General features: G+C 59.8%; 39 protein-coding genes. 30 read left to right on the top strand and 9 right to left on the bottom strand.

Going from position 1 to position 50,717, the window contains the following annotated elements; genetic code table 11:
* The first annotated feature begins 628 nt into the window (after positions 1-628).
* The 7 genes from E5J99_RS17110 (at position 629) to bglX (ending at position 13,619) form a co-directional block, all read left to right on the top strand.
* Entirely contained in the window at positions 629-1,243 is a 615-nt protein-coding gene (locus E5J99_RS17110; protein WP_135499038.1) for an RNA polymerase sigma-70 factor, read from the top strand.
* A 438-nt stretch (positions 1,244-1,681) separates the two neighbouring features.
* The gene (locus tag E5J99_RS17105) at positions 1,682-2,698 is read left to right on the top strand and encodes a FecR family protein (protein WP_135499037.1); all 1,017 of its coding nucleotides are present in this window, start codon (positions 1,682-1,684) and stop codon (positions 2,696-2,698) included.
* Between the two features lie 140 nt (positions 2,699-2,838).
* Positions 2,839-6,105, top strand: coding sequence for a TonB-dependent receptor (locus tag E5J99_RS17100; RefSeq protein ID WP_135499036.1), 3,267 nt, complete (start codon positions 2,839-2,841; stop codon positions 6,103-6,105).
* A 12-nt stretch (positions 6,106-6,117) separates the two neighbouring features.
* The gene (locus E5J99_RS17095; RefSeq protein WP_245319060.1) at positions 6,118-7,659 is read left to right on the top strand and encodes a RagB/SusD family nutrient uptake outer membrane protein; all 1,542 of its coding nucleotides are present in this window, start codon (positions 6,118-6,120) and stop codon (positions 7,657-7,659) included.
* Between the two features lie 241 nt (positions 7,660-7,900).
* Positions 7,901-9,262: a glucoamylase family protein gene (locus tag E5J99_RS17090; protein WP_135499035.1), complete on the top strand. Its 1,362-nt coding sequence runs from the start codon at positions 7,901-7,903 to the stop codon at positions 9,260-9,262.
* 195 nt (positions 9,263-9,457) lie between these two features.
* Positions 9,458-11,206 (top strand): family 43 glycosylhydrolase, encoded by a 1,749-nt coding sequence (locus E5J99_RS17085; protein WP_245319058.1) that lies wholly within the window; start codon positions 9,458-9,460, stop codon positions 11,204-11,206.
* A gap of 91 nt (positions 11,207-11,297) precedes the next feature.
* Positions 11,298-13,619: a beta-glucosidase BglX gene (bglX, locus tag E5J99_RS17080; RefSeq protein WP_135499033.1), complete on the top strand. Its 2,322-nt coding sequence runs from the start codon at positions 11,298-11,300 to the stop codon at positions 13,617-13,619.
* Between the two features lie 137 nt (positions 13,620-13,756).
* On the opposite strand, the gene E5J99_RS17075 is transcribed toward bglX, so the two are convergent.
* A complete protein-coding gene (locus tag E5J99_RS17075) occupies positions 13,757-14,620 on the bottom strand; it encodes an SdiA-regulated domain-containing protein (RefSeq protein WP_135499032.1) in 864 nt (287 codons plus the stop codon).
* Between the two features lie 199 nt (positions 14,621-14,819).
* Here E5J99_RS17075 and E5J99_RS17070 point away from each other — a divergent pair, with 199 nt between their 5' ends.
* The 7 genes from E5J99_RS17070 (at position 14,820) to E5J99_RS17040 (ending at position 21,697) form a co-directional block, all read left to right on the top strand.
* Entirely contained in the window at positions 14,820-15,065 is a 246-nt protein-coding gene (locus E5J99_RS17070) for a hypothetical protein (protein ID WP_135499031.1), read from the top strand.
* 56 nt (positions 15,066-15,121) lie between these two features.
* Positions 15,122-15,949 (top strand): phosphatase PAP2 family protein, encoded by an 828-nt coding sequence (locus E5J99_RS17065; RefSeq protein ID WP_135499030.1) that lies wholly within the window; start codon positions 15,122-15,124, stop codon positions 15,947-15,949.
* Between the two features lie 340 nt (positions 15,950-16,289).
* Entirely contained in the window at positions 16,290-16,721 is a 432-nt protein-coding gene (locus E5J99_RS17060; RefSeq protein ID WP_135499029.1) for a PepSY-like domain-containing protein, read from the top strand.
* A gap of 88 nt (positions 16,722-16,809) precedes the next feature.
* A complete protein-coding gene (locus E5J99_RS17055) occupies positions 16,810-17,556 on the top strand; it encodes an outer membrane beta-barrel protein (protein WP_135499028.1) in 747 nt (248 codons plus the stop codon).
* A gap of 4 nt (positions 17,557-17,560) precedes the next feature.
* Complete coding sequence (locus E5J99_RS17050) at positions 17,561-18,265, top strand: outer membrane beta-barrel family protein (protein ID WP_167852191.1); 705 nt, start codon at positions 17,561-17,563, stop codon at positions 18,263-18,265.
* A complete protein-coding gene (locus E5J99_RS22075; RefSeq protein ID WP_262713034.1) occupies positions 18,262-18,393 on the top strand; it encodes a hypothetical protein in 132 nt (43 codons plus the stop codon). Before E5J99_RS17050 ends, E5J99_RS22075 begins: the two co-directional genes overlap by 4 nt.
* 460 nt (positions 18,394-18,853) lie before the next feature.
* The gene (locus E5J99_RS17040) at positions 18,854-21,697 is read left to right on the top strand and encodes a bifunctional transaldolase/phosoglucose isomerase (protein ID WP_135499025.1); all 2,844 of its coding nucleotides are present in this window, start codon (positions 18,854-18,856) and stop codon (positions 21,695-21,697) included.
* A gap of 297 nt (positions 21,698-21,994) precedes the next feature.
* Here E5J99_RS17040 and E5J99_RS17035 read toward each other — a convergent pair whose 3' ends face one another.
* From E5J99_RS17035 to argB, 5 genes are all read right to left on the bottom strand, one after another.
* Positions 21,995-23,080 (bottom strand): hypothetical protein, encoded by a 1,086-nt coding sequence (locus E5J99_RS17035; protein ID WP_135499024.1) that lies wholly within the window; start codon positions 23,078-23,080, stop codon positions 21,995-21,997.
* A gap of 398 nt (positions 23,081-23,478) precedes the next feature.
* Entirely contained in the window at positions 23,479-24,003 is a 525-nt protein-coding gene (locus tag E5J99_RS17030) for an acyl-CoA thioesterase (RefSeq protein WP_135499023.1), read from the bottom strand.
* A gap of 58 nt (positions 24,004-24,061) precedes the next feature.
* Positions 24,062-25,366, bottom strand: a complete 1,305-nt coding sequence (gene argH, locus E5J99_RS17025) for an argininosuccinate lyase (RefSeq protein WP_135499022.1) — start codon at positions 25,364-25,366, stop codon at positions 24,062-24,064.
* Positions 25,350-26,441, bottom strand: coding sequence for a M20 family metallo-hydrolase (locus tag E5J99_RS17020; protein WP_135499021.1), 1,092 nt, complete (start codon positions 26,439-26,441; stop codon positions 25,350-25,352). The genes argH and E5J99_RS17020 overlap by 17 nt, the downstream gene beginning before the upstream one ends.
* Entirely contained in the window at positions 26,429-27,211 is a 783-nt protein-coding gene (gene argB, locus E5J99_RS17015; protein WP_135499020.1) for an acetylglutamate kinase, read from the bottom strand. Before argB ends, E5J99_RS17020 begins: the two co-directional genes overlap by 13 nt.
* A gap of 593 nt (positions 27,212-27,804) precedes the next feature.
* Between argB and E5J99_RS17010 the strand changes: the two genes are divergently transcribed.
* The 13 genes from E5J99_RS17010 (at position 27,805) to E5J99_RS16950 (ending at position 44,050) form a co-directional block, all read left to right on the top strand.
* Positions 27,805-28,374: a GNAT family N-acetyltransferase gene (locus E5J99_RS17010; protein ID WP_135499019.1), complete on the top strand. Its 570-nt coding sequence runs from the start codon at positions 27,805-27,807 to the stop codon at positions 28,372-28,374.
* 131 nt (positions 28,375-28,505) lie between these two features.
* Positions 28,506-29,717, top strand: coding sequence for an argininosuccinate synthase (gene argG / locus E5J99_RS17005; protein ID WP_135499018.1), 1,212 nt, complete (start codon positions 28,506-28,508; stop codon positions 29,715-29,717).
* Between the two features lie 15 nt (positions 29,718-29,732).
* Positions 29,733-30,767, top strand: a complete 1,035-nt coding sequence (gene argC / locus E5J99_RS17000) for an N-acetyl-gamma-glutamyl-phosphate reductase (protein ID WP_135499017.1) — start codon at positions 29,733-29,735, stop codon at positions 30,765-30,767.
* A gap of 164 nt (positions 30,768-30,931) precedes the next feature.
* Positions 30,932-32,107, top strand: a complete 1,176-nt coding sequence (locus E5J99_RS16995; RefSeq protein ID WP_135499016.1) for an aspartate aminotransferase family protein — start codon at positions 30,932-30,934, stop codon at positions 32,105-32,107.
* Positions 32,108-32,675: 568 nt separating this feature from the next.
* The gene (locus E5J99_RS16990) at positions 32,676-33,659 is read left to right on the top strand and encodes an aspartate carbamoyltransferase catalytic subunit (protein WP_135499015.1); all 984 of its coding nucleotides are present in this window, start codon (positions 32,676-32,678) and stop codon (positions 33,657-33,659) included.
* 97 nt (positions 33,660-33,756) lie between these two features.
* Positions 33,757-35,034, top strand: coding sequence for a dihydroorotase (locus E5J99_RS16985; protein ID WP_135499014.1), 1,278 nt, complete (start codon positions 33,757-33,759; stop codon positions 35,032-35,034).
* A 138-nt stretch (positions 35,035-35,172) separates the two neighbouring features.
* Positions 35,173-35,700, top strand: coding sequence for a 5-(carboxyamino)imidazole ribonucleotide mutase (gene purE / locus E5J99_RS16980; protein ID WP_135499013.1), 528 nt, complete (start codon positions 35,173-35,175; stop codon positions 35,698-35,700).
* Complete coding sequence (locus tag E5J99_RS16975; RefSeq protein WP_210114474.1) at positions 35,697-36,947, top strand: 5-(carboxyamino)imidazole ribonucleotide synthase; 1,251 nt, start codon at positions 35,697-35,699, stop codon at positions 36,945-36,947. Before purE ends, E5J99_RS16975 begins: the two co-directional genes overlap by 4 nt.
* Positions 36,948-37,096: 149 nt before the next feature.
* Positions 37,097-38,182, top strand: coding sequence for a glutamine-hydrolyzing carbamoyl-phosphate synthase small subunit (carA, locus tag E5J99_RS16970; protein WP_135499012.1), 1,086 nt, complete (start codon positions 37,097-37,099; stop codon positions 38,180-38,182).
* A 91-nt stretch (positions 38,183-38,273) separates the two neighbouring features.
* A complete protein-coding gene (locus E5J99_RS16965) occupies positions 38,274-38,681 on the top strand; it encodes a hypothetical protein (protein ID WP_135499011.1) in 408 nt (135 codons plus the stop codon).
* A gap of 89 nt (positions 38,682-38,770) precedes the next feature.
* The gene (gene carB, locus E5J99_RS16960) at positions 38,771-42,001 is read left to right on the top strand and encodes a carbamoyl-phosphate synthase (glutamine-hydrolyzing) large subunit (protein WP_135499010.1); all 3,231 of its coding nucleotides are present in this window, start codon (positions 38,771-38,773) and stop codon (positions 41,999-42,001) included.
* Between the two features lie 904 nt (positions 42,002-42,905).
* Positions 42,906-43,112 carry a hypothetical protein gene (locus E5J99_RS16955; RefSeq protein WP_135499009.1) on the top strand — a complete coding sequence of 69 codons (207 nt, stop codon included), beginning with the start codon at positions 42,906-42,908 and terminating at the stop codon, positions 43,110-43,112.
* Between the two features lie 32 nt (positions 43,113-43,144).
* Positions 43,145-44,050, top strand: coding sequence for a hypothetical protein (locus tag E5J99_RS16950; RefSeq protein ID WP_135499008.1), 906 nt, complete (start codon positions 43,145-43,147; stop codon positions 44,048-44,050).
* Positions 44,051-45,610: 1,560 nt separating this feature from the next.
* Here the strand turns inward: E5J99_RS16950 and E5J99_RS16945 are convergent.
* From E5J99_RS16945 to E5J99_RS22070, 3 genes are all read right to left on the bottom strand, one after another.
* A complete protein-coding gene (locus tag E5J99_RS16945; protein ID WP_135499007.1) occupies positions 45,611-45,985 on the bottom strand; it encodes a hypothetical protein in 375 nt (124 codons plus the stop codon).
* 81 nt (positions 45,986-46,066) lie between these two features.
* A complete protein-coding gene (locus E5J99_RS16940) occupies positions 46,067-46,528 on the bottom strand; it encodes a Uma2 family endonuclease (protein ID WP_210114473.1) in 462 nt (153 codons plus the stop codon).
* Between the two features lie 9 nt (positions 46,529-46,537).
* Positions 46,538-46,669, bottom strand: a complete 132-nt coding sequence (locus E5J99_RS22070) for a hypothetical protein (RefSeq protein ID WP_262713031.1) — start codon at positions 46,667-46,669, stop codon at positions 46,538-46,540.
* Positions 46,670-46,960: 291 nt separating this feature from the next.
* Between E5J99_RS22070 and E5J99_RS16935 the strand changes: the two genes are divergently transcribed.
* The 3 genes from E5J99_RS16935 to E5J99_RS16925 all read left to right on the top strand — a co-directional run bounded on the left by E5J99_RS16935 (position 46,961) and on the right by E5J99_RS16925 (position 50,437).
* A complete protein-coding gene (locus E5J99_RS16935; protein ID WP_135499006.1) occupies positions 46,961-47,905 on the top strand; it encodes a Rossmann-fold NAD(P)-binding domain-containing protein in 945 nt (314 codons plus the stop codon).
* Between the two features lie 251 nt (positions 47,906-48,156).
* The gene (locus E5J99_RS16930) at positions 48,157-48,372 is read left to right on the top strand and encodes a hypothetical protein (protein ID WP_135499005.1); all 216 of its coding nucleotides are present in this window, start codon (positions 48,157-48,159) and stop codon (positions 48,370-48,372) included.
* A gap of 1,006 nt (positions 48,373-49,378) precedes the next feature.
* A complete protein-coding gene (locus tag E5J99_RS16925) occupies positions 49,379-50,437 on the top strand; it encodes an aldose epimerase family protein (protein ID WP_135499004.1) in 1,059 nt (352 codons plus the stop codon).
* The last annotated feature ends 280 nt before the right edge of the window (positions 50,438-50,717 follow it).

Raw genomic sequence — 50,717 nt, 5'->3', positions numbered from 1 at the left:
CTTTGCGCAGGCCGACGCGCTGGTGGTGCGGGCCTACAACCAGCTGCGCCCGCATGGCAGCTGCGACTTTCTGACGCCGAACCAGGCCCACGAGCAGGAAGGGCCGCTGGTGCGGCGCTGGAAAAATTACTATCAGCCGGCCGCTATCCCGGCCCCCACTTGACACCTGACCCCAGCGGCGGAAGAAAAACCGCTGCCTATCTTGTCTGCCTGTAAAGTTCAATCCGGATTACCAACCCGGCCCGTAAAGCGCAGGCCGGATTACTCCCTCCACCTGTATAGCTATAGCCGGACGAGACATGGACGCCAGATGAGCATGACGTTCTCTCTGAACTATAGAGCTACTGTTGGCTGACTGTCCTCCCATTCTAGGCGGCTTTTCTGGTCACTATTACGGGATGCAGCCAAAATGCTGTTTTGGCCGGCTCCGCAGCGGTCGTGCTTCGTCTGGTTCGGGTATTGTACTGAACTCAGAAGGCGTGGTATGCTGCGGCTGGCTGGCGGCGCGGTGCACGATACCGCACCGGCAAAAACCGTATGCCGCCGGCCGCGTTAGAAGATAGAAACTCTCTTGCGGGAAGAGGCTGAAAACGCCTGCCTGCTCCCGGTTTGCTCCACTTTTTCGCGCATGCCTACCTCCGCTACTCGCTCTTCTTCGTCTTGCCTGAAGCTGTACGCGGCCTGGGACGATGATGCGCTGGCGGCAGCCCTGATCCAGGACGATGAGTTGGCTTTCGCCGAGATTTATGAGCGCTACTGGCTGCCGCTTTTCAAGGTGGCGCACCGGAAGGTGAACTCCCGGGAAGGGGCCGAGGAAATTGTGCAGGAGCTGTTTCTGGCGCTGTGGAACCGGCGGCGGGAGCATTCTATTCAGAAACTCAGCAGCTACCTCAACGCGGCGGTACGCTACCAGGTGCTGGATTGGATAAAGTCTAAAATGACGCACGGGGCCTACCTGTCGTATGCCCGCACACACCAGGCTACCGCCGACCGGGGCACGGAAGAAGCCGTAGCCGCCGACGATTTGTCCCTGGCCCTGGCCAGCAGCCTGAATGCCTTGCCGGGGCATACGCGGGAAGTGTTTCGGCGGAGCCGGCTGGAGCATCAGTCGGTGCGCGAAATAGCCGGCTACCTGAACCTGTCGCAGAAAACGGTGGAATATCATTTGACCCGCGCCCTGAAGGTGCTGCGCGTGCGGCTGAAGGAATTTTTGGGTGTGGCGCTGCTGCTGTTCTGGGGCTGAGCCGCCGCCCGGATGGGGTAATCAGCGTATCATGCGAGTCTGTCACACGCAGAGGCGTCACACTTTAAAGTGTGACGCCTCTGCGTGTGACAGAGTAGAAGTGTTCAGGAATACGGTATAAGCAATTCAGGCCGTCATGCTTGATCTGGCGTCCGCGCAGTCGAAGCATGACGGCCTTTTGACTTCCTAAACAGCTTCACTTGTAAACATCATGCCTCGGCTCTGCGCACGCCGGAGCAAGCAGGACGTTCTATCGGATTTCCACACAGCTTCTGTCTCAGCAATACGGCAAGCCACTTATCTGTGGTAGGAGAGAAGCAGGACCAAGGCAGCAGCAGCCCAGCACGCAAAAGAAATTTCCTTTTTTTCCGAGGGAAGGCTAGGGTAACGGGCCGGTTGAGCGACTACGAATTCAGAAGCCCTCTGATACCGTACCTCATGAAGCCTGCCGATTTTCAGAATCTGTTGCACCGCTACCAGCAGGGAACCTGCACGCCCGAGGAAAAAAGGGCCGTGGAGCGGTGGTATGAGGGCCTGAATAGCGCCGACGAGCAGCTGGAGCTAAGCGCCGACGAGCAGGCGTTGCTCAAAGCCACGTTATGGCAGCGCATTATCGGGAAAGAAGACGCACCCGCAGGAGCCCAGCCGTGGTGGCGCGTCGGGCGCTACGCGGCGGCGGCGGCCATTGTGCTGGGGGTGGGTATTTGGCAAACTTCCCTCCGGCCCGGTCCGATGACCCCAACGCCCCGCTCAGCCGCGCATACTGCCCAATCGGCCCAGTGGCTGGTGTACGACAACGCCACCCGCCAGCCCCGGACCCTAACGCTGGCCGACAAGAGTACCGTGACGCTCGCGCCGGCCAGCCAGCTGAAATACCCGGCGCAGTTTCGGGGTGCCCGCCGCACGGTGTATCTGGTGGGCGAAGCCTTCTTTACGGTGTCCCACAATCCGGCCCGGCCCTTTCTGGTATACACCGATAAAGTCGTGACGACGGTGCTGGGCACTAGCTTCACGGTGCGGGCCTACGCGGCCCAGCCCGAAGCTGTAGTGCTGGTAAAAACCGGACGGGTGCGCGTGACGCCCCGCGTGGCGGCTTCCGCGGCCACTGCTCCGGCCGCGAAGATGAGCCCGAGCCTGGTGGTGCTGCCCAACCAGCAAGCTACATACCGCGCCGACCGCCACGAGCTGACCCAGGCGCTGGTGGCACGGCCCGCCCTGCTCACGCCGCATTCCTTCGTGTTCGACGACCAGCCGGTGGCTGCTGTGCTGGCCGTTCTGGAAGAGGCATATGGCGTGCCCATCGTGTACGATAAAGTGGCTTTCGCGGCCTGCACCGTAACGCTTAAGCTCGGCAATGAGCCCCTGTACGAAAAGCTCGACATCCTCTGCAAGATTCTGGGGGCATCCTACGAAAAAACTACCACTCATATTCTGCTCCACCCCGGAAAGTGCTAGGGCGGCCCCGTAGCGGCCCGCGCTGACCTGTTAGTACCCCTGCCTATGCTAAACATACGTCCGCAAACGATTCCGGCCGCCACGCCGGGTCTGTCGTCTGGTTACCAGCTAGTTTCCATCCCAAACCCCACCTCCGTCCTATGATCTTTCCTCTACTTCCCCGTTTGGCCGGGCACCTGAAGCGAATCGTGCTTCTGCAAGTGCTTAGCATGTGTTTCTGTACGGGCTTGGCCCTGGCTGGCCCGGCCGATGCGCAGCCGCTGCTGGCCCAGCCCGTCACGATTCAGGCCACGGCCGAAACCGTCAAGTCGGTGCTCAGCCGCATTGAAACCCAGACCACCGCCCGCTTCCAGTACAGCAGCAAGCTGATCGGGGCCAGCCGGCGCGTGTCGGTCGATATCGTGGAGCAGCCCCTGGCCCAGGCCCTGCACGCGGTGCTCGACCCGCTGCGCATTAGCTACGAGCTGATTCCGAGCGGCATTATCCTGAGCCCGGCCGTGGTGGACGCTACCGTGACGGGCCGCGTGATTGACGAGAAAGGCGCGGCGCTGCCCGGCGTGAACGTAACCGTGAAAGGCGGCTCTACCGGCACCCAGACCGATGCCGACGGCCGCTACTCACTGTCGGTGCCCGACAACGCTACGCTCGTGTTTTCCTTTATCGGCTACGCGGCCCAGGAAGTGGCCGTGGTGGGCCGCACTACCGTGGATGTGGCCCTGGCCCCCGATACCGAAACCCTCAGTGAGGTGGTGGTCGTGGGCTATGGCACCCAGCAGAAGCGCGACGTAACCGGCGCGGTGGCGCGGGTAGAAGCCGAGGAAATTGTGAACCAGCCGGTGCAGACGCCCACCCAGGCCTTGCAGGGCAAAACGGCCGGCGTGCAGATTATCAGCGACGGCACGCCCAATGCCCAGCCCAAAGTACGCATCCGGGGCACGGGCACGCTGCTGGCCGGGGCCGAGCCGCTCTATGTGGTCGATGGAGTGCAGACGACCGATATCCGTAACCTGAGCAACTCCGATATCGAAACCATTGATGTGCTGAAAGATGCTTCGGCGGCGGCCATCTATGGCGTGCGCGGGGCCAACGGGGTTATCATCGTGACGACCAAAAAAGGCAAGCAGGGCAAGCCGGTGCTGAGCTACAACAGCACCGTGGGCTTCAAGCAGGCCGCCAATCTGGTGCAGATGGCCGACGCCGAGCAGTACACGAAGTACCTGCGCGAAACGGCCCCGACGCTGACCATTCCCGACTATTCCGGCTCTACCAACTGGTACGACCAGATTTTGCGCCGCTCGACCTACCAGAACCACAACCTGGCCGTGTCGGGAGCCAATGAGAACGTGCGCTACTACTTCAGCGGCAACCTGCTGGAGGATAATGGTATTGCCATCGGCAACCGGTTTTCGCGCCTGACGGTGCGCTCCAACACCGATTTCACCATTTCGCCCAAGCTCAGCCTCAACTCGCAGGCTTCCTTCAGCCGGGCCAATACCAAGGACGTGAACTTCGCCACGGCCTTCCAGAACGCCTACCGCGCTGCGCCCATTATTACAGCCAAAGAAGGCGGCCGCTACGGCAACACGTCGGCCTACGGCAACGTGGGCAACCCGGTGCTGGACATTGAGAAAAACGACAACCGCTCGTTGGAAAACCGCCTGCAGGGCAACGTCGGTCTCGATTTCCGGCCTATTGAAGGGCTCACGCTGCGCTCGGCCATCAACCTGGACCTGAACTTCAACAACCGCCGCGTGTATGACTATCAGTACCTCAACAACGAGACGACCTTCCTGAAAGCGGGGGGCGGGCAGCAGCGGCCATTCAGCGAGCTGAACGTGACGCAGGTGAACAGCAACCGCTACCTCTGGGAAAATACGGCCACCTACCAGCGCGTATTTGCCGAAAAGCATAATCTGACGCTGCTGGCCGGCACGGTGGTGGAAGAAGGCACCAGCAACTCACTTTCGGGCAGCCGCCGCAACGTGCCCGAAGACCCCAACCAGTGGTACCTGAGCACCGGCGACCCGACGACGTCGGTAAACGGGGCGCCCACGATAGGCAAAGACCGGCGCCTGTCGTACCTGGGCCGCCTCAACTACGCCTTCGCCGACAAGTACCTGCTAACGACCAACGTGCGCTACGATGGTACCTCGAAGTTTGGGGCTAATCAGCGCTGGGGCTTGTTTCCGTCGCTGGGACTGGGCTGGATTCTGACCGAAGAAGGCTTTTTGAAGGACCAGAGCATCGTGGACTTTCTGAAGCTGCGCGCCAGCTACGGCCAGCTCGGCAACGACCAGATTGACCCCACGGCCTACATCGTGACGGCGGAAATCAACACGCCCTACGTGTTTGGCGACCGGCCGACTCTGGGGGCCATTATCAACCAGATCAAGAACCCAGACGTGCGCTGGGAGGTGACGACGGAGTACGACCTGGCCCTGGAGTTTGCCACGCTCGACAACCACCTGAGCGGTGAGGTGACCTACTACCAGAAGAAAACCGCCGACGCGCTGATTCCGGTGAACATTCCCGGCCAGTTTGGCGACCCCGACAACCAGTATATCACCAACGCGGCCGACATCAGCAACCAGGGTCTGGAAGCGGCCCTGAACTGGCGCGCCACGGTGGGCGACAAGTTCAGCTACAACTTCGGGGTGAATGCTACTTTCAACAAGAACCGCATCGAAAACCTGAACGGCGGCCAGGCCCTGTTTGGCGGGGCCAATAACGTGACGCGCTCCGACAACGGCGTGGCGGCGGGCAGCTTCTACGTGCTCCAGACGGTGGGCGTATTTCAGAATCAGGGGGAAATTGACGCGTATCCGAAGTACACCTTCTTCGCGCCCAAGCCCGGCGACCTGAAGTATGCCGACACCGACGGCAACGGCACCATCGACTTGCGCGACCGGGTGTATGCGGGCTCCTACCAGCCGCCGATGTATTTCGGTATCAACGGCGGCCTCAATTTTCGGGGACTGGATTTCTCGTTCGTCTTCTCGGGCAACGTGAACAACAAGGTATATAACCGGAAAAAGCAGGCCACGCAGTCGGATACCGACAACGTCGAAGCCGACTTCGCCAACAGCCGCTGGTCGGCCACGAACCCGTCGCAAACCGACCCGTTTGCCATTCGCAACAACACGCCGAACTCGACCTATTTCATCGAGTCGGGCTCTTATCTGCGGCTCAACAACCTGGTGCTGGGCTACACGATTCCGGGGGAGCTGACCAAAAAGGCCTACATCTCGTCGTTGCGCGTGTTTGCCTCGGGCCAGAACCTGTTTACGGTCACGAACTACTCGGGCTTCACGCCGGAGCTGCCGGGCGGCCCGCTCGATTCCGGCATTGAGGCCACCACCTATCCTACCAGCCGCACGCTCGCGCTCGGCCTCAACGTCAACTTCTAAGCCTGTCGCTGTATGAAAGCTCTACCTACTTCTCTTTCCCGGCGCATGGCGCTGGCCGCGCTCGGCCTGGCTCTTACGGCGGGTGCCGTGGGCTGCAAAGATTTTCTGGACGTGGCACCCCAGGGCCAGCTCACCGAAGACCAGATCCGGACCGACGTGGCTGCCGCCCAGCGCCTCGTCGATGGCGTGTATAACGTGATGTACCTCGGCGGCTTTGGCCCCGATATTCACGGCCTGCAATACGTGTTTCTGACTGATATTGCTTCCGACGACTCCGACAAAGGCAGCAGCCCTCAGGATTACGGCCCCGGCCTGGAGGTCGATAACTTCACGCTGAACTCCACCAACGGCATCGTAAATAACACCTGGAAAGGCTATTTCCAGGGAGTGAACCGGGCCAACCAGGCGCTGGATAAGATTCCGCTGAGCCCGGCTTCCGAGGTCGTCAAAAACCGCCTGATCGGGGAGGTTCGGTTTCTGCGCGGCTATTTCTACTTCAATCTGGTGCGCTTCTTCGGGGGCGTGCCCCTGCTCGACCGGATTCCGCCGGCTTCGGAGCTCAACAACCCGGCGCTGCAGCAGCGGGCCACGGCCGCCGAGATTTATCAGCTCATCACCGAGGACTTCCAGTTTGCCGTTGACAACCTGCCGCTGAAGGGTGCTACCGAAACCGGCCGCGCCACCAAAGGAGCCGCCCAGGCCATGCTGGCCAAGGTGTATCTGTACCAGAAAAACTACCAGAAGGCTCTGGAGCTGAGCAACGAAATCGTGCAGGGCCGCTCGGGGGCGTACGGGCTATACAAAGATTACGAAGACATCTGGCGCGAGAAAGGAGCCAACAGCGAGGAGTCGATTTTCGAGGTGCAGACCGGCGTCAACGCGGCCTGCAACAACTCGGCCGTGAACCTCTACACCGTGAGCCAGGGGCCCCGGGCCGGGGGGCGCGGCGGCTGGGCCGATCTGGGCTTCGGCTTCAACACGCCCACCCAGCAGCTGGCCGATGCCTACGAGCCGGGCGACAAGCGCCGGGCCGGCACCATCATCTTTATCACCACCGAACGCAAGGGCACGGTGCTGTGGGACGGATTCCGGATCCCGAGCAAAGACTCGGTGGAGAATTTCCGCTACAGCTACAAGGCCTACCACAGCCGCCTCCGGGAGAAAAACTGCGGCAATAATGACTATCTGCCCAAGAATATCCGGGTGATGCGCTACGCCGAAGTGCTGCTGATAAACGCCGAAGCTGCCTTCCAGACCGGCAACGCAACGGCCGCGCTGACCAACGTAAACCGCGTCCGGAGCCGGGCCGGGCTGCCGCCGCTCACCACCGTAACGCTGGCCAGTATCTGGAAGGAGCGCCGCGTGGAGCTGGCCCTGGAGCACGACCGGTTCTTCGACCTAGTGCGCCAGGAAAGTGTGCAGCCGGGCCGCATCGTGCCCATTTTCGCGGCTCAGGGCAAAACCTTCGTGAAGGGCAAGCACGACCTGTTCCCCATTCCGCAGGAGCAGATTGACCTGAGCGGCGGGCGGCTCCAGCAAAATCCGGGGTATTAGGGCCTCACAGACCGTCATGTCGACCAGCGGGAGACATCTCGCGTGCAATGGTATATGTCACGCTTGATCTGGCGTCCGTCTGTCGAAGCATCTCTCCCGCAGCTACTGACACTTGCCCAACGAAGCGGGAGAGATGCTTCGACAAGCTCAGCATGACGTTCTGTTTTCAACAACGTCAGCACGCGAGATGTCTCCCGCTGGTCGACATGACAGCCTAAATGCTCCGCCTCACCACCAACCCATGAAAGCAAAAATCCTCCTGTTGCTGTATTGGCTGCTGCCTTTCGGACTGCTGGCCCAGCAAAAAGCCGCGCCGGCCAAAGCTACTGCCGTTACCAGGTTCGACCCGAAACAGCGGCCCCGCAACCTCTCGGACGAGCAGCTGCTGGACCTGGTGCAACGGCAGACCTTCCGCTACTTCTGGGACTTCGGGCACCCGGTGTCGGGCATGGCGCGGGAGCGGAGCAATGTGGCCTACGAGTACGGCAACGAAGTGGTGACGACGGGCGGCACGGGCTTCGGCATTATGGCCATCATCGTGGCGGCCGAGCGTAAGTGGATAACGCGGGAGCAGGCGGCGGCGCGCATCTACAAAATCGTGCGATTTCTGGAGAAGTCCGACTCGTTTCACGGCGTGTATCCGCACTGGCTCAATGGGGCTACCGGCAAGGTGATTCGCTTCAGCCAAAAAGACGACGGCGCGGATTTGGTGGAAACATCTTTCCTGTTTGAGGGCCTGATCTGCGCCCGGCAGTACTTCACGCAGGAAAACCAGGCCGAGCGGGATTTGCGCAACCACATTCTCTGGATGTGGGAAGGCGTGGAGTGGAGCTGGCACCAGCAGGGCGGCCAAAACGTGCTCTATTGGCACTGGAGCCCCAACAACGGCTGGAGCATGAACCACCAGATTCACGGCTACAACGAGTGCCTGATTACCTACGTGCTGGCCGCGTCGTCGCCCAAGTACAGTATCGACAAGAAAGTGTACGACCAGGGCTGGGCTACCGGCGACTATTTCCGCAACGGCAAGAGCTTCTATAACACCAAGCTACCCCTGGGCTTCGACTATGGCGGGCCGTTGTTTTTCTCCCACTACACCTTCCTGGGCCTCGACCCGCGCGGCCTGAAAGACCAGTACGCCGACTATTGGGAGCAGAACCGCAACCATACCCTCATCAACCACGCCTACTGCCTCGACAACCCCAAGAAGTACAAAGGCTATGGCCCCAACAGCTGGGGCCTCACCGCTTCCGACAGCTACCAGGGCTACGCTGCCCACTCGCCCTCCGAAGATCTGGGCGTGATTTCGCCCACCGCGGCGCTGTCGGCTATGCCCTACACGCCGGAGTTTTCGATGCTGGCCCTGAAGCACTTTTACAATGACCTGGGCGACAAAATCTGGAGTGAGTATGGCTTCGTGGATGGCTTCAGTGAGCAGCACAACTGGTACGCCAAATCTCACCTGGCCATCGACCAGGGCCCGATTGTGGGCATGATTGAAAACCACCGCTCGGGCCTGCTCTGGAAGCTGTTCATGAGCAGCCCCGACGTGCAGCGCGGCCTCACCAAGCTGGGCTTCGAAAGCTCGCAGATCAAGAAGTAAGCTATGCAACGTGGACCCCACCCCCCGGCCCCCTCCCCGCTGGGAGAGGGGGAGCCAGCCGAAAACAGAGTTTCATCTTTGCTTGTAAGCACCAATATTTTCTTTGCTCAAGTCGTTACCTCTGGCCTGAGCCAGCTGGGTCAGTTATTTAATACCGCCAGGCTCCCCCTCTCCCGGAGGGGAGGGGGCCGGGGGGTGGGGGGCTTCGTCTGCCTACTTCTGCTGACGTCTTCACTATTCGCCCAGCCCACGCGCAGCCCCGGCCAGCTTACCTACTGCAACCCGCTAAACCTGGACTACGGCTACACGCCCATTCCCGACTTCGCCAAGGCCGGCCGGCACCGCGCCACCGCCGACCCGGTCATTACGCTTTTCAAGGGCGAGTACTACCTGTTCAGCACCAACCAGTGGGGCTACTGGCACAGCCCCGACCTGTATAGCTGGCAGTTCGTGTCGCGCTCCTTCCTCAAGCCCCAGCATAAAGTGTACGACGACTTGTGTGCCCCGGCCGTATTCGTGCTTGGCGATACGCTGCTGGTTTTCGGCTCGACCCACGAGAAGAATTTCCCGATCTGGATGAGCACTAATCCCAAGGCCAACGAGTGGAAAGAAGCCGTGGAACCGTTTCAGATTGGAGCCTGGGACCCGGCTTTTTTTCTCGATGACGATGGCAAGCTGTACCTCTACTGGGGCAGCTCCAACACGCTGCCGCTCTACGGCCAGCAGATCAGCCGGCACACCTTCCAGCCCATCGGGCAGCCCCGGGAGCTTATACGCTTAGATGACACGAAATTCGGGTGGCAGCGCTTCGGCGAATACCTCGATAATACCTTCCTGGACCCGTTTATGGAAGGTGCCTGGATGACGAAGCACGGCAGCAAGTATTACCTGCAGTACGGCGCGCCCGGCACCGAATTCAGCGGCTATGCCGACGGCGTGCAGGTCAGTGACAAACCCCTCGGCCCCTTCACGCCCCAGCCCCACAATCCGTTTGCCTACAAGCCCGGCGGCTTTGCCCGGGGCGCGGGCCACGGCAACACCTTTCAGGATACCTGGGGCAACTGGTGGCACCTGTCCACGCTGGTGGTGTCGGTGAAAAACAACTTCGAGCGGCGGCTGGGTTTGGGGCCCGCCGGCTTCGACCAGGACGGCACCTTGTACAGCAACACCACCTTCGGCGACTACCCGCACTACCTGCCCACTGGCCCGCAGGACCACCTGCAACCCCGCTTTACGGGCTGGATGCTGCTCAACTACCAGAAACCGGTGCAGGTTTCGTCCACGCTCGGCGGCTATTTGCCCAACTACGCCGTCGACGAAAACATCAAAACCTACTGGAGTGCGTCCACCGGCAACGCAGGCGAGTTTATCCAGACCGATTTGGGCGCGGTGAGCACCGTGCGGGCCATTCAACTCAACTATGCCGACCAGGATGCCGATTTTCTGGGCAAGCAGCAGGGCACGTTTCACCAGTACAAACTCTGGTATTCGGAAAATGGCCGCAAATGGAAGGTGCTGATTGACAAAAGCCAGAACAAAACCGACGTGCCCCACGACTATATTGAGTTGGTGAAGCCGGTAAAAACCCGTTTCTTGAAGCTGGAAAACCGCCACGTGCCCACCGGCACATTCGCCCTCAGCGGCCTGCGGGTTTTCGGGCAGGGCCCCGGCCCGGCCCCCGCGCCCGTCACCGACCTGGTGGTGCTGCGCACCGAGAAGGACAAGCGGAGCGCCTGGCTGAAATGGACCGCCGCCAGCGGCGCCTACGCCTACAATATCTACACCGGCATTGCCCCCGATAAGCTCTACTCCTGCCTGATGGTACACGGGCAGAGCGAGTACTATTTCAAGGGCATGGACAAGGACCGGCCCTACCACTTCAGCATCGAGGCGCTCAATGAAAACGGCGTATCGGCCCGCAGTCCGGTCCTGACGGTTAAATAACAACGAAAAACCTCGCCTATGAGCTGTAGAGCTCTATTCGTTGGCCGAGAGGTTTTGTGTTCCGCTTTACAATCCTTCCTATTCTTTCTCCATGAAACATACCTTCCGTACCGCCGTGCTGTTGTCGTTGGGCCTGCTGCTGAGCCCCGCGCTGCACGCCCAGCAAGCCGCCCGCGCCGCCGCTTCCGGCACAACCGACGACGCCAAAATGCAGCGCTTTATCGATGACTTGATGCGTAAGATGACGCTGGAAGAGAAGATCGGGCAGCTCAATCTGATAACCGTGGGCTTCGACGTCACCGGGCCGGTAGTCAGCAAGGATGTGGACGTAAATATCCGCAAAGGGGCCGTCGGCGGCGTGTTCAATACCTACACGCCTATTGCGGCCCGCAAGCTCCAGGAAATGGCGCTCAGGGAAACGCGCCTGCACATTCCGCTCATGTTTGGCTACGACGTCATTCACGGCCACCGCACCATCTTCCCCATTCCGCTGGGCCTCTCGGCTAGTTGGGATATGACCGCCATTGAGCGCAGCGCCCGGATTGCAGCCGAGGAGTCGGCGGCTGATGGCCTGCACTGGGTGTTTTCGCCGATGGTGGACATTGCCCGCGACCCGCGCTGGGGCCGCGTGGCAGAGGGCGGCGGCGAAGATCCGTACCTGGGCTCCCAGATTGCCCGCGCCATGGTGCGCGGCTACCAGGGTACCGATTTGACGAAGAACAACACCGTCATGGCCTGCCTCAAGCACTTTGCCCTCTACGGGGCCGCCGAAGCCGGCCGCGACTACAACACCACCGACATGAGCTTGGCGCGCATGTACAACGAGTACCTGCCGCCCTACAAAGCCGCCATTGAGGCCGGCGTGGGCTCGGTGATGTCGTCGTTCAACGAGGTGAACGGTATTCCGGCCACCGGCAATAAGTGGCTGCTGACCGATTTGCTACGCCAGCAGTGGGGCTTCAAGGGCTTTGTGGTCACCGACTACACCGCCATCAACGAAATGGTGGCCCACGGCGTGGGCAACGACGCGCAGGTATCGGCTATGGCGCTCAATGCCGGGGCCGACCAGGATATGGTGGGGGAAATATTCCTGAAAAACGTGGCCCAAAACCTCAAGGACGGCACCGTGAAGCAGGAAGTCATCGACCTGGCCTGCCGCCGCATTCTGGAAGGCAAGTACAAGCTGGGCTTGTTTAAAGACCCCTACCGGGGCGTGAGTGAGAAGCGGGCCAAGGCCACGCTGATGAAGAAGGAATTCCTCGACGATGCCCGCGACATTGCCCGAAAAAGCTTCGTACTGCTCAAAAACGACAAGCAGACGCTACCCCTGAAAAAGGCCGGCACTATTGCCCTGGTCGGCCCCTTGGCTACCCGGCAGCGCGACCTGATCGGCAACTGGAGCGGAGCCGGCGACTGGAAGCAGGCCATTTCGGTGGAGCAGGGAATTCGCAACGTGGCCGGTAGCGCGGTGAAAATCGTGACGGCCCAGGGTGCCAACTTCACCGACGACCAGCAGATGATAGACCGCCTGAATGCCCACGGCGGCGAGCTGAACGTGGACAAGCGCAGCGCGGAAGAGATGATACAGGAAGCCGTGAAAGTGGCCCAAAGTGCCGATGTGGTGGTGGCCGTGGTAGGCGAGTCGCAGGGTATGTCGGGGGAGGCGGCCAGCCGCTCGGATATCGGCTTGCCCGGCCCGCAGCTGGAGTTGCTGAAGGCCCTGAAGAAAACCGGCAAGCCGCTGGTAGTCGTGCTCATGAACGGCCGGCCCCTCACGCTGAGCTGGGAAAATCAGAACGCCGATGCCATCCTGGAAACGTGGTTTTCGGGTACGCAGGGCGGTAATGCCATTGCCGACGTGCTCTTTGGCGGCTACAATCCGTCGGGCAAGCTCACCGCTACTTTCCCGCAGAGCGTGGGCCAGATACCGCTCTATTACAACCACAAAAGCACTGGTCGGCCCTTCAACGACCAGCCGCTGGATAAATATAAGTCGCGCTACCTCGATATCACCAACGAGCCGCTTTACCCATTCGGGTTTGGCCTGAGCTACACCACCTTCACCTACTCCAAGCCCGAGCTGAGCACCACTACGCTAAGTGCCAGCGGCACGCTGGACGTGAAAGTAACCGTGAAAAACACCGGCAGCTACGACGGCGAGGAAGTGGCCCAACTCTACATCCGCGACGTAGTGGGCTCGGTAACGCGGCCCGTGCGGGAGCTGAAAAGCTTCCAGAAAGTGCTGCTCAAAAAAGGCGAAAGCCGCACGCTCACTTTCCGCCTCACCCCCGAAGACCTGAAGTTCTACAACAACGACCTGCAGTTTGTCGCCGAGCCCGGTGATTTCCAGGTGTTCGTAGGCTCCAACTCGCGCGATACGCAGGAAGCCACCTTCACGCTGACCGGCAACTAAAACTGAAAAGGCGTGACCTGCTTGCGCGGACGCCAGATGAGTATGACAAACCAATGCCTCTTGAAAGTCTGGTAAAATCTGACACCAAAAAGGGCGTGCTACGGAAGTAGCACGCCCTTTTTGCCATTTGCGCTTGCCTACTTGTTGGCCGCTATAGTGGAGGCTCGGAAAAACTGAATCATGCCGGACTTGCCGTTGTCGCCCATTTCGCTGGAAATGTAGAGGTCACCGTTGGGGGCGAAAGTCAGGCCTTCGGGCTGCGGAAACAGCTTGCGCGGCAGCTTCTGCACGGAGAGGGCCGTGCCCTGCTCATCCAGCTCCACGAGGGCGTTGCCGCTGGCGGCCAGCACGAACAAATGCCGGCTGAGTGGATGAATGGCCACGGCCGATGGCGCAAATTTGTTGATCGTCGTGCCTTTGCCCTGGCGGCGGTCCAGGGCAATGAGCTCGGCCACGTCGAGCACGTAGGCGGGTTTGGTTTCCGCCCGGAAGGTCTTCGCGTCGAGGCGGTAGAGGGCGCGCTTCTGGTCGGGCTGGCCTACGCCGGCACTGCCTTTGCAGGCCACCAGCACGGTGCCGCTCTGCTGGTCATACGCCAGGCCCTCGGGGTTGTTGGCGACCGTCAGGCCGGTAGCGTACGAAGTGGTGCTGCCCTGGTCGGAGTGTTTGAAAAGCGTCCCGTCGCTGCGCAGCACCAGCCAGCCGCTTTGCAGGCGCACGATATCCTCGTAGTCGCCTTGCTTGCCGAATACCAGCTTCGACTCGACGCGCTTCGTGGCCAGATTATAGATATAAATAGTGCCCGTCTGATCTTCAACACAGCCCACGCGCTGGTTGGCCAGAAAGGCAATGCCGGACACCTCCCGCAACTCCTTGGGCAGTGTGAAGGTGGCGGTAGGCTGTTGCCAGTCGTAGGAGCGGAGCGCGGCGGGTGCCGATTGTGCGCTGGCGGTAGCGCTGGCCAGGAGCGTGGCAGCTAAACAGGCAAGTAGTATTTTCATAGCAGCAGGAAAAGACGCGTAAAACCAGTAGGCTTTCAACGCAGCAGCCGAAGCGAAGTTGGCCCGCGTGGTAGCGTCATTGCTGCTCCAAAGTGCCTGGTTCGGGTGCCCGAATCGGTTGGCTGCGCCGGATAAGAAGGTTCCGTGCTCAGATTAGCTTTAGATTTGTGCTGCTTATTTGGCGCATATCGGGCATGCCGTGCTACCTGTTGTTTTAAGTGCTAAAAATAGCTTCAACGTCAGCCTACCGGGAAATTTCCGCCACGCTTTTATACTGAAGCTGTTTAGCAAGTCTGTCGAACGTCGTGCTGAGCTTGTCGAAGCATCTCTCCCGCTTTACTTCCCGGCAATTGTTCAGGAGAGATGCTTCGACAAGCTCAGCAGGACGTTCTGCATTGATTATATCGACTTTCTAAACAGCTTTACTGAGAAAAAAGCCGGCTGATAGAATTTTTACCGTCGCTTTTTTCTTGTACTACTTTTGCTTCCTCTCTCGTCCGTATGCAGTATTTTATTACCCGTAGTGTAGCCGTTCTGGCGTTGTGGGCCGCTTCCTGCGCACCCGTGCTGGCCCAGGTGGTGCCAGCCGATACCACCCATAAGTTTGAAAATCCGGGTGGGGTGTCGGCTGCCGGAACCCGGCCCTGGTACAAAGGCAAGCTGGTAAAAGCCACCATCGTACCGGCCGTGCTGATTACCTACGGCGCGCTGCACGCCAACAACAACGGCTTTTATACCAATGAGCAGGCCCGGCGCGATATTTACAAGCTGTTTCCGACCTACCGCACCCGGCTCGACGATATCCTCATCTTCGCGCCCTACCTGGAGCTGGGCCTGGTAACGCTGGCCGGCGTCGAGTCGCGCGACGACCGGCTGAATATCGGGCTGGTGATTCTGAAAAGCGAAGTAATCATGCTGGCCAGCACGTTTGCCGTCAAGCGCTTGGTGGGGGAGGAGCGTCCCGACAAATCGGATAAGCTCTCGTTTCCCTCGGGCCATACGGCGCAGGCGTTTCTGGCCGCCAGCATCGTGCACACCGAATTTCGCGACAAAAGCCAGTGGTATGGCGTGGGGGCCTATGCCATTGCCACCAGCGTGGCCGCCCTGCGCATGATTAATACCAAGCACTGGCAGAGCGACGTGGTAGCCGGTGCCGGTTTCGGTATTCTGTCGGCCCACCTGGGCTACCTCTCCCACCGCAACCGCTGGGGCCGCCCACCACGCCTGCCCAAAGGCATGAGCTTTTCGCCTACCTGGCAAAGCAGCCCCGGGCTGGGCAGCAGCCTGGCCGGGGTTCCAGGGCTGCGCTTCACCTGGCAGCCGCGCTAGCTAAGCTGTGTAAATAGTAGCTCTTTGGGAAGTATTTTGTGCTTTCTGGAACGTCCTGTCGAGTAGCGCGAGACATCTCGCGTGCCCTGGTAACATGATTTACTACGGCACGCGAGATGTCTCGCGCTGCTCGACAGGACGTTCTTTTTACTTGCGGTCTACACCGCCTAGAATAGGTTCGGTCGCGCAACGGCGGGCTGTGTGTGCGTGTCTCTACGGCGCTCAGGCTGCCACCGCCCGAGCAGTCCACCCAGCCATAGCGCGGGGAGAGCCAGGTTTTGCCCAGAATCCGAGGGGCAGCTTTCGACCGGAACCCACGCATTCAGCCTGCTCCTTTGCCATGAAAAAGACCGTACTACTCGCCCTGCTGGCAACGCTGCCCTGCGCTGCCCAAGCCCGGCAGCTGACGGCCAAGCAAGTGCCCGCCGCCGCCGTGGCGGCTTTTCGGAAAGCCTATCCACAAAGCACAACTGTAGCCTGGGAAAAGGAAGACCACAGCTTCGAGGTGGGATTTGCCCAGAACAAAGCGAAAATGTCGGCGATTATCAGTGCCATAGGCACAGTGCTGGAAACCGAAACTGCAGTGCCTATGGCGCAGCTGCTGGCCCCGGTGCAAGCCCGGCTCGCCAGCCAGTACAAAGAATATACCGTGACCGAAACGGCCCGCATCGTGACGGTGGCCACGGGAGCCACCGTGTATGAGGCCGAAGTTACCAAAGGCGGCAAGCACCGTGACGTGCTGTTTGGGGCCGATGGAAGAGAAGTAAAATAAGGATTCTTGTGGCCGCGCCCGGTTCCTGCGGCAGGACCGCCGCTTCGGCTACGGCTCGCTCGAGCAGAAAACCTTCACCACCGAAATCGTGAACGGAACCCTGGAGCGCCAGGATTTGCTGCTCCGGCAAAACCGCACCGGCGTGAGCCACAACGCCTCACACGCGGTGCGCGTGGGCCTCGACTACAGCCTGGCACCCACCCAAACGCTGACTCTTTCGGTGCAGCCGCGCCTTAACCGGGGCGCTTCGCGGGAAACCATCCTGTCGCGCCAGACTAACCTTACCGATGCCACCGCCGTGCCGCTGGGCACCAACGACCGTCGCAACGACAGCCGTGGCCGCAGCCGCTCCGCCGACCTCAACCTGGACTACCGCCGCACCTGGGAGGGGCAAAAAAGCCGCGAGCTGACGGCCAGCGCCGTGTATACGCCCGTGCGCAGCGCCAACACCATCAACTCCCAGCTTTACTATCTCACCGACGGCTCGGCGCCCAACCAGCAGCAGCAGTTCGATAACAGGGTAGATCAGGCTTCGGCCCAGGTCGATTACGTGCATCCGCTCGGCGAGAAAAGCCGCCTCGAAACCGGGGCCAAAAGCCTGGTGTGGCAGTATGACAACACCTATATCTTCAGCAGCTCGGTGCCGCTGAAGTTCAGCCCTTCCAACCAGTTTCAGTACCAGGAATACATTCAGGCCGCTTATGGCACCTACGCCAGCGCCCTCGGCAAGTTCACCTACCAGGGCGGCCTGCGCGTCGAGCAAACTAACACGCATGGCAACCAGCTTTCCACCGATCAGCAGTTCCGGCGCAGCTACCTCAACCTGTTATCCTAGTGCCGTGCTGGCCTACGATGTCAGCAAGGCGCAGCAGCTGCGCCTGAGCTATTCGCGGCGCGTGCAGCGCCCCGACCAAGGCGAGCTGAACCCCTTCACCGACCGCTCCGACCAGCTGAACCTGCGCACCGGCAACCCGCTGCTGCTGCCCGAATACATTCATGCGCTGGAGCTGGGTAGTCAGCAGTTTTTCGGCGCGGCCGGCTCCGTTACGGCCACCGCTTTTTATAGCCTCGAAACCCAGACCATCAAAGGGTTTCGCGCGGTTATTACCGACGAGCTAACCGGCAACCAGGTCACCAACAGTACGCAGCTGAACCTGGGCGACGAAACCAACTACCGCCTGGAGCTGGTCAGCGCTACTACGCTCACCTCGTTCTGGAAGCTGAACGCCAACGCCTCGGGATTCCGGCGCATCATTCGCGGCTCGGCGGGTCCCGGCACCGATATCAACAACAGCAACATGGCTTTCACGGCCCGCCTGAACACTACTATTTCGCCTACCAAAAAGCTCGACTTCCAGGCGTCGCTGAACTACCGCTCGCCGGTGGTGACGGCGCAGGGCCGGCGGCAAACCTCGTTCAATACCGACCTGGCCGCCAAGCAAGCCGTGCTGAAGGATCGGGGGGCATTACGCTGCGGGTGGCGGATATTTTCAACACCCAGCGCTTCAATTTCGATGCCTACGGCCCCGGCCTCGATGCCGTGAGCCGCAACAAACGGGAGTCGCGCATTGCCTGTCTGGGCTTCAGCTACCGGTTTGGCAACACCAAGCCCGCGCCCCAGCGCCGCCGGCCCGAATCCAATCCGGAAGGCAACGGCAACGGCTTCGAGTAGCAGGCCCGGCATTTTCAGAGCGGTTTCGGGGTCAATGAATAGTAGCGCGAACTTTGTAGTTCGCGTCCCCGAGCCGTTCGCAGTCGTTCTACCGGCGCGGCGACGCGAACTACACAGTTCGCGCTACTGCCACCTCGTACACTGAATCCGAAACCGCTCTAGTAACACGACAGCGGCTCCATTTTTGGGGCCGTCGTCGTGTGGTGGGGAACTGGAATAGCGTTTTGCTTTGCGGGGTCCGGCTCAATCGGGTGTTCTACTGCCGCTGTTTTTTGGGCTGACGGCTACTGGGTAGGATATGGCCAAAGCTGGGCGCGAATAACGAATGGGCGTACGGGGAGCCGTTTTTGCTGGAAAAAATCAGGCAGTGAATCAGGTCGTTGCTGCAAAATAAACCAGCCTCGTTAGAGCTCAAAGAAGGAGTTTTCGGATCTTTGGCGCGACTTCTAACCGAAATCCTATGAATCCATTAGTTGACATCCGTCAATTCGACCAAAGCATCTGGCTGGACTTTATTCGTCGCAAGATCCTGATCAACGGGGAGTTGCAGCGACGCATCACCGAGGAGGCACTACGCGGAGTAACCTCCAATCCGGCCATTTTCGAGAAGGCCATTGGCGGTTCCGACGACTACGACGCGGCCATCCGCAGCCTGGCCCTGCAGGGCAAAACCACCGACGAAATATATACCGCGCTGGCCGTGGCCGACGTGCAGCACGCCTGTGACCTGTTCCGCCCGCTCTACGACCAGCACGACAACGCCGGCGACGGCTACGTGAGCCTGGAAGTGTCGCCGGCGCTGGTGAACGATACCGCTGGTACCATTGAGGAAGGCCTGCGCTTCTGGCAGGCCGTGAACCGGCCCAACGTCATGATTAAAGTGCCGGCTACGCTCGAAGGCCTGCCCGCCATTCGCCGCCTGATTGCGGAAGGGGTGAACGTGAATGTCACCCTGATTTTTGGGCTGGAGCGCTACCGCCTGGTGGCCGAGGCCTTCCTGTCGGGCCTCGAAGACCGGGCGCAGGCCGGCCATTCCATCGACCACATCGACTCGGTGGCCAGCTTCTTCCTCTCGCGCATCGACGTGCTGATTGACCCCATGCTGGAGAAACTGGCCGCCGCCGGTGGCGAACAGGGCGCGCTGGCCCAGTCGATGGTGGGCGAAGTGGCGCTGGCCAGCGCCAAGCAGGCGTACCAGATCTACAAAGATATTTTCGCGGGCCCACGCTGGGCAGCCCTGGCGGCGCAAGGAGCCGATTCGCAGCGCCTGCTGTGGGCCAGCACCGGCAACAAAAACCCGAAATACGACGACCTGAAATACGTCGAAAACCTCATCGGGGCAAAAACGGTGAACACCGTGCCGGTAGAAACGCTGGATATTTTCCGGGAGCGGGGAGTGCCCGCCAACCGACTGGAAGAAGGGTTGGACAAAGCCCAGGACGTGCTGCGCCGCCTGCCCGAGCTGGGCATCAGCCTGGAGGAGCAAACCAACTTCCTGGAAATCGATGGGGCGAAGAAATTCAACGAGCCGTTCGGCAAGCTGATGGAGTCGTTGGAGAAAAAGCGCCTGCTGGCCCTGGATGCTACGGTAGCGCCGGCCACGCTGCAGCTGGGTCAATACCAGGCGGCCGTGGATGCCAAAATTCAGGAGCTCAACGCCAAGAATTTCACTGCCGGCTTCTGGGACAAGAAGGCCGATTTGTGGGTGCAGGATGAGGCCGGTCAGCACAGCATCCGGGCCTTCATGGGCTGGCTGCGCGTGGCCGAAACGATGGTGGGCGCGGTGCCCGAAATCGAGCAGTTCGTGCATGAGGTAAATGCGGCGGGCTTCAAGCACGTCGTCGTAATGGGCATGGGCGGCAGCACCATGGCCCCGATTGTGTTTAAGGAGTCGTTTGAGCGGGGCGCGCACGGCCTGCCCATGTCGGTGCTCGACACCACGGACCCCGGCACGGTGCGCCAGATCGAAGAAGCTGTGCCGCTGGCCGACACGCTGTTCATCGTGGCCAGCAAATCGGGCACCACGGCCGAGCCGCTGGCCTTCGGCGACTATTTCTACGACCGTCTCAAGCAGATCAAAGGCGACAAGGCCGGCGAAAACTTCGTGGCCATCACCGACCCCGGCTCCAAGTTCGTGACCTCGGCCACCGAGCAGGGCTACCGCCGCATCTTCCTGAACTTCTCGGAAGTGGGCGGCCGGTTTTCGGCGCTGTCGTACTTCGGGCTGGTACCCGCCGCGCTGTATGGCCTGAACATCGGCGAAATTCTGGAGCGCGCTATCCGCATGATGCGCGCCACCGGCGCGTACGGGGCCGTGGAGCACAATCCGGGGCTGGAGCTAGGCGTGGCGTTGGGCGTATTGGCCCAGCAGGGCCGCGATAAGCTCACGCTGATTGTACCCAATTCCCTCCAGGACCTGGGCTTGTGGCTGGAGCAGCTTATTGCCGAAAGCACGGGCAAGGAAGGCAAAGGCATTCTGCCGATTGCCGGCGAGCCAGCCCGGGAACCGGCAGTATATGGTCAGGACCGCGTGTTCGTGTACGTAGGCTACCAGCACGATGCCGACCCCGACAACCAGGCCAAGCTGGCCGCGCTGGAAGCCGCCGGGCATCCCATCATCCGCATCATGATGACAGAAGCGCTGGACCTGGGAGCCGAGTTTTTCCGCTGGGAAGTGGCTACGGCCGTGGCCAGCGCCGTGCTCGAAATCAACCCCTTCGACCAGCCCAATGTGCAGGCCGCCAAAACGGCTACCGATAGTCTGATGAAGGTGGTGCAGGAGCAGGGCAGCCTGCCAGCCGGCACCGCACCACAAGTGACGGAAAACGGTGTGGCCTACTACACGGCCGTAGCCGGCGGCAACGCGGCCGAAGTCATCCGCAATTTCTTCGGCCAGGCCCAGCCCGGCGACTTCCTCAACATTCAGGCCTACCTGACCGAGTCGGGAGAGCTGAACCAGGGCTTGCAGCAACTCCGCACGCAGGTGCAGGAGCAGCTGCACCTGGCCACGACTTCCGGCTACGGCCCGCGCTTTTTGCACTCCACGGGTCAATACCACAAAGGCGGCCCCGACAAGGGCTTATTCGTGCAGTTTACCGTCGATCATCCCCAGGATCTGGCGTTGCCGGGGCGTTCGTACTCCTTCGGTACGTTCAAGAACGCCCAGGCCGCCGGCGACTTGCAGGCCCTGCACGACTACAACCGCCGCACGCTGCGCATCCATCTTGGCAACAATGCTGAGCAAGGTCTGCGCACAGTCCTGGCGGCGCTGCAGTCGGTGACGCTGGCGGCTACTCCCGCATAGGGTAGCAGTGGGTTTGATAGCCAGATTGAGCAGAACGCTCCACTGATGTGGTAAGCATACCGGTCAAGGCAGAAATGCCAATTAAAAAGGGCTGCACAAGTACCGGAGACGGTATTTTTGCAGCCCTTTTTAATTGGCATTGTTAACCAGAGCGGATTTCAGGCTGGTGTATCGGCTACAGTAGTAGCGCGAACTTTGTAGTTCGCGTGCCTGAACGATTCGCCCCAACGATTGTCGTTCTGGTACGCGAACTACACAGTTCGCGCTACTGTAGAGCAACCTGAAATCCGCTCTGGGCTAGCTTCTGTCCGAGTCGTTGTCGCGGCCGGCATTGCGGCGCGGCGCAGAGCCATAGTCGGAGTCATCGTCATTGTGCGGCGGCGCGGGGGCCTCGTCTTGGGCGTCGCGGCTATAGTCGTCGCGGGTGGGGGAGGTGGCGCCGGCAGCGGGGTTCATGGGCGTGTTCGGGTCGTTGTAGGAGCCGCCTTTCGAGCCGATGCCTTCACTGCTGTTGCCGACGTAGCTGGTTTCGCCCTCGTTGCGCGTGTAGCCGGTTCGGGATTCGGAGCCGGCGCTGGTGGGAGTAGCTGGTTCCTGGTTGGGGCCTAGCTCATTGCTGCCGTTCAGCTCACCCGTGCGGCCTTGCTCAGTGGGCTGTGGCGAGTAGGCCACGCCGCCCTGGTTGTCGTGAGCATTCTGGGTTGGAATATAGTCCTCGCTCTGGTTGCGCTGGTGGCTGGTGCCGTCCGAAGCGTTTGCGGTGCTGCCAGGCAGCGAGGAGCGACCATAATCTTCGCTGAAACCCGAATCCGGGCCTTTCGGCGAAGCGTTGTCGTTCTGATACAGCGGGTCGATGGTGGTGCCGGCCAGTGGGGTAGCCGGGTCGTGTCCGAAGGCGCTACCCTGCGGGTTATACTCGTCGGTGCCGGTGTTATTGCCGGGCCGGCCGCCGGCGTAGCCGCCCGAGCTAACGGGCTGAACCCCGGGCTGGCTGCCGTACACATCGTCGGCGCGGAACTGGTTGCCGTAGCCACCTTGGGTGCCGCCGGGGCCTTGCGCGCCAAACTCGCCCCGGCCGGGGTTGCTCAGCTGGTTGTCGCGGCGGTCAGCATCGTGGAAGATGTCCTGCACGCTGTTGCCGAAGTTGCCGCCATAGCTGGCAGTAGGCGCGGCGCTGGCCGGCGCGCTACCGGGGCGCACGGCTTGGCGGTCGGCCTCCTTGTTTTCCTGCTCGTCGCCGGGCTGGGTGTTCAGCGCGCCGTCGCCTACGCTCATCTCAGAGTCGGCTAACGACTGGCTGGATGTGCGGGCCGGGCCGGTTGAAGCGTGGGTGCTTTCGGTATTTGCAGCGGAGTTAGGTTCCGGATTTTGCTCGTTAGCCATGAGGTAAGTGGTTTTAACCGGCGACGACAAGCATCACCTACTAAAACCATACGCGCCCATCAGGAGAGAGTTTTTTTCAGCCACTTCCACTGCTATGATCCGGCAATTGCCAGCGAAGCTGTTTAAGAAGTCGTTCGGAACACTCCAGACGGTCATACTCTATCTAGCGTCCGCTTGCCAAAACATCTCGCTCGCCTCGTCGGAGCCGTTCAACGACACGACCGAGATGCTTCGGCAAGCGGACGCTAGATAGAGCATGGCGTTCTGATTACTGCCAGTGCATGCGAGATTCCTCGGCTGCACTCGGAATAATATTCTGTCGCCGCCGAGATGCTTCAGGTCCGCGCTACGCTCAAATGCAACGGTCAAGCAGGGTTCGGCTGTCTGCTGGCAACCCCTCAGGCTGCCCGTAGGTCGCGCATGCTTTGGCTCCAGGCTTGCACCCACTGCGGCAGCTCGGGTGATATTTCCGACTCGCCGGCGTGCCGGAGCACCTCGGCGGGGTCGGCGGTGCCGCCTTTGCGTTTCACGAAGCGCAGACTCACGACCGCCGTGGCAATTACCTGGTCGCCCCGAATGAACTGCTGCTGCAAATAAAGGAGCCGATGGTCCCAGCCCAGGGCACGGGTTTCGATTTCAAACGTCTGAAATGGCTCCAGGGAGCGGCTAAACTGTATCGTTTCGGCCACCACTACCGCCATTGGGGCAAAGTTCCGGAGCTTGGCCAAGAGCCCCGAGCGCAGCAATAGGTCCATGCGGCCCAGGTCGCAGAGCGTCAGATACTGGCCGTTGTTGAGGTGGCGCAACACGTCCAGATCGGTGGGCCACACCCGAAACCGGGTGCGGCAGGGGCCCAGCACGGCTACTTTGGGCTGAAAACGGGCCGTGAGTAGCAGCCAGAGCAAGCGGAAATAAAGCTTCATACGTGAAATAAAAAATATTCCGGCGGCCTCGCGCGCCTGTCGGCAACTTGCCGTTTGGCTACTGGCCCAGCACCCAGCCGGCTTGACGAAGGCGCTCCACTTTCTGTTGAATCTCAGCCAGGCCCAGGTTGTGCACGCTGCCCAGGTGGGTGGTATGAAACTCGCGGTGGGGCACGTAGGAGCCGTCTTCCACGGCCTGCCCCACGGCCTTGTACGCCGTGCGGAACGGGGTGCCGGTCTGGATGAGCTGGTTGATATTTTCCACCGAAAATACCGCGTCGTACTTGGGCTGGTTCAGCAGGTCGGGCTTGATGCTGAGCTGGGGCAGGGCAAAGAGCAGCATGTCCAGAATATCGAGAAACTGCGTGAGCGGCTCGAAGAGCAGCTCCTTCAGAAGCTGAAAGTCGCGGTGGTAGCCGCTGGGTAGGTTGCTGGTGGCCAGTATGATGGTGTTGGGCAGCGCTTGCAGCGTGTTGCAGCGCGCCCGAATCAGCTCGAATACGTCCGGGTTCTTCTTGTGGGGCATAATGCTGGAGCCGGTAGTAAAGGCAGCTGGCAGCTCCACGAAGGCCATGTCCTGGGAGTTGTACAGCACCAGATCGTAGGCCATTTTGGCCAGCGTGCCAGCGGCCCCGGCCAGAGCGAAAGCCACGGTTTTCTCGGTTTTACCCCGCAGCATCTGAGCCCCTACGCTGCTCACGGCCAGGCTGCCAAAGCCCATTTCGCGGGTCGTCATCTGCCGATCAATGGGGAAGGAGCTGCCGAAGCCGGCGCCCGAGCCCAGCGGGTTCTGGTCGGCCACGGTGTGGGCGGCTTCAAACAAAGCCAGGTCGAGCAGCAGATGCTCGGCGTAGGCCGAAAACCAGAGCCCGAATGAGCTGGGCATAGCCGCCTGAAAGTGGGTGTAGCCCGGCATCAGGTCGGTTTTGTGGGCCTCGGCTTTTTCCAGCAGCACCTGCGTCAGGGCCAGCATTTTGGTGGCCGCACGCCGGGTGTAGTCTTTCAAAAACAGCTGGATAGCCGTCAGCACCTGGTCGTTGCGGGAGCGGGCGGTGTGGATTTTCTTGCCCGCGTCGCCAAATTTTTCCGTGAGGTAGGCCTCGATTTTGGAATGCACATCCTCGAAGCTCTCGTCGATAGTGAACGTGCCGGCCTCCAGCTGGGCCGCTAGCTCGGCCAGACCCTGCTGGAGCTGCGCGTTTTCGGCCGCCGAAAGTAGGCCGGCCTGGGCCAGCATGTTGGCCTGGGCTTTGGAGGCCCGCACGTCGAACTGCGCCAGGTACAGATCCAGCTCCCGGTCTTTGCCGACGGTGAAGCGCTCAATTTTCTTGTCAACCGCAATGCCCTTATCCCAGATTTTCATACTCTTCAAAACGAAAGCCTTCCAGCAGTTCTATGTATCCTTTTATGCCCGCCCGCACCTCGCTGAGCAGAATGTATTCGTCGGGGGTGTGAGAGCGGGCCGAGTCGCCGGGGCCCATCTTCACGGTGTCGAAGGGCATCATGCTCTGGTCGGAAAGCGTGGCCGACCCAAACGCAGTGTGGCCCAGGGCTGCTGCTTTTCGCACTATCGGATGCGCCGGCGCAATGCGCGACGAGTTCAGGTGCGTGGAGCGCGGCACGACGTCGGCTTGTACGTGCTGTTGCACCATCTGCACCACGGCTTCATTCGAATAAAACTCATTCGTGCGCACGTCGACCACAAACTGGCACCGGTCGGGCACCACGTTGTGCTGGGAGCCAGCTAGTATTTGGGTCACCGTCATTTTTACCGGCCCCAGCAGCGCCGAAACCTCGGGAAATTGATAGTGCCGCAGCCACTCAATATCGGTCATGGCTTTGTATAAGGCATTTTCGCCCTCGTCGCGGGCGGCGTGGCCGGTGCGGCCGTGGGCCACGCAGTCGAGCACCACCAGGCCCTTTTCGGCAATAGCGAGGCCCATCTGCGTCGGCTCGCCCACGATGCCGAGGGCAATGGTGGGCAGCAGCGGCAGCAACCGGCGGATGCCATCCGCGCCCGATACTTCCTCCTCCGCCGTAATGGCGCAGATCAGGTTGTAGGGCAGGTCGGGGCGCGTGTGGAAATACAGAAACGTGGCCAGCAAACTTACCGCCGCCGCGCCCGCGTCGTTGCTGCCCAGGCCCGTGAGCTTGTCTCCTTCCACGGTTCCGCCGAACGGGTCAGCAGTCCACGTCGTGCCGGGCTTCACGGTGTCGTGGTGGGAGTTGAGCAGGATGGTGGGCTTGGCCGGATTAAAGTAGCGACTCACAGCCCAAACGTTGTTTTTGTCGCGCCGGGTCAGTGCGCCGCGCAGGGCCAGAAACCGGAAAATAAGGTCCGCCGTCTGGTCTTCTTCCCGCGAGAAAGAAGGCGTCTGAATCAGCTCCGCCAGCAGCTGAATGGCGTCGTCGGCCAGCGTTTCGATTAGCTCCGGCATAGCACAGTCTTCACGGGTTCGTTGATGCGCAGCGCGCTTTCAATCACCACTTTTTCCACCCCGGCGGCCAGGGCCGCAAAGGCATTATCCAGCTTGGGCACCATGCCGGCAGCAATGGCCCCGCTGGCTTTCAGCGTGTGGTACACTTCCGGCGTTATCTGCGCTAGTACCGATTGCTCGTCGTGCACGTCGGCCAGCACGCCGTCTTTTTCGAAGCAGAAGTGCAGCTCTACCGCATACGCTCCGGCCAAGGCCCGGGCCAGGGCGCTGGCAATGGTGTCGGCGTTGGTGTTGAGCAGCTGGCCCTGCCCATCGTGGGTGATGGCGCAGAATACGGGCATGATGCCCGCCTGGAGCAGTTGGTGCAGCAGCGCGGTATTCACGCTCTGCTCGCTCAAATCACCGACGAAACCGTAGTCGATAGCCTGCACCGGGCGTTTGGTAGCCCGAATGCTGTTGCCGTCGGCCCCGCTGAGGCCCAGCGCGTTAATGCCGCGCTGCTGCAATAGGGCCACAATCTGCTTGTTGGTTTTGCCGGCGTAGAACATCGTGACAATATCCAGCGTGGCCGCGTCGGTGATGCGGCGGCCCTGCACCAGTTGGGGTTCGAGGCCTAGCCGCTGTAGCATCTGGCTGGCTCCTTTGCCACCGCCGTGCACCAGCAGCGTGCGGCCCGGCACCCGCGCCAGCTCGCTCAGGAACCGGCCGAGCTGGTCGGGGTCGTCGAGGATGCCACCGCCGATTTTGAAAATTTTCAGGACTTCACGCATGCGGATAGGGGAAGGAGAAATGAGGCAGTACGGCCCCGGAAACGTCGGAATGCCGGCTTAGCTGGTGTAATGCATGGTCGGGCACTGGTGCGCGGCCAACCTTTTTTCGTGGCGGAGCGGCAAAGTTTCCGAAAAAAAACATCTAGTTTTGCAACGATTTAGCGGTTTAAACGATTTAAAGCGCGAAACACTCCCACGCCGCCCCTGCGGCACCCGTCATGATTCGTCTCTCCTCTATTGCGCTTTTGCGACGACCGGTCCTGGTCGTGCGAATAATGCCAGCTTAGGTGCTGGCTGCAATACTTCGCCGGTTCTTTCGATAACCCGGCGCGGGGCCGTTAGCTACTACGGCCCCACTGAAGAGAACTTGTACGAATAACTGACCCAAGTCCGAGTGTAATTCCTTCGTGTGACTTTTTCCGGCCCGGTGCCGGAATGCCCCGCTCCCCGGCCTGATCCGCCAAGCCCGCTTTTTTCTGGGTTTCCCTCCCCAAAACCGGCACTCGCGCCGGTTGCCGCGCTGCTGCGCTTCCCCTGCTTTCGTCTTTCCGAGTCTGCTGCCACACGCTAAGGCAGCCAACCGAGCTTTGACCATGATTTTACGAGTCGCCCAGGCTGCCGATGCGCAGCACGTGGACACCCTGTGCCAGTGGTACGCCGAATCGGCCCGAGTACGGGGCGTCGGTATTGCCAAGCGTGATCCTAACTACTTGAAGAAGAAGATGGAGCGCGGCGATGCTGTCATTGCCTTCGTGGCCGATCAGCTGGCGGGCTTCTGCTACATCGAAACCTTTGAGGACAATAAGTTCGTCGTCAATTCGGGGCTGATTGTGAACACCGAGCTACGCCAGGAAGGCCTGGGCCGCGCCATCAAGCACCGCGTGTTTGAGCTCTCGCGCACCAAGTATCCGGCGGCCAAAATCTTCGGTATCACCACCAGCGGGCCGGTGATGAAGATCAACAGCGAGCTGGGCTACCGGCCCGTCACTTTCACCGAGCTCACCCAAAGCGACGATTTCTGGAAGGGCTGCGCGGGCTGCAAAAACTACCCGATTCTGCAGGAAAACCAGCGCAAAATGTGCCTCTGCACCGGCATGGTCTACGACAAGCTCGAAGACCAGTTCAGCCAGCACACCATTGAAATCCTAAGCCAGGAACGGTAAAGGCAAAAGCATTGGTCATGCTGAGCTTGTCGAAGCATCTCGCGTGCTGACGTCCGGATTACCATTGCAACCTCAGCACGCGAGATTCCTCGGCTTCGCTCGGAATGACGTTCTAATATTATCCTCAACCCATGAAAAAGGTAGTTTTAGCTTACAGCGGCGGTCTGGATACGTCCTACTGCGTGGTGTACCTGACCCGGGAGCTGGGTCTGGAAGTGCACACGGTCATCGTCAACTCCGGCGGCTTTTCCGAGGAGGAGTTGGCCGCCATCGAGAAGCGGGCCTACGAGCTGGGCTCCTCGAAGCACGAGGTAATCGACGTGACGCAGCGCTTTTACCAGGACTGCCTGCGCTACCTCATTTTCGGCAATGTGCTCAAGAACGACACCTACCCGCTGAGTGTCAGCGCCGAGCGCATGTTCCAGAGCCTGGCCCTGGCCGAGTATGCCCGGGAGCACAAGGCCGACTACATTGCCCACGGCAGCACTGGCGCCGGCAACGACCAGGTACGTTTCGACGTGGCTTTCTCGGTGATTTCGCCCGATACCGAAATCATCACGCCGATTCGTGATTTGAAACTGAGCCGCCAGGCCGAAATCGACTTTCTCAACCAGCACGGCTTCGAGATGAGCTGGGAAAAGGCCAAATATTCCATCAACAAGGGCATCTGGGGCACCAGCGTGGGCGGCGTCGAAACGTTGACTTCGGATAAAGCCTTGCCCGAATCGGCGTACCCGACGCAGCTCAGCACCACCGAGCCGACAACTATCGAAATCACCTTCGAGCAGGGCGAGCCAGTGGCGCTCAATGGCCAATCGATGGACCCGGTGGCGCTGATTCAGGCGCTGAACGAGCTGGCCGGCCAGTACGCTATTGGCCGCGACACGCATGTAGGCGACACGATTCTGGGCATTAAGGGCCGCGTGGGCTTCGAGGCGCCCGCCCCGCTGATTCTGCTCAAGGCCCACCACCTGCTGGAAAAACACACCTCTAGCCGGTGGCAGCTGCTGCACAAGGACTACATCGCCAACTGGTACGGCACGCTGCTGCACGAGGCCCAGTACCTCGACCCAGTGATGCGCGACTTCGAGGCGTTTCTGACGTCGTCGCAGGAGCGGGTGTCGGGCAAGGTGTTCGTGACGCTGAAGCCGTATCAATTTGAATTGCAAGGCATCGAGTCGCCGTATGACATGATGCGCTCCAAAGTGGCTACCTACGGCGAGGAAAACGACGCCTGGGACGGCCGCGACGCCAAGGGTTTCATCAAGATTTTCAGCAACCAGCTGCGCATTCATTCTTCGTTTAACCCCTCCCCAACCCCTCCCCAAAAGGGAGGGGCTTAATATACCTTCTCAAGTATGGCTGCAAACGTAGATACGTCTGGTACCCCTCCCTTTTGGGGAGGGGCCGGGGGAGGGGTTAAAGCCGGCATCGTCGGCGGCGCGGGCTACACGGCCGGCGAGCTGATTCGCATTCTGCTGCATCACGAGTTCGTGGAGCTGGGTGGCATCGTCAGCTCTTCCAACGCAGGTAACCCGGTGCACCAGGTGCACGACGACTTGGTGGGCGAAACCGACTTGGTGTTTGCTTCGGAGCTGGCCGGCGACGAGGACGTGGTGTTTCTATGCCTGGGCCACGGCAATTCCAAAGCCTGGCTGCACAAAAACGCCCTGCCCGAAACCACGCACATCATCGACCTGAGCAACGATTTCCGCCTGACGGCCGATGCTGAGTTTGAAGGCCGTGAGTTCATCTACGGCCTGCCGGAGCTGAACAAAAGCCGCATCCGGCAGGCCCAGAGCATTGCCAATCCCGGCTGCTTTGCCACGGCCATTCAGCTGGCGCTGCTGCCGCTGGCGCAGGCCGGCAAGCTTACCGACGACATCCACGTGTCGGCCATCACCGGCTCGACCGGCGCGGGCCAGAGCTTGTCGGAAACGGTGCATTTCTCGTGGCGCACCAACAATGTGTCCATCTACAAGCCCTTCACGCATCAGCACCTCGGCGAAATCGGCGAGAGTCTGGCGCAGCTACAGCCGCAATCCGCGGCGGAAATTCACTTCATTCCCTACCGCGGCAATTTCGCGCGGGGTATTTTCGCCAGCGTCTACACGCCCTCGGATTTGACGCAGGACGAGGCGCGGGAGCTGTACCGGAATTTCTACGCCGCCGCGCCATTCACCACGGTTTCGGACCAGAAAATTCATTTGAAGCAGGTGGTGAGTACCAACAAATGCCTGCTGCACGTGCAGAAACAGGGCAAGCAATTATTAATTACCTCGGTAATTGATAATCTGGTGAAAGGCGCATCGGGCCAGGCGGTGCAGAATATGAATCTGTTGTTTGGCTTGCCGGAAACGACGGGGTTGAATTTGAAAGCTGGGTTGTTCTAGACCCATTAGAACGTCATTCCGAGCGCAGCGCAGCGAAGTCGAGGAACCTCGCGTGCTGACGTCCGGGTTACCATTGCAACATCAGCACGCGAGATTCCTCGGCTGCGCTCGGAATGACGTTCTTTTCCCGAGTTCTAAGCTCTAACATCTAATCTCTATTTCACATGGAGCTTTTCAACGTTTACCCACTCGTCAACATCACGCCCGTGCGCGCACTCGGCGCGAAACTTTGGGACGATAAGGGCCAGGAGTACCTGGATTTCTACGGCGGCCACGCCGTGATTTCCATCGGCCACAGCCACCCGCACTACGTGCAGCGCCTGACGGAGCAGCTGCAAAACATCGGCTTCTACTCCAACTCGGTGCAGATTCCGATTCAGACGGAGCTGGCGCACAAGCTGGGCCAGGTATCGGGCTACGAGGATTACGCGCTGTTTCTGTGCAACTCGGGGGCCGAGGCCAACGAGAATGCGCTGAAGCTGGCCTCCTTCCACACCGGTAAAACCCGCGTGGTGGCGTTCAAAGGCGCGTTTCACGGCCGCACCTCGGGCGCAGTAGCGGCTACCGACAACCCGAAAATCGTGGCGCCCTTCAACGCGGGCCACGCCGTGACTTTCGTGGAGTACGACCTGGAGGCGGTGCTGGCCGTCCTGCACGGCGGCGACGTATGCGCCGTTATCGTGGAGCCGATTCAGGGCGTGGGCGGTATCATTATGCCTTCCGACGAGTTTATGCGTCACCTGGCGCTGTTCTGCTGGGCTAATGATGTGCTGCTGATTGCCGATGAGGTGCAGAGCGGCTACGGCCGCAGCGGCAAGTTTTTCGCCCACCAGCACACCGGCATCCGGCCCGATATCATTTCTGTGGCCAAGGGCATGGGCAACGGCTTCCCCATCGGCGGCATCCTGATTTCGCCCCGCCTACAAGCCTCCTACGGCCTGCTGGGCACCACTTTCGGCGGCAACCACCTGGCCTGCGCCGCCGCCCTGGCCGTGCTCGAAGTAGTCGAAGACGAAAACCTGCTGGCCCACGCCACCGAGCTCGGTGGCTACCTGCGCACGGAGCTGCTGGCCCACGCCGGGGCCGCAGAAATTCGCGGCCGGGGCCTGATGGTTGGCATCAAATACGACTTCCCCATCAAGGAAATCCGCGACAAGCTGCTCACCGACCACCACATTTTCGTGGGCAACGCCTCGGACCCCACGGTGCTGCGGCTACTGCCGCCGCTGAATATCACGAAGGCGGAGGTTGACCGGTTTTTGGGGGCGCTGTACCGGCTCGTCTCACCCCCCGGCCCCCTCTGCGAAAAAGAAGAGGAGGAACCAGCGCTAAAAAAGTAGCTCCAGCGTCTTTTCACTGCCTCGCTTTTCCTCTGATAACCAGTGCTGAGATCTGGCAGCTAGTCCCCCCTCTCCGCCCGGAGAGGGGGCCAGGGGGGAAACATACGACAGAATGACCCGTCCCCAACAGATTAAGTACCCTGCTAGGTGGAATAACCCGGAGGACCGCGCAGATCTGCCCGGCCGCCGCCGGATTGCCGAAACACGGGTGGGGGGTATACCGCAGAAAAAGTACAGCACTTAGCCAGACAGGATAACAGGACAAGTTGAGGAAGGCGGCGCGAAAAAAATAACGTCGCCGGTATGTTGCCGAACGTAACAATACCGTAGCTTTGCAGCATGCTTCAAGCAAACAATTTGTTGATGAAGCGCGGAACCTTGCTCGATGAGGAACCGCGGGTGGACCTAAAGGTCTTCGATACCATCAGTTTTCCTGATTTTACCTCTGACGCTTTCGTTGTTTTTTCTGGGTATTGCCCCGCCACCGTTTCGGAATCCGAAACGGTTTTTTTATGCCCATTGAGTCCGTCAGCTCCCACCCCGCAATTCACTTTTTCTTACCTCCAGTATGGCCCGTAAAGATTTGCTCGACATTGCATCCCTGCAGCGTGAGGAAATCGAGCTTTTGCTCGACCAGTCCACTGCCTTCAAGAAGCTGCTCACCAGCTCAGGGAAAAAGGTGCCCGTCCTGGAGGGCAAGTCGGTGCTCATGCTATTCTACGAGCCCAGCACCCGCACGCATTCTTCCTTCGAGGTGGCCGCCAAACGCCTCTCCGCCGAGGTAACGAATTTCAACGTGGCGCACTCCTCCATCACCAAGGGCGAGTCGGTGCGTGAAACGGTCGAGACGCTCCAGGCCATGCGCACCGACTACCTCATCGTCCGGCATAGCCGGTCGGGCCTGCCCGGCCTGATTGCTCGCCAAACCAAGGCGGCGGTCATCAATGCCGGCGACGGGGCGCACGAGCACCCGACCCAGGCCCTGCTGGATGCCTTCACCATTAAGGAAAAATTTTCCGACCCCCGGGGCAAGAAAGTCCTCATCATCGGGGATGTGCTCCACTCCCGCGTGGCGCGCTCTACCAGCACGCTGCTGCAAAAGCTGGGCGTTGAGGTTGCCTTCCTCGGGCCGGGGTCGTTGGTGCCCAAGTATGGCCCGGCTACCATCTGCCGCTTCACCAACTATCAGCAAGCCATGGCGTGGGCGCCTGATGTCGTGTACCTGCTCCGCGTGCAGATGGAACGCCAGGACGTGCAGTTTTTTCCCAGCCTTCGGGAGTACCACCGCATCTATGGCATCACCAACACCCGCCTGGAGGAAATCCGCCAGCGCGGCCTCTACATCATGCACCCCGGCCCCGTAAACCGGGGCGTGGAGCTCTGTGATGCCGTGATGGACTATGAGCGCAGTCTGATCAACAACCAGGCTGAAAACGGCATTGCTGTGCGGATGGCTGTGCTCGACTGGCTCACGCCGGGGGGCGACTTGCCGAAGCCGGAACCGGCGTATGCCACCCGGTATGGGGCTGCCTCAACGCTGGTTATGACTTGAGGGCCGCCAGTAGCGGCTGGTTCCGCCCGTATTTTTTTATCTCCAACCGTCAGAATCTCCTTTCCACCCCTTGCCCGTTTACAGCCCTTCTCCCCCCATGCTCCTGCTTCAAAACACCCGCATCGCCTCCGAAAACTCACCTGTGCTTGTCGAAGGCGATGTGCTGATTGTCGAAGGAATAATTCAGCAAATTGGTAACAATTTGGCCATTCCCGAGGGTGCCCGTGTCATCGACGCGCGCGGCCGGATTCTGATGCCGGCCATGTTTGATGCCCACGTGCATTTCCGCGCCCCGGGCTTTGAGAACAAGGAAACCATTACCACGGGTAGCGAAGCGGCCATCAACGGCGGCGTGACCGGCGTGGTGATGATGCCCAACACCCGCCCGGCCATCGACTCGGCGGCAGTGGTATCAACCGTGCTGGAAAGCGCCAAACGCAAGTCCCGCATTCCGGTGTACACCTCCGGCTGCGTCACCAAGGACCGGGAGGGCAAGGAACTGGCCGAAATCGACGGGATGCGCCTCCTCGGGGTGACCATGCTGACCGACGACGGAGATACCACCGGCGACCCGGCAGTGCTGCTGCGGGCCATGCAGTATGCCACCGAGTTCGGCATGTTCTTCGCCAGCCACTGCGAGGTGCCGGAGCTGGCCGGGCCGCGCGCCCTGAACGAAGGCGTGATGAGCTACCGGCTCGGCATCAAGGGCTCGCCGGCTTGCGCAGAGGAAATCATCATCGACCGCGACATCCGCCTGGCCCACGCGGCGGGCGCGCACGTGCACATCCAGCACGTTTCCAGCAAGCTCGGGATGGAAACCATCCGCTGGTGGAAATCCCGCGGCGATGTGAAGGTGACGGCCGAAGTGGCCCCGCACCACCTGATGTTCACCGACGAGCACATCGGCGACTACGACACGAACTATAAAATGAACCCGCCGCTGCGGACGCAGGCGGATTGTGATGCGCTGCTGGCGGGGCTCATCGAAGGCGTATTCGACCTTATTGCCACGGACCATGCGCCGCACACGCCGTTTGAAAAATCACAGGATTTCATCAGCGCGCCCAATGGCATCACCGGCTTGGATACGGCGCTGGTGTCGCTCCATCACTACTTCGTCCGGCCCGGAAAATTCGGGTGGGACCTGGTGGTGAAACGCTATTCGGCGGAGCCGCGCCGCCTGATGGGCCTGCCGGTAGCCGCCATCGAAGTCGGCCAAAAAGCCGAGTGCCTCTTGTTCGATACCGAAGCGGAAACAACCTTCACGCGGGAGTTCATGAAATCCAAATCCCAGAACACGCCCTTCCTCGACCAGACGTTGCAAGGCCGGGTGGACCTGGTAATTTTAGGCACGGAAATTCTGCTGGAGCGCTGATGGTTAAGTGTTTTGATGAAATTGGTTTTACAAAAAGGCGGTCATGCTGAGCTTGTCGAAGCATCTCTACCGCAATGCTAAGTACCACTGCGGTAGAGATGCTTCGGCAAGCTCAGCATGACGACCAAATATTTTTCAATGAGTACCCTCCCCACATCAGAAACCCCCAGCGCCGCCCCGGATAAGCCCCTGGTTGGCGTGGTCATGGGCTCCAGCAGCGACTGGGACACCATGCAGCATGCCGTGCAGATGCTCGCGCACTTTGGCGTGGCCCACGAAGCGCGCGTGGTGTCGGCCCACCGCATGCCCGACGACTTGTTTGCCTACGCCGAACAAGCCGGCCCGCGCGGCTTGCAGGCCATCATTGCCGGCGCGGGTGGGGCCGCCCACCTGCCGGGCATGATGGCCGCCAAAACCACGCTGCCCGTGCTGGGGGTGCCGGTGGCCAGTCGCCATTTGCAGGGGGTGGACTCGCTGCACAGCATCGTGCAAATGCCCAAAGGAGTGCCCGTGGCCACGTTTGCCATTGGCAATGCCGGGGCGGCCAATGCCGCGCTGTTCGCGGTCAGCATGCTGGCCCTGCATGACGCGGGCCTGGCTACCAAGCTGCAGGCGTTTCGCGCCGAACAAACCGAAGCCGCTCGCGCCATGACGCTGCCGCTATGAGCGCCGGTATTCACGTTGCCGCGATGACCCCGGTTTTGCCGGGCAGTGCGGATGCCGCGGGCCAGCCGGCCACTTTGGGGGTGATGGGTGGCGGCCAGCTGGGCCGCATGTTTGTGCATGCCGCCCAGCGCCTGGGTTACTTCACCGCCGTGCTGGACCCTGACGCGCAAAGCCCCGCCGGGCGGGTGAGCCACCACCACATCCAGACCGCCTACGACGACCCGGCCGGGCTGGCGCAGCTGGCCGGCCTGTGCCAGGCCATCACCACCGAGTTTGAAAACGTGCCCGCCCAGGCCCTGCAAGCGCTGGCGCGGACCCGACCCGTGGCGCCGGGCGCGGCCGTGGTGGGCATTGCCCAAAACCGCATCGCGGAAAAAGCCCACTTCGCGTCCTGCGCCGACAGGTCGGGGGTGAGCTGCGGGCCCTATGCGGTGATTGAAACGCTGGCCCAGCTGCAGGCCGTCCAGGCCGACCGGGCGGATTTGCTGCCCGGCATTCTGAAAACCGCGCGCCTGGGCTACGACGGCAAGGGCCAGGTCCGCGTCAGGACCGCTGTTGAGCTGGCCGCCGCCTGGGCGGAGTTGGGCGGCGGCGCCTGCGTGCTGGAAAAGCTGCTGCCGCTCACCGCCGAGTGCTCGGTGCTGGTGGCGCGCGGCTGGGACGGGCGGGTCGTCAGCTTCGCGCCGCAGCGCAACGTGCACGTCGATGGCATTTTGGCCGTGACCCACGCTTACGAAGGAAATATGCCGCCAGCCCTGGCAAAGAGTGCCCGCGACGCTACTGTTTCGATAGCGCATCACATTGGCTACGTCGGGGTGCTGTGCGTCGAGTTTTTTGTGGTAGACGACGGCAGTGAGCACGGCGGCCTGGTTGTCAACGAGATGGCCCCGCGCCCGCACAACAGCGGCCACTACACCCTGGACGCCTGTGACGTGTCGCAGTTTGACCTGCAGGTCCGTGCCCTGGCGGGCTTGCCCTTGCCGCCGCCGCGCCAGCACTCCCCGGCCATCATGCTCAACCTGCTGGGCGATGGGTGGTTTGACGCCAGCGGTCAACCGCGTGAGCCGGACTGGCCCGCCGTGCTGAGCCTGCCGGGCACGCACCTGCACCTGTACGGCAAGTCGCCCGCGCGCCCAGGCCGTAAGATGGGTCACCTCACCATCACCGGCCCGGACGTTGCCAGTGTCAAAACCGTGGCGCGCCGCGCCGCTGGCCTGCTCGGCTTGCCGGGGCTGGACGGCATATAGAGGCCGTTTGTGTTAGAAAAAATTCACATTAAACGAGCGGTCATGCTGAGCTTGTCGAAGCATCTCTACCGCTTCGGCTGAGCCATTCAACGAAGCGGTAGAGATGCTTCGACAAGCTCAGCATGACGTTCTTCCTGCATTCATCCATCATGACCAAAACAGTAACCCTAACCCTCGAAGACGGCACCTCCATTTCCGGCGAATCCTTCGGCGCCTTCACCTCCGCCGCCGGCGAGGTCGTGTTCAGCACGGCCATGACGGGCTACCCCGAAAACCTCACCGACCCGTCCTTCGCCGGCCAGATTCTGGTGCTCACCACCCCCATGGTGGGTAACTACGGCGTGCCCGGCGAAGAGCTCTACGAGTCGATTTCCAGGATTTTCGAGTCCGACAAAATTCACATTGCCGGGCTGGTCGTCAATTATTACTCCGAGGAGCACAGCCACTGGAACGCCGCCAAAAGCCTTGGCGACTGGCTGAAGGAGTACAACATCCCCGGCATCTGCGGCGTCGATACCCGGATGCTCACCAAGAAGCTGCGCGAGAAAGGCGCGATGCTGGGCAAAATCGTGGCCGGGGACGACGTGCCCTTCCACGACCCCAACCTCGACAACCTGGTGGCGCAGGTGAGCCCGGCCGGCATCCGGCACTACGGCAGCGGCCAGCACAAAATCGTGCTCGTGGACTGCGGCACCAAAACCAACATCATCCGCTGCTTCCTGGAGCGCGATGTGGAGCTGATTCGCGTGCCCTGGGACTACGATTTCACGACCCTGGCCTACGACGGCCTGTTCCTGAGCAACGGCCCCGGCGACCCCAAAATGTGCGAAGCCACCATCCGGCACCTGCAAAAGGCCCTGGCCCAGGACAAGCCCATTTTCGGTATCTGCCTGGGCAGCCAGCTCATGGGCCTGGCGGCGGGCGGCGACACGTTCAAGCTCAAATACGGCCACCGCAGCCACAACCAGCCCGTGAAGCTCACCGGCACCCAGCGCTGCTACATCACCAGCCAGAACCACGGCTTCGCAGTGGACACCGAAACGCTACCCGCCGAGTGGCAGATGCTGTTCGAGAACCTGAACGACGGCACCTGCGAAGGCATCAAGCACACGTCCAAGCCGTTTTTCTCCACCCAGTTTCACCCCGAAGCCGCCGGCGGCCCGGAGGATACGGAGTTTCTGTTTGATGATTTTTTGGCGGCCGTGGTGGAGTATAAGCAGGGCCAGACAGCCTAACGAAACGCCTCATCCCCCGGCCCCTTCTCCGAAAAGGAGAAGGGGAGCTGAGACTGCATAAATATCTTCCATTTAATTACTTGCCTGCATTATGGCTTCAAATATCAGCTTGGAAGTTAAGGTAATTAAAAGGTTCGTTAATAAGTCTAAGCGCGACCGTTATATCCAATTTGTTTCTTCGGAAAAGAACAGGGTAAAATTTATTAAAGACTTGTCTCATTTTAATTTTCTTGAACCTTCGCTATTTGCTCCCGTGAATGGAATTGAAGAAGATGTAATTCTAACGTCTACTGAAAAGAACGGCGTAGCTAATACGACTTGCTATGTCATTAGTGAGAACAAAAAAATAGACGCTAAATTTTTAAATACAAAAGAGGCTATATCTGCAACAGTAGGTCACGGATTGGGTACAATGCTGGTTTTTGGTGACGCTGAAATGATATTCTATGAGTGCGAAACAATGAACATAAGATATATAAGCAAGAAGGTAACCCAATAAACACTTCAAAAGCATCTCCTTAACCATCACACTCCCCCTCTCCTTTTCGGAGAGGGGGCCGGGGGGTGAGGCGAACGTTGCACGACCTAATGAACAAACCCAACAAAGTACTCATCCTCGGTTCCGGCGCGCTGAAAATTGGCGAGGCCGGGGAGTTCGACTATTCCGGCTCGCAGGCCCTCAAGGCGCTGAAGGAGGAAGGCATCCGCACCATCCTCATCAACCCCAACATTGCCACCGTGCAGACCTCCGACGGCATGGCCGACGACGTGTACTTCCTGCCCGTGACGCCCTACTTCGTGGAGGAAGTCATCAAAAAAGAGCGGCCCGATGGCATTCTGGTGGCCTTCGGTGGCCAGACGGCCCTGAACTGCGCCGTGGCCCTGTACCGGGCCGGCGTGTTCGAGCAGTACGGCGTGCGCGTGCTGGGCACGCCCGTGCAGAGCATCATCGACACCGAGGACCGGGAGATTTTCAAGGTCAAGCTGGACCAGATTGGGGTGCTCTCGGCCCGCAGCGTGGCCTGCACCAGCATGGCTGAGGCGCTGGCCGCCGGCGAAACCATCGGCTTCCCCATCATCGTGCGGGCCGCCTTCGCGCTGGGCGGACTGGGCAGCGGCTTCGCCAATAATATGGACGAGCTGCGCCCCCTGGCCCGGCAGGCCTTCACGACTTCGGACCAGATTCTGGTGGAAGAATCACTGAAGGGCTGGAAGGAAGTGGAGTACGAAGTGGTGCGCGACCAGTTCGATAACTGCATCACGGTCTGCAACATGGAGAACTTCGACCCCATCGGCATCCACACCGGCGAGAGCATCGTGGTGGCTCCGTCGCAGACGCTGAGCAACCGCGAGTACCACAAGCTGCGCACCATTGGCATCAAAACCATCCGGCACCTGGGCATCATCGGCGAGTGCAACATTCAGTACGCCCTCGACCCGCATTCCGAAGATTACCGCGTGATTGAGGTGAATGCCCGCCTCTCGCGCTCGTCGGCGCTGGCCTCGAAGGCGACGGGCTACCCGCTGGCCTTCGTGGCCGCCAAGCTGAGCCTGGGCTACTCGCTGGCCGAACTGAAAAACAGCGTCACGCAGACCACCTCGGCCTTCTTCGAGCCCGCCCTCGACTACGTGGTGGTGAAGCTGCCGCGCTGGGACCTGGGCAAATTCTCGGGCGTGAACCGCCAGATTGGCTCGGCCATGAAGAGCGTGGGCGAGGTGATGGCCATCGGCAAAACGTTCGAGGAAGCCATTCAGAAGGGCCTGCGGATGCTCGATACCGGCAAGCGCGGCTTCGTGGCCAACCGGCCCGAAAGCATCGAAAAAGACACCATCGACCAGCTCCTGAGCGAGCCGAACGAGGAGCGCATCTTCGCCATCAACAACGCCTTCGAGGCTGGCTACACGCTGGAGCAAGTACATCAGCTCACGCGCATCGACCACTGGTTTTTGCAGCGCTTGCTGACCATTTTCAAGCTGGGCCAGCAGTTGGCCGCCGGCCGCGCTACGGGCCTCGATGGCTTGGAAACTAAGCTCTTGCGCGAGGTGAAGAAAGCCGGTTTCTCGGACCAGCAGATTACCGTGCAGCTGCTGGGCGAGGGCGACGTGAAGGCCGACGAGCTGCGCGTGCGCGCCCGCCGCAAGGCCCTGGGCGTGCTGCCCGTCATCAAGCAGATTGACACGCTGGCCGCCGAGTTTCCGGCCAAAACCAACTACCTCTACACCACCTACCACGGCACCGAAAACGACCTGGACCGCGAAACCGCGAAGTCCATCGTGGTGCTGGGCTCGGGCGTGTACCGCATCGGCTCGTCGGTCGAGTTTGACTGGTGCGGCGTACAGGCCGTGCAAACGGCCGCTGAGGAGGGCTACAAAACCATCCTCATCAACTACAACCCCGAAACCGTATCGACCGACTACGACGTGAGCGACCGGCTCTACTTCGAGGAGCTGAGCTTCGAGCGGGTGATGGACATTCTGGATTTCGAGCAGCCCGGCGGCGTAATTCTGAGCACCGGCGGCCAGATTCCCAACAACTTAGCCATGCGCCTCGAAGAAGCCCACGCGCCCATTCTGGGCACCACGGCCGCGCACATCGACGAGGCCGAGAACCGCCACAAGTTCAGCAGTATCATGGACGAGCTGGGCATTGCCCAGCCGCGCTGGAAGGAGCTGACTTCGCTGGAAACCATGCACGAATTCGTGCGGGAAGTGGGCTACCCGGTGCTCATCCGGCCGAGCTATGTGCTGTCGGGCGCGGCCATGAACGTGGTTTCCAACGCCTTCGAGCTGGAAGAATTCCTGAAAGCCGCCAAGGAAGTCAGCGCCGAATACCCGGTGGTGGTGTCCGAATTCATGCAGGAAGCCAAGGAAATTGAGCTGGACGCGGTGGCCGACAAGGGCGAAATCGTAAGCTACGCCATATCCGAGCACGTCGAGTTTGCCGGCGTGCATTCCGGCGACGCCACCATGTACTACCCGCCCCAGCGGGTGTACGTGGGCACCATCCGCAAGCTCAAAATCATTGCCGAAAAGGTGGCCCGCCGCTACGAAATCAGCGGCCCGTTCAACATCCAGTTCCTGGAAAAAAACGGGGCCATCAGCGTGATTGAGTGCAACCTGCGCGCCTCGCGCAGCTACCCCTTCGTGTCGAAAATCTCGGGCAACAACCTCATCAAAAAGGCCACCCAGGTGCTGCTGGGCAAGGAAGTAACGCGCGACGAAAGCGAGCGGATTTACGACCTGCCCTTCGTGGGCGTGAAGGCCCCGCAGTTCTCCTTCACCCGCCTGCCCGGCGCCGACCCGGTGCTGCGCGTCGACATGGTGAGCACCGGCGAAGTGGGCTGCCTGGGCGACACCGCCGAGGAAGCCCTGCTGAAATCGATGCTGAGCGTGGGCTACAAAATCCCCGCGAAAACGGTGCTCATCTCCGGCGGCCCCATCCTGTCGAAAGTGGCGCTGCTCTCCGCCACCGGGCTGCTGGTGAAGCGCGGCTACCAGATTTACGCCACCCAGGGCACCCACCGCTTCTTCGCCGAAAACAGCATCCCCAGCAGCCTCCTCTTCTGGCCCGACGACCTGCAGGAGCCCAACGTGCTGACGTATCTAAAGGAAAAGAAAATCGACCTGGTCATCAACATCCCGAAAAACCTCTCAAAAGGCGAACTGGATAACGATTACAAAATCCGCCGCACCGCCGTGGATTCCGGCGTGCCCTTGCTGACGAATGCGCGGCTGGCAAAGGCGTTTATTAAGGCGTTTTGCACGCTGGAGATGAAGGATTTGAAGATTAAGAGTTGGAACGAGTATCGGGCGATGTAAATGGTGCCAGTAATGTATAATTTAAGAGCCCCTACGTTTGAGCTGCTGCTTAAACATGGGGGCTCTTAACGGACGGTATGTTGAAATGAATAGTCACGACAACACAGTTTTAAAGTCATCAAACAATCGATTTAATAATTCATAATGTCCATCATCTACAATTATCAAGGTATTGAATACGTATATGCTACTATTTAACTCAAAACTCAGCTCATATTTTCTAAAGCTTTTTGGTGGCAACATTATATCATACCTGTATCTAATCTTGTCAATTGTCTCATTAACAGTGTCATACCTAAACAAACCCCCTTTCCTTTTTAAAACTGATTTAGGGGGTATCAATCCCGTCAAGAAAGCTTTAACCAAGATTTTTGTTCTTGTGTTGTAATTGTCTTTAAATTTAAAATTTCTCCTCCCTACACTTGATAATACAACTGACTTTGTTTCTAGAATGTATCTACTGTCTCTGCGATGCTTATAGTGGTAGAATTCAGGGTCGTGTATCAGGGTTATTCCATACTCTGTCAAGGCATCTACAAGGTGGTTGTGTATTCTGATGGACTTTATTAGATTTCCTGTAGATTTAAATGCCGTCAAAAATGTGTCTTTAATAGACTCATTAACTTTTGTATCTAAGTACATTTGAAATAAGTATATTGGTTCCATGAAATAGTATAATTGTTTCCATTTTTTATAAGATTCGGGGAAATACCTAATAAATAAATTCTCGTACTTTGCGATGCCTACAATGCTGCTTTCGATTCTCTCGTAATCAAATATATAATGCTCTATGTACCCCTGATTTGTTAGTCCTTTTAATATTTCAGATAAACCGTTAGAGGGGTGTAATTCAAAACTACGCGTTGGGTTGGTAACTTAGGGTCTGGTCTAATCTACTTGCCCCATGACGAAAGAAGCCTACCTGGCGCTAGCCGCCGCCCAGTATGAGGAGTTGCGTGCCTTGGGCCAAGAGCCGGATTTTTACACACTGGAGGAGAAGTTTGACCAGTTGTGGACGGCGCTGGGGCGTTCGGTGCTCGAACAGACGCTGGGGCCGGTGCCCGCCAACAAGCAAAAAAAAACAGCGTCCAGACCCGGTTCGGGCGCGTAGCCATCGCTAAAGCCAATCCGTTCAGCGCCCCGGTGCTGGGCTCGCGGACCAGCCCCTACCTGCAGGCCAAGTTGGTCCTGCTGGCGGCCGACCACGTCTTTGCCCACGTGCCGCCGCTGGTCGAATCCCTACTGGGCATCCGCGTGAGCACGACCCAGGTCTACCGCCGCACCCAGGCGGCGGCCCGGGCCCTGCCTGCTGCCACGCTCGATGCGCCCTGCCCGTCGGTGAGCGCCGGACCGGGGCCGGTCTACGGCATGGTCGATGGCTCGATGCTCTTCACCGACACGGGCTGGCAGGAAGTCAAAGTCGGCCGCGTCTTCCAGCACAGCGCCCCGGCCAGCGCCCCGGCCGGGCAAACCGGGCCGTCCCAGTACGTCGCCCAGCGGGGAGCCTACGCCACCTTTACCCAACGCTTTGAGCGCGTACTGCCGCCCGACGCGCAGGCCGACCAGGTCTTTGTCACCGACGGGGCGCAGTGGATTCACCACTGGCTAAAAGCCGCTTATCCCCACGCCACGCACATTCTCGACTTCTATCACGTGGCCGAAAAGCTGGCCGCCGCCGCCCAGGCCGCCGACGCGCCGCCCACCTGGCTGCCGGCCCAATACGCCCGGCTCTGGGCCGGACAAAGCCCGGCCGTGGAACAGGCCGTGGCGGCCTTGCCCGGGCTGACGGCCCCGCTGGCGGCGCAACTCGGCTCCTACCTGTGCACCAACCGGGCCCGCCTGCGCTACGACCTGTTCCGCCAACGCGGCCTGCTCTGCGGCAGCGGACCCGTCGAGGCCGCCCACCGGACCCTGCTACAGGTCCGGCTCAAACGAAGCGGCCAGCGCTGGTCTAATGGCGGGCTCGACCGGCTCGTGCGCTTACGCTCGGCCCTGAAAAGCCCCCAACTGCACTTGCTCACCGACCTGTTTAAACAAGCAACCGCGTAGTTTTGAATTACACCCATTCTACAACAAGAAGCCGTTATTGAAAATAGGTCAAAGAGTTTCTGAGCTTCCCAAAGAGCTTGGCTATCGGTTCGACCCTAATCTTGATTTTTAAGAATATTACGGTGTAATTACGGACTGTTTATCCCTTTCCGAATATTTTACGATTACACAATCAACGGGGTCAGTTAATGGGATTGTACTCTTTGCAGCTGATGGACGTGAAAACAGAATTTTCAATTTAACAGGAAATTGGTTGTTTGATATAGACACTTCAAAAGCTGAAACAATTGCTGCTTTACATTCTCTGAGAAAAAAGGTATTCCCATGTTTACCGCCATCGAATACTTTGCTTAAAAAGCGTTTGATAGAAATAAATAACGGTGATTTTATAGAATCCTATGAACTATCTACACCAAAGGAAGCCCCAGACTGGCGCGAGTTTAGCGAAGCGTAACTCGTGACCAGCCATGATGTGGAGGCTGTGCCTCCACTGTCGCGAAAGCGGCAAACCGGAGCAGCGCCGCCTGCTTCGTTCAACGGTGTCGTTCTAATGCGAGGCGCAGCCTCGCCCGGATGTTCGGCGCGAGTTACGCTGCGCTAAACTCGCGCCAGTCATCGCAGCATACGTCTGCCCCTGAAACCGAAGAAGCCCCCGGTGCTGGTACACCGAGGGCTGCGAAGAAGAAGGTGGAAACGCACTCAGCTTCCCGGTCCAATGAGCAAAAAACGTGCGGCGAGGATACGGAAGAACCCCCTGCTTCGTAAGCTCAACCCATCGGCGGCTTCAACCGGTTTCTGCTGGCGGCTGGTGCTGGAAACGGGCAAGGTGGCGCTAAGGTGGCGCTCACCGCCGCAGCCTGGCTATGTCGACGATATACTCGTCGCGCAGTGGTTTGCGAAAAGCGGGTAGGTGGGGGTAGCCCCGGCCTGTCGGGTGCGCCGATTTTCAACGATTCCGTTCCACGGTGGACCAGGGCCAGCCCGCCCTTCCTTCGCGCCGGCAGGACCGTGCCAGCGAGCCAGTAGGGGTGGTACAGGGTGGGGGTGGTACAAAAATAAGTGTACCACTCCTATCCTGTACCATTCCCTCCCCAGGCGTAGCATCCTGCCCCGCGCCGAATCGTTGCCAGTCCTGCATCCCTGGCTGGGCCTCTCCCAAGCTGACTTGGCGCGCCCGGCCGCCGCATGGCCACATCAGCCGGGCAAGGATGTAGCAAGCCCCCAACTAGCGCGGGTATAGCGCAGCGTACCTCGTGACCAGCCATGAGGTGGGGGATGCGCCTCTACTGCCGTGCCAGCGGCAAACCGGAGCCGCGCCGCTGGCTTCGTTCGATACTGTGTTCTATTCCGGGGCACAGCCCCGCCCGCTATTCGGCACGGGTTACGCTGCGCTAAACCCGCGCTAGCGCCATTTCGGACTCCGTGTACAACCGATTGCCTGTAGCGCGAAGCTCCGCTTCGCGTTTCGGTGCACGGGTGCCGGTCGGCTCGTTCAACGATACGCGAAGCGGAGCTTCGCGCTACTATACCCCGCCTCCGAAACTCGCGCCAGCCGGGGCTTTAGCTTAACGGATCAGATGGCGGCTGAACGGTCTTTACACCAGTCACCGCCACCTCGCCTGCTGCGAGCTGCTCTGCCATAAGGGGTAGGAATAGCTTCATATTATTTTCGTACACCCCTTTGGTATGCCAACGCAGCCGGAGCTGCTCGCGGGCCTGCTCGTTTATAAATAGCTCGTTTTTAGGAGTCATCAGCAGCATCGCTACGTTGCCTCTATTCTCGGTCACGACAAATAAAAATTCGTCCCCATCCCGGCGCATTCCGGCTTTCCAATAATCGATGTGTTCTTCCAGCTCATATTTATACAGCGCGTAGCTCATGTCGGCATCTAGAACCAAGGCCTTACGCAGGCTGTTTTGAATAGCTTTTTTCATGGGTTGTCATTACCGAGATGATAGGTTGGGGATGGTATGCGGGTGGTTGGGGGTAATGTATCAGGAGGACGCAGTGTAGATTTATTCCCGCCGCAACGGCCGCAAATCCAGCCCAAAACCGGGCAGCGCCGGCTCGGCGCTCAGCGTCGCGTCGAAGCGGCTGATTTCATCCGATTCCTGGCCGGGGCGGTAGATGGTGGCGGTTTCATTGGTGGGGTCGAGCAGGAAGCCGACTGCTACGCCGTTGGCCAAATAGGTGTCCATCTTGCGGCGCAGCTGGGCCAGCCCATCCGAAGGCGAGCGGACTTCGACCACGAACGTGGGGCACACCGGCGGGAAGCGCAGACGCTGTTGTTCAGGTAAGGCCTCATAAGTAGCTTTGGGCTCCCACGAGGCATCGGGTGAGCGCACGGAGCCGTCGGGCAGCGCGAAGCCGGCCGAGGATTCGAATACGTAGCCAAGCTGATGCTGGCGGTTCCAGAGCATCAGCTGAAAAGTGACTTCACTGAACTTGCGGCTGGATTCGGAACCGGCGGGAGGCATGGCAATAATTTAGTGGTCGGCGTTGCGCTCCAGGCCCAGAAGCGGGTTGTGCTGGCAGATGTCGAAGAACTCGTCGTCGGTGAGCCGGGCCGGAACTGGGCCGTGCAACACCATCATGTTATCGATGTTGGCGAGAGTCATAGCAGCGGCATTAGCTGTAAGAGAGCTTGTTCAAATATATGTTGTTGCCCTTTTGTGCGCTTTGTATAAACTAGGAAGTTTGGCTGCCTTTTCCCTATCATGCCGTTCTTGCGCAATAATCTCTAAGAAGCTGTTTGAGTTAGCAAAAAGCTGCCATTGTGATGTAGAGATGCATAGTTGCGTCTCGTCGCCTGCGCCTCAAGGCCAGGTTTTGTTCAACGATGAGACGCAACTATGCGTCTCTACATCATTCCTGATACCTAAAAAATTAACTCAAACAGCCGCTACACCATGAAAAACTTCACCTCCTTCGCCGATGCGGGCGACTATAAAGCCCTGTTGCAGCAAGCCCTCGAAATCAAGGCCAACCCCTACGGCTACCAGCACATCGGGCGCAACAAAACCATCGGCCTCATCTTCTTCAACCCCAGCCTGCGCACCCGCCTCAGCTCGGTGAAGGCGGCCTACAATCTGGGCGCGCAAGCCTGGGTACTGAATGCCGGGGCCGACTCCTGGACCCTGGAAATGGCCGACGGCGCGGTGATGAACGGCGGCACCCAGGAGCACATCAAAGACGCCATTGCGGTGATGAGCGAGTACTGCGACGTGCTGGGCGTACGCACGTTTCCCACCCTCACGAACAAGGCTGAGGACTATGGCGAAGTCGTCTTCAACAAGATTCTGCAGTACGCCACCGTGCCCGTTATCAGCTTGGAAAGCGCCACGCTGCACCCGCTGCAAAGCTTCGCCGACCTCATCACGGTAGCCGAAACCAAGCAGAAGGAGCGCGTGAAAGTGGTGCTCACCTGGGCCCCGCACGTGCGCGCCCTGCCCCAGTGCGTACCCAACTCGTTCTGCGACTGGTTCTCGGAAATCGACTGGGTCGACTTCGTCATCACCCACCCCGAGGGCTACGAGCTGGACCCCAGATTCACCAAAGGTGCCCGCATCGAATACGACCAGAAAAAAGCCCTGGAAGGCGCCGACTACGTGCAAGCCAAAAACTGGAGCAGCTACACGGACTACGGCCAGGTGCTCGGCAACGACCCCGCCTGGATGCTCACCCCCGCCCACATGGCCCTGACCGACAGCGCCAAATTCCTGCACTGTCTGCCCGTGCGCCGCAACGTGGAAGTGTCCGACGCCGTGCTCGACGCGCCCGGCTCGCTCATCATTCAGGAAGCCGGCAACCGCACCTTTTCCATGCAAACCGTGCTGCACGAGCTGCTGAAGTAGCGTAGATGCTGGGTAGGTAGTGTGTGGTTGTTATAGCGGTTTCGCAAACCGTAACTACCCGCTGTAGCGACGCGTATTCGTGTCTCGTCGGTGAACGAAACCGGGCAGGCGGCGCGGGCGACGAGACGCGAATATGCGTCGCTACAGCAGCCGGGTTGCACCGTGCACGAAGTCGCTATAATAGACTGATTAGCAATTGTTTTTGCGCGGTAAAAAGGATATATTAACTATCCACTTTATTCCTTGAAACCATGGAAAATCAGGCTGAAAAACGCGCCCGTATGCTTGTTGAGCAATGGCTGGTCGCGCATCCGGAACGGGTTGGGAACCGGCGGCGCAAGCCCGAGGATTTTCTGAACTGGAAGCTGGCCGCTATTCGCTCGGTGCGGGAAGGCAACCCCTACGACGTGGGGGATATTCTGCGGCGGCTGGCTACGCAGGCCGAAGGCTCGGCAATGGAGGATTAGGCCTGCAACAGCCCGGAGTCGAGCCGTGCAGCCACGTCGTTGATTGAATCAGCAGATTTGCGAATTGAATAGGTTCACTAACCAGCCGTACCAATTGATGCGCAGGCTCGCGTCACTATAATTTTTCAACAGAAGAAAGGCCCGTCGAAGCTATTCGACGGGCCTTTCTTTTGGTTCAGGCAACTCTACTCTGCGAAGTTGTTTAGGAAGTCTGTCGAACCTCATGCTGAGCTTGTCGAAGCATCTCGCGTGCAACGGTAATCTAATAGACTTGTTCCTGAATAAAGCGAAACACAAAAAGGCTGTCATGCCGAGCTTGTCGAAGCATCTCTACCGCAGTGGTACTTAGCATTGCGGTAGAGATGCTTCGACAAGCTCAGCATGACAGCCGAATGTTAGCATCGGTTCCTAATTCAGGAACAAGTCTAATTACTTACTGCACGCGAGATGCTTCGACAAGCTCAGCATGAGGTTCTACCTGGTTTCAGCGACTTCTTGAATAACTTCTATTCCTTCACTGCTTCACGAGTCTGGTAGCCAGCTGCGTGCAGGCGTCGGCGTAGCACACCAGATAGATCCCGCCGGGCAGGCTACCGGCTGCAATGGCGATGTGCCCGGTGCCAACCCGGCCGGGTGCGGTGGGCGCGCTACCTGACAGCCAGGGAAGCTGAAAATACACGTTGAAGACCATTTTTGCGGCTGCATTGGGTTGGGAGCCGGCTCGAAAGTAGGTTCTGTAGCGTAACTTTCAGGCCCGGGCTACATTGTCGCCTAGCGGGTGGCTGTCCTGTTTCTACCGCCAGCCACCCGACAAAGCAAGGGTATTCCCGCGTTTTCACCTCTGGCCCGGCAATGGGTATCCCGACTTTTGTGCGACGTGAGTGTGCTCAGGCGTGGCCGGCAACTCTGGTGGCCCGGGAGTAGTTTAAACAGGTCCGGTACAGCTAGCCGATACCAGTTCGGGTGGCTGTGCTTCCTTCCTGATATCCACTAACCTCTGACCACTATGCCTACTATTGCTCCTTTTGGTACAACCCAGGATGGCACTGCTGTGCAGCTTTTTACGCTTTCCAACGCCCACGGCCTGCGCGTAGCCATCACCAACTACGGCGGTACAATCATTAGCCTGCTGGTGCCCGACCGCAGCGGCATTCTGGGCGACATCGTGCTGGGCTTCGATGCGATGCGCGGCTACCAGAGTGCCGAATACCTGCGCGCGGGGCCTTATTTCGGGGCGCTGATTGGCCGGTATGGCAACCGCATCCGCAACGGCCACTTCGTAGTGGACGGCCACCACTACACGCTGGCCCGCAACAACGGCGCGCATCACCTGCACGGCGGCCTGCGGGGCTTCGACAAAGCAGTGTGGCAGGCCACTGCCGGAACCAGCGCCGCCGGCCAGACGCTGACGCTGACGCACCAAAGCCACGACGGCGAAGAAGGCTACCCCGGCCATCTGGCCGTGACGGTGGTGTACACGCTCACCGAAAAAAACGAGCTGCGCCTCGACTACACCGCTACCACCGATAAGGCCACTCCCGTCAACCTGACAAACCACGCGTATTTCAACCTGAGCCTGGGCCAGCGCCCCGACGTATTAGCCCACGAAATACAGCTGTTTGCCGACCGCTACACCGTCGTCGACGCCACGCTGATTCCGACCGGCGAGCTGCGCCCCGTGGCCGGCACCCCGTTCGACTTTACCGCGCCACACGTCATCGGGGGGCGAATAGGGCAGGTGCCGGGCGGCTACGACCACAACTGGGTGCTGAACGGCGCGGGCGGCAGTGGCCTGCCAGCAGCAGCCCGCGTGTACGACCCTGCTTCGGGCCGGACGCTGCACGTCAGCACCGACCAGCCCGGTGTTCAATTCTACACGGGTAATTTTCTGGATGGTAGTCTGCGGGGCAAGGGCGGCGTGGTATATGGCCAACACGCTGGCTTCTGCCTCGAAACCCAGCACTTCCCCGATTCACCCAACCAGCCCGAATTTCCCACTACCATTCTCCGCTCCGGCGCAGTGCTGCATTCTACCACGGTGTATACCTTCGGCGTCCAGAGCTGAGGGTAGATTTGAAACTGGATAGGAGTATCATTTCCCCTGTATCTCATTCCGAGGATTCTACGCCTAAAGTAGAGCCTGACGAATTCTGTGTGCCAGGGTACTGCTATTCGTTAGTGCTATAGAGGTGCTTCAACAAGCGTATAGTAGGGCAAGTGTAGGCTTCCCCTCGAAGTAGGCCAGTGAAAAGTAGAGGAAAGGGGTATATTTTCTCACCCTTTCCCTACTGCCCCATGAAAAAGAGCCGCTTTAGTGAAGCGCAAATCATCGGCATCCTGCGCCA

This window comes from Hymenobacter elongatus, assembly GCF_004745955.1.
In the GTDB taxonomy this organism is placed as follows: Bacteria; Bacteroidota; Bacteroidia; order Cytophagales; family Hymenobacteraceae; genus Hymenobacter; species Hymenobacter elongatus.
Note: the sequence above shows the minus strand (reverse complement) of the source record. Positions and strands in the feature narration are given on the sequence as shown.

What these genes read in the sequence shown, in the direction of transcription:
- E5J99_RS17110 (WP_135499038.1), top strand. Translation starts at nt 629, where the DNA reads ATGCCTACCTCCGCTACTCGCTCTTCTTCGTCTTGCCTGAAGCTGTAC.
- E5J99_RS17105 (WP_135499037.1), top strand. Translation starts at nt 1,682, where the DNA reads ATGAAGCCTGCCGATTTTCAGAATCTGTTGCACCGCTACCAGCAGGGA.
- E5J99_RS17100 (WP_135499036.1), top strand. Translation starts at nt 2,839, where the DNA reads ATGATCTTTCCTCTACTTCCCCGTTTGGCCGGGCACCTGAAGCGAATC.
- E5J99_RS17095 (WP_245319060.1), top strand. Translation starts at nt 6,118, where the DNA reads ATGAAAGCTCTACCTACTTCTCTTTCCCGGCGCATGGCGCTGGCCGCG.
- E5J99_RS17090 (WP_135499035.1), top strand. Translation starts at nt 7,901, where the DNA reads ATGAAAGCAAAAATCCTCCTGTTGCTGTATTGGCTGCTGCCTTTCGGA.
- bglX (WP_135499033.1), top strand. Translation starts at nt 11,298, where the DNA reads ATGAAACATACCTTCCGTACCGCCGTGCTGTTGTCGTTGGGCCTGCTG.
- E5J99_RS17075 (WP_135499032.1), bottom strand. Translation starts at nt 14,620, where the DNA reads ATGAAAATACTACTTGCCTGTTTAGCTGCCACGCTCCTGGCCAGCGCT.
- E5J99_RS17065 (WP_135499030.1), top strand. Translation starts at nt 15,122, where the DNA reads ATGCAGTATTTTATTACCCGTAGTGTAGCCGTTCTGGCGTTGTGGGCC.
- E5J99_RS17060 (WP_135499029.1), top strand. Translation starts at nt 16,290, where the DNA reads ATGAAAAAGACCGTACTACTCGCCCTGCTGGCAACGCTGCCCTGCGCT.
- E5J99_RS17040 (WP_135499025.1), top strand. Translation starts at nt 18,854, where the DNA reads ATGAATCCATTAGTTGACATCCGTCAATTCGACCAAAGCATCTGGCTG.
- E5J99_RS17035 (WP_135499024.1), bottom strand. Translation starts at nt 23,080, where the DNA reads ATGGCTAACGAGCAAAATCCGGAACCTAACTCCGCTGCAAATACCGAA.
- E5J99_RS17030 (WP_135499023.1), bottom strand. Translation starts at nt 24,003, where the DNA reads ATGAAGCTTTATTTCCGCTTGCTCTGGCTGCTACTCACGGCCCGTTTT.
- argH (WP_135499022.1), bottom strand. Translation starts at nt 25,366, where the DNA reads ATGAAAATCTGGGATAAGGGCATTGCGGTTGACAAGAAAATTGAGCGC.
- E5J99_RS17020 (WP_135499021.1), bottom strand. Translation starts at nt 26,441, where the DNA reads ATGCCGGAGCTAATCGAAACGCTGGCCGACGACGCCATTCAGCTGCTG.
- argB (WP_135499020.1), bottom strand. Translation starts at nt 27,211, where the DNA reads ATGCGTGAAGTCCTGAAAATTTTCAAAATCGGCGGTGGCATCCTCGAC.
- E5J99_RS17010 (WP_135499019.1), top strand. Translation starts at nt 27,805, where the DNA reads ATGATTTTACGAGTCGCCCAGGCTGCCGATGCGCAGCACGTGGACACC.
- argG (WP_135499018.1), top strand. Translation starts at nt 28,506, where the DNA reads ATGAAAAAGGTAGTTTTAGCTTACAGCGGCGGTCTGGATACGTCCTAC.
- argC (WP_135499017.1), top strand. Translation starts at nt 29,733, where the DNA reads ATGGCTGCAAACGTAGATACGTCTGGTACCCCTCCCTTTTGGGGAGGG.
- E5J99_RS16995 (WP_135499016.1), top strand. Translation starts at nt 30,932, where the DNA reads ATGGAGCTTTTCAACGTTTACCCACTCGTCAACATCACGCCCGTGCGC.
- E5J99_RS16990 (WP_135499015.1), top strand. Translation starts at nt 32,676, where the DNA reads ATGGCCCGTAAAGATTTGCTCGACATTGCATCCCTGCAGCGTGAGGAA.
- E5J99_RS16985 (WP_135499014.1), top strand. Translation starts at nt 33,757, where the DNA reads ATGCTCCTGCTTCAAAACACCCGCATCGCCTCCGAAAACTCACCTGTG.
- purE (WP_135499013.1), top strand. Translation starts at nt 35,173, where the DNA reads ATGAGTACCCTCCCCACATCAGAAACCCCCAGCGCCGCCCCGGATAAG.
- E5J99_RS16975 (WP_210114474.1), top strand. Translation starts at nt 35,697, where the DNA reads ATGAGCGCCGGTATTCACGTTGCCGCGATGACCCCGGTTTTGCCGGGC.
- carA (WP_135499012.1), top strand. Translation starts at nt 37,097, where the DNA reads ATGACCAAAACAGTAACCCTAACCCTCGAAGACGGCACCTCCATTTCC.
- E5J99_RS16965 (WP_135499011.1), top strand. Translation starts at nt 38,274, where the DNA reads ATGGCTTCAAATATCAGCTTGGAAGTTAAGGTAATTAAAAGGTTCGTT.
- carB (WP_135499010.1), top strand. Translation starts at nt 38,771, where the DNA reads ATGAACAAACCCAACAAAGTACTCATCCTCGGTTCCGGCGCGCTGAAA.
- E5J99_RS16955 (WP_135499009.1), top strand. Translation starts at nt 42,906, where the DNA reads ATGACGAAAGAAGCCTACCTGGCGCTAGCCGCCGCCCAGTATGAGGAG.
- E5J99_RS16945 (WP_135499007.1), bottom strand. Translation starts at nt 45,985, where the DNA reads ATGAAAAAAGCTATTCAAAACAGCCTGCGTAAGGCCTTGGTTCTAGAT.
- E5J99_RS16940 (WP_210114473.1), bottom strand. Translation starts at nt 46,528, where the DNA reads ATGCCTCCCGCCGGTTCCGAATCCAGCCGCAAGTTCAGTGAAGTCACT.
- E5J99_RS22070 (WP_262713031.1), bottom strand. Translation starts at nt 46,669, where the DNA reads ATGACTCTCGCCAACATCGATAACATGATGGTGTTGCACGGCCCAGTT.
- E5J99_RS16935 (WP_135499006.1), top strand. Translation starts at nt 46,961, where the DNA reads ATGAAAAACTTCACCTCCTTCGCCGATGCGGGCGACTATAAAGCCCTG.
- E5J99_RS16930 (WP_135499005.1), top strand. Translation starts at nt 48,157, where the DNA reads ATGGAAAATCAGGCTGAAAAACGCGCCCGTATGCTTGTTGAGCAATGG.
- E5J99_RS16925 (WP_135499004.1), top strand. Translation starts at nt 49,379, where the DNA reads ATGCCTACTATTGCTCCTTTTGGTACAACCCAGGATGGCACTGCTGTG.